The organism is Caballeronia sp. LZ016, from assembly GCF_031450805.1.
In the GTDB taxonomy this organism is placed as follows: domain Bacteria; phylum Pseudomonadota; class Gammaproteobacteria; order Burkholderiales; family Burkholderiaceae; genus Caballeronia.
On sequence record NZ_JARTVY010000005.1, the window covers coordinates 57672 to 115342 of the forward strand.

A 57671-nucleotide genomic window follows, 5' to 3' on the forward strand; every position below is an offset into this window, starting at 1 on the left:
AAGGAAAGGATCGTCGGGTCCATGTCGAGCGGCTTGAACTGCAGCGCAAGCGCCGGCGTCTTGCCGCCGCCCCGGAAGAACACGCCGCGAATCGTGGCCGCGCGCTCGAACTGCGCGAGCCCGGCCGGACTGATCTGCGCCGCGCTCGAATCGGATTTCTTGAAGGCCCACGGTTTCGCGGATACATCGACGTCCTGCGCGAGATGCTTCTGGAAGAAATCGTCGAACTTGCCGCCGGGCGCGAACAGCGCGCCGAAGTCCTCGGGCAGCACGTCGCGTCCCGACGCCTGCACGAACGGATAACGACCGCCGAGCGCCCGATCGCAGAACGACGAAATCGATTCCTTCAGGTCCGCCGAAAGGTTCACGCGCCGCGCCTGCAGCGTTTCCGCCGCGCCCTGGCTGCCGAGATCGAGCAGCGCCGTGCGGATCGGCTCCGGCATGCGCGCAGCCTGCGAACGCAGCTTCGCGGGGGCGTCGGAGGGGGGCGGGGCGGTCTTCTGCTGCAAGGCTTCGTTGGTGGCGCTCAGGTACGCGTAGACATCGTTGATGAGGGCGAGCGTCTGCATGATCGGCGCGGGCTGCCCGGCGCCGGGACTCGTCGCGAGCGCGTGCAGCGCGGCGAAGCGATCGTCGACGATGCTTTCTAGCCGCGTGCCCGGCGCGACGGGCGCGATCTTCGTCGGGTCCGGTCCGCGGATGATCTTCTCCAGCCGCTTGCGCGCCGCGCTGATCCTGTCGTTCGCCTTGTCGACGACGGTCGTCTCGTCCTGTGGCTTCGCGGCGAGCGTCGTTTCACGCGATGCCGCCTGCACGAGCATCGCGAGCGGCGAATCGGGCGCGGAGAGAATGCGCGCGATCTGCGCCGATTGGGACAGGCTGTCCGCGCGCACGATGCGGATATCGTTCAGGAATTCCGTCCAGGTGCGCGCATAGTCCTGCAGATACAGCAGCCGCACGTCCTGCGTCAGCCGCTGCATCGCTGCCGGATCGCCGCGCCGCAGGCCGCTCTGATCGCGGATGCCGAGCACCCACGGTTCCTCGGCGGCGAGTTGCGCGGCGGTGTCGTCGACGGCCTTGAGAAACGCCTTGTGATAGCCGTCGAACGAATACAGGCCCGGCACGCCGCGCGTGAGCGGTGCGCCGCTCGCCCGCACGAAGACGAGTTGGGCATTCGGCCCGCCCGCGCGCGTGACGGTGAACTCGGGATAATCCGCGCCGACGCCTTGCTGCTTCACGCGCCCGTAGACCCGCTGCGCGAGCGTGCTGGCGGCGAGCATCGCGCGCACGCTCGCGACGAGCCGTTCGTCGAACGGTAGATTCGGATGCACGACGCCGCGCGACAGCAGGGCGTCGAGATGACGGGCGAGCGCCGCGCGTTCCTCGTTGCCGACATCGCGCGGCAGCGAGCGGTCCCAGTCGGTGACGATCCACACCTTCAGCGCATCCGGGTCCTGATGTTCGGGCTGATTCAGCATCAGATACGCCTTCAGCGCCTCGTACGCATAGCCCGGGTTCGACGCGTTCGCGCTGCGCGCCTGCTCCTCGATGCGCGCGGCCAGCTTCGGCAGGAACAGGTCGGTCAGGAGCCGTTCGTACGCGCCGGTCGCGGCCGCGTCGAGCTTCGCGCCTTGCCACAGGCCCCATTGCATCGCGAGCGGCGGATGCGCGGCATCGACTTGCGGCGTGGAGCCGAGCTTCTGCACGGCCGATAACAGCGGCAACTGCGCGACGAGACTCGCATTCGCCGCCGATGTCCCCGCTACCGCGTCCTTCGCGGTGCGCGCGGTCCGCTCGACGTCCTCGACATAGGCGCGATTGCGCAAATAGCTCGTACCCCAGAGCGCCAGCACGCACGCGCTCGCCGCCGCGATGCCCGCGTACGCCGACAGCCGCCGCACATGCCGCCGCCGCGCCCATTGCACGTTCGACCCGGCAAGTCCCTGCTCGGCGAAAACGACCTGCTTCAGCAGCCGCTCGATGAAGTAGCTGCGCCCGCTCGACGGACGCGGCGGCGTGCCACGCTCCACGCGGTCCATGCGGAAGGCGCGCGCGAGCGCACCCATCACGCGGTCGATCGGCGTGCCTTCCTGCGTGCCGCTCGTGAAGTAGACGCCGCGCAAGAAAGGCAGCTCGTCGTGCTTCGAGTGCATGAAGGTTGCGCTGAGCGCCTCGGCGAGAAGCGGCTTGAGCGCCGCGAACTGCTGAGGAAAGCCGATGATTGCCGCGCGCTCGGCCAGCCCGCTTTCCTGATGCAGACGATCGTGCAGCCGCCCGACGAGCCGCGCTTCGAGCGCATCGAGTTCCGCGTCGACGCGCGCGGCGAATTCGTCATCGGTCAGGGCGCGGCCCGGTTCGTACGGAAACGTGAAGCCGAAGACCTGCGCGCGCTCTTCCTTCGACATATCCGCGAAAAATTCGGTGAAGCCCGCGAGCAGGTCCGCCTTGGTCACGAGCACATAGACGGGAAAGCGCGTGCCGAACGCCTGGATCAGCTCGCGCATGCGGGCGCGCAGCGTCGCGGCCCGCTCAGCCACTCTCTCGCCGGCGCCGGCGTGCGAGGCCGCGAGCAGGTCGGGCACGGCGAGCGTGAGCAGCACGCCGTTGATCGGCTGGCGCGGGCGGGTTTTTTTCAGCAGCGCGAGAAAGCCTTGCCACGCGGCGTGATCGGCGTCGCGGTCGCTATCGTGCGTGGTGTAGCGGCCCGCTGTGTCGATCAGCACGGCTTCGTCGGTGAACCACCAGTCGCAGTTGCGGGTGCCGCCGACGCCGCGAATCTTGTCGGTGCCGAATCGCTCGGCGAGCGGGAAGCGCAGCCCCGAGTGGACGAGCGCCGTGGTCTTGCCCGCGCCCGGCGCGCCGATGAACATGTACCACGGCAACTGGTAGAGATATTGCCGCCCCGAGAACGTGATCCAGTCGCGCCAGCCGGGCTTGCCGCCGGACGCGGTGAGGCGCGCTTCCCGCAGCACGGCGAGCGCTTCGTCAAAGCGTTGCGCGAGCGTCGCGACTTCGGCTTCTCCGGCGCCCGGCGCGGCGGCGTGTGCGGGCGTCGTGTCATGGCTCGCGAGTCCCGCCGACAACGCCGCCTGCGTGCGCCGCGCCCGCCACGCGACGTAAAGCCGCCGCACCACGAGCAGCAATGCGACGCAGCAGATGGCGATGAACCGTGCCGTCGTGGATTCGAGCGGATAGTTGCCCGCGAACGACAGCAGCGGTCCCGCGATCCAGACCGCTCCGGCAATCAGCAGGAATCCGATGATCGTCAGCAGCACCGGATGAAAGAGGATCGACAGAATCTTCTTCATGTTCACGAACCCGGCCTGGCGAACAGCGTCACCTCCACCCGCCGGTTCCGCGCGCGGCCGGCGGGCGAGTCGTTGGGCGCGACGGGATCGGCGTCGCCTTGTCCTTCGGCCTTGAGGCGTGCAGCCGGGACGGTGGCCGCGAGCAGGTCGCGCACGTTCGCGGCCCGCTCCTGCGACAACTCCCAGTTCGACGGATAGCGCGCCGAGCGGATCGGCCGGTCGTCGGTGTGGCCGGTGACGAGCACGTTGCCTGGCACCGCGCCGAGCGCCGCCGCGATGCGCGCGATCAGCGGCTTCGTCTGCGCCGATACCTGCGCGCTGCCTGGGCTGAACACGTTGTCGCCACGCAGCGTGATGACCGAGCGATCCACGCGGTCGTCGACGTTGACGAGGCCATCGCGGATGTCCTGCGCGAGGAACTCGGCGAGGCGCGGCTTCGCCGCCTGCGTAACGACGAGAGGCCGCTGCGCCCCGGCGCGGATCGACGCGAGCGTGGCGAACGCCGGATCCGAGAGGCGGCCGAGCTGGAAGCTCATCGCCAGATACGCACCGGCGAGCAGCAGGAGCGCGAGCGCGCCCGCGACCCAGACCGGCAGCACGTCGGTCGTGCGTCGGCGCGCGGCGGGCACGCCTTCCCAGTGCGGCGACAGCGCCCGCTCGGGCTCGCCGCGTTCCTTGCGGATCAGTTGATGCAGCCGCACGCGAATGGCGTCGAGCGTTTGCCTGCCTTGCGCCGCCACGCGATAGCGTCCCTCGAAGCCGAGCGCCAGCACGATGTTCGACAGCTCCAGCAGATGCAGATGAACTGCGGGCTTCTGCGCGAGCCCCGCGAGCAAGTGGAAGACTTTCTCGCCGCCCCACGCTTCGTTATGAAACGTCACCAGCAGGCTTTGCCGCGCCCACACGCCCGCGCCCCACGGCGTGCCCGACGCGGCTTCGTCGAGCATCGTGCAGATCATGTAGCGCGCCGCCGTGACCTGTTCGGCGGGCACGCCGCACGCCCGCGCCTCCGACTCGAAGCGGCGCACCCCGGCGGCGAGGGAATCGCGGAGCGCGGCGGGATCGGCGCAGGCGCTCATCGCCCGGATGCGCGGCGCGAGCTGCAAAAGCGGCGCGCACGCGGCGACCAGCGGATTGACCGCGCCGCCGCGAACGAAGGCGGCATCGAAGGCGCGCGGGTCGGCATCCGCCGGGAACGCGCCTTCCGTGCCGCCGCTCGTGCGCGATTCGCTCGCGCCCGGAACGCGCCGTCGCGCGCCCGGATTCGGCTTGATGATCGTCTGGTCGGATTCGAATCCGGCGAAGGGATCGTCGTGGTTCGTCATGGCGTCGGGGAATCGATGCAGTCAGTGTCGGATGGCCCAGAACTCCAGCTCCAGCGCCGGAAACTCGCCTGCGATGTACATCGCCAGATTGCCGGTCTGCTCCAGCTCCTTCCATAGCTCGCCGCCGCGATCCAGTTCGAAGTACGAAAAGCCCGCGTGAAACGGAATCTGGCGCGGCGCGACCGGCATCGCCCGCAGCCCGATGCCCGGCAGCGCGAGATTGACGAGATCGCGCAGCTTCTCGGCGGGCGCGACCTTCACCTGCGTGGGAAAGCGCGTGCGCAGCGCTTCGCCTGGCATCTGCGCGTTGGCGGCGAGCACGAAACCCGCCGTTCGCACGAGTTCGAGATCGTTGATCATCGCGACGCGCACGCCGGGCTTGCGGCTCTGCAATTCGATCGCGACCGCGTCGGGCTCCCGCACTTGCGCAAGCAGTTGCCGCACGTCGCGCATGAGCGGCTCGAACGACGTGGCGATATCGTCGTGCCGATACGGCGGATACGCAGGCACGCGACGCCGTTCGTCGAAGGCGGCGAGATCGCCGGCGAACGCGAGCGTCGTCTGATAAAGGCGCTCGGGATGCAGAAGCGGCGACTGCAGCAGATGCCCGTATTGCGGTTCGAAGCGGTTGAGCGTCTGCAGCAGCAGAAAATCCGCGATTTCCGCGACACCCCCGCGTCCCGGATTCGCCAGCCGGCTCGCGAGCCGGTCCGCATGCTGATGCGCGAGACCGGCAAGCTCTTGCGCATGGCCGAGCAGGCGCGGGTCGGCGAGCGCGTGGAGCATCGGCGGGATGTAGGCGGGGTCGAGCAGCACGCGATTGTCCGCACGACGCTCGAGCACGCGCGCCAGGCCGATCGTCGCGAAAGCGTCGGTGGCGTCGCGCGCGAGCATGAGCCGCAGGTTCGGCGCGCCGACGCGAATCTGCGCGATGCGATCCGTGCTCGTCGTGATGTCCGCGACGGACGTGTCGCTCGTGCGATAACGCAGCGCATCGGCGCGGGCATCGGCGTTGCCGTCGGAATCGAATTCCTTGGCTCCGGCGCGCACCAGCGGCAGCGCGAGCAGGACGAGTTCATCGCGCGTGCCGGGCGGAATGTCGAGCGGCGGCGGCGCGGGCGCATCGTCGGGAAACGAGAACGCCGCGCCGTCGGGCAGCACGCCGAACGCCGACGACAGCGCGATCTTGCCGAGCCCGAGCGCGATGTCGTCGATCCTCACGTCAGCCCAGCCCCACGACCACGCTTCCGTCGCCCGTGCATGACAACGCACGAGATGCTCGATGAAGCGGTCATGTTGCTGAAAATGCTGCGGTTCGAGGAACAGGCCCTCGGACCAGATCATGCGTTGGTGCCAGGTCATGGTGGCTCGAAGTCTCACGCGTTGCCTTGCGCCCGGCGCTTCGACTGCCCGAACGCTCCGGTCAAAGAACGATTCAGCCAAACGATTTTGGAAGCCGCCGAGGCCCTGCCTGCGCTGCCGTTACTTTTTCTTCGATGGCGGCGGCGGCGCGGGCTGCGCGGCGATGGTGACGTCGGCGGCATCGACGCGCACGTTCATCAGCGTGGTCTGATTCGGCGGCACGGGCTCGGTCACGCGCCAGCGCGAGCGTTCGATATCGCGATACGCCGCCACGACCGCCACGAACTTCGTGCCCGGCTGCACGGCCTGCTCGACGCTGCGGGTATCGCCCGGGCGCAGCAGGAATTCGTTCTTTGCGTTGAGGTCGCCGCCGAGCGTTGCCTGGTCCTTGCCGTAGAGCGTGAAGAAGTCGGCGCTGTCGAACGCGGCGGTCGTTCTCAGTTCGTACACGCGCACGACGACGGGCGACGGCCGTCCCGTGCGGTCGGGATTCGCGCCATCGAGCGCATTCACGGTGATGCGAACGATGGTCGGCGCGGGCGGCGGAGGCGGCGCGGACTTGCACGCGGCGAGCGCCAGCGCGCAAAGCGGCACGGCGAAAAAACGCGCGCGGTTCATGAGTGGCCCGGTAAGTGACGTGCGACACAGCAGCAGACGAACCATGCCGCCGCGTTTTTTAAATCGGCTGCGGTGTTTCGTCTAATCGTGGCATCGCGCCGGCAGCGTGTCGGCGACGGATGCGAAGCGACGGTCATCGAGGAGCGCGTTCGTGAAACCGAATCAGCGTATGGCGCCGGCCCTTTCCCGCGACGCGGCGAGGCGGCTCGTCGCGGCGATCGCGCTGCTCGGCGCGGCTTGCATCGCACCGCGAGCCGATGCCGGGACCTCGCGCGACGAAGCCCTCACGCCCGCCGCGCGTCAGGCCGAAGCACGCGTGCGCGACGCCGAGACCATCGCGACGCTGTCCCAGGAAGGGCGGCTCCTGCTCGCACGCGATCAGGTGAAGCTCGACGGCTACGCGTACTGCAGCATGTCGGTGGCGGCGGCGGAGCGGGGGGATTTTCGGGAGAGCATCGAGGCGGCCTCGCGCGCGCTCGTCGTCGCGGCGCAAACGGACAACGCGAATCTCGCCGCGCTCTCGCGGCGCGATCTGGCCATCGCCTACAGCTATGCCGGCGATCTTCCCGATGCCGAACGCTACGCGAAGGAAGCCATCGCCGCCGGCGCGGGCAATCCGCAGCAAGTGCTCGCCCCGGCGCACAAAGTGCTCGGCGACATCGCGGCGCGGCGAGGCGATCCGGCCGCCGCGCTCGGGGAATATCGCGCGGCGCTCGCGGCGGCGTCGGCGCGTTATCGGCCGATGGTGCTGCTGTCGATCACGAACGCGCAGATCGCTGCCGGCGATGCGGCGGGCGCGCGCGCGACCTTCGCGCAGACAGCGGGCGTCGACGAGAGCCTGCTCGCGCCGCTCCGAAAGCGCATCGAAGGCAATCTGCTGCTCGCCGAGAACGAACCGCACGCGGCGCTCGACGCGTTCGCCGCCAGCGCCGCGAAAGGCGGCTCCGACGCCAGCTACGACAAGCTCTGGGCGCAGGAAGGCATGGGCCGCGCGTATCTGGCGCTCGGCGAACGCCGCAAGGCGCGCGACGCGTGGCTCGCCGCGCTCGACGAATCGGAGTCCATCCGCGCGCGTTTTCGCAGCGACGAGTTCAAGACCGGCCTGTTCTCCGATACGCAGACGGTCTTCGAGGAGACCATCGCGCTCGTCGTCGAAGATGGAGACTACGCGCTCGCATGGTCGCTCTCGGAAAAGAGCCGCAGTCGCGCGCTGCTCGATGTCGTGCGCAACCGGCTCGCCGGCAATGTCGACGAAACGCAGCTCAACGGCCGCGCGCTCTCGCTCGACGACGTGCGCGGCGCGCTGAAGCCCGGCGAGGCGATCATCGAATTTCACGGCCTTGGCGACAGGATGATCGCGTGGGTCGTGCGCGCCGATGGCATTCGCGGTTTCACGCTGCCGATCGCGCGCAAGGACATGGCGCTCGCCGTCGATGATTTTCGAAGCGCGATCGTGCGCGGGCGTCCACAGGCGCTGACCTATGGCGCGAAGCTCGACGCGCTTCTGATCGCGCCGCTCGGTCTGCGTGCCGGGGAGCGGCTCGTCATCGTGCCGAACGGGGCGTTGCACTACATGCCGTTCCAGGCGCTGCGCAACGCCGACGGATTCCTGATTCAGCGGCATGCGCTCGCGCTCGCGCCGTCGGCGAGCATCGCGGTGCAGCTCGTGCGGCGGCCCCAGCGCATCGCGAGCGATCTCGTCGCGTTCGGCAATCCGCGCATTGCGCCGGAATTCGATCTGCCGGGCGCGGAAGCCGAAGTCCGCGCGATCGGTCCGCTGTTCGCCAGGCGCGAAGCGTTCCTGCAGGGCGATGTCACGCGCAAGACCTTCAGCGACAACGCGCCGGCGGGCCGCATCGTGCATGTGGCGACGCACGCGCAGGCCGACACCGTCGATCCGCTGCACTCGCGCGTGCTGCTCGCGCCGGCTACGCAACCCGCCGACGGCCCCGACCCGATGCTCGCGCAGGACATCTACAACCTCAGGTTCGACTCGGTGGCGCTCGTCACGTTGTCCGCGTGCGAGACGGCGCTCGGGCGCATCGAGCGCGGCGACGAAATCATGGGCTTCACGCGCGCGTTCTTCTATGCGGGCGCATCGGCGCTGCTCGTGTCGATGTGGCCCGTCGCCGATGAGTCGACCGCGCTCACGATGCGCACGTTCTACGGCTCGCTCACGAAAGGCGAGGAGGCCATCGACGCGATGCGCGACGCGCAGCTCGCGGTGCTTGCGGATCGCAAGTTCGCGCATCCGTTCTACTGGGCGCCGTTCGACCTGATGGGCAACTGGCGGCTCACGGTCGCGCGCTGACAGCCGTGCGCCATGCGATCCCACTCGATAACGACGCCATGAAATCCTTCGCATCCCGTATCAAGCCGCGTCCGTGCGGCATCGTGCTCGGTGCGCTCGTTTCGGCAAGCGCATGGGCGCAGCAAGCACCGCTTCCCGGCACCCAGCAGACGCCGAGCGCCGGCACGCTGTTCAACCAGCAGCCGCGCCCCTCCATCGCCGCGCCGCCGCCCGGTGGCGCGAACGCGCTGCCTGCGCCGCCCGCCGCAGCCACGCCGCCTGTGCCCGAAGGCACGAAGTTCACGCTGAAGGGCGTGCGTTTCGCGGGCAACGAAGTGCTCGGCTCGGACGTGCTGCTGCCGCTCGTCGCGGACCGGATCGGCCAGGAAGTATCGATCGGCGATCTCGACGCGATGGCCGCGCGCATCGCGCAGGCGTATCGCGATCGCGGCTATCCGCTCGCGCAGGTCGTGATTCCGCCGCAGGACGTGACGAGCGGCGAGCTGACCTTCACCGTGCTCGAAGGCAAGATCGGCCGCGTGCGGCTGACGGTTGCGCCCGGTGCGCCGATCAGGGAACCGATGGTGCGCGCGCGGCTCTCGGCGATCGAGCCGGGCAAGCCGCTCAGGCAGGCGGAACTCGAACGCACGATGCTGCTGCTGTCGGACCTGCCCGGCATTCGCGTGAACTCGGCGCTGGAGACAGGCAGCGCGCCCGGCACCGTCGATCTGAACGTGACCGTCGAGCCCGTGCGCCGATGGAACTTCGCGGTCGCCGTCGACGATTACGGCGCTGCGCCCGCTGGCCGCTGGCGGCTCGGCGCGGTCGGGCGGCTCGCATCGCCGTTCGGCATCGGCGACAACCTCGACATCAATCTGCTCGCGGCCGAGCGCGCCGATACGGTCTACGGGCGCATCGGCTACGACGCGCCGATCAACGCCTACGGCACGCGCGCGGGCATCGCGTATTCGCATCTGTACTACTACCTCGGCAAGAACTTCTCGGCGCTGGACGCGCACGGCGATGCGGATGTCGTGACCGCGTCGATCTCGCACCCGCTGATCCGCTCGCGCAGCCAGAACCTGTTACTGCGCGGCGCGCTGGAGTATCGCTCGCTGACGGACAAGATCGGCAGCGTCAGCTTCGAGAATCCGCAGAAGCTGTACGTGGCGAGCGTGGGGCTGTCGTACGAGAGCCGCGACAGCTTTCTCGGCGGCGGCTTCAACAGCGCCGACGTGCAGCTCTCGTTCGCCCACCTGAACATCGACTCGGCGCTTGCCCGGCAGATCGATCAGGGCCCGTTCGGACGCCACGCGCAGGGCAACAGCGTGCGTCTGACGATGCAGGCGAACCGCCTCAATGCGATCACCCCGAAGACCAGCTTTTTCGTCGGCATGTCGGGGCAATGGGCGAACCAGAACCTCGACAGTTCGTCGCGCATCACGCTTGGCGGACCGCGCGCGGTGCGGGCGTACTCGCCGTCGGAGGCGGTCGTCGACGAAGGGCTGATCGGCACGGCCCAGCTTCGCTATGCGGTGATTCCGTCGCTCACGCTGTCCGCATTCTTCGATATCGGCGTCGGACGATACAACGCGCGCGCGATTCCGGGACAAGGCGCGAACACGGTGACGCGCAGCGGCGCGGGCATCGGCGCGTTCTGGAACGGGCCGTACGGCATCACGGTGGACGGCAGCATCGCGTGGCGCACGACCGGCCCCGACACCACCGGCGACGACAAGCTGCCGCGCGTCTACGTTCAGATATCCAAATCGTTCTAGCCAGGAGCGCGCAATGAACGACATCACTTGCCTTCGGGACCGCAGGCATCGCCGGGAATGGCAACGCGCGATCAGGCGGCTCGCGAAGCGCGCCGCGCGCGGCGCCGGGCTGGAAGTGCGCGCGTCGGCGCTTCTGCCGCTTCTCGTGCTGGTCGCCGCGCCCGGCGCATTCGCGCTGCCGGTCGGGGAGAACGTCGTCGCGGGCAATGTCGCGATCAACCGGCCGAATCCGAACGCGATGACGATCACGCAAGGCTCGCAAAAAGGCATCGTGAACTGGAACGGCTTCTCGATCCAGGGCAACGAGCGCGTCGATATCTCGCAGCCGTCGGCGCAGGCGGTGCTGCTCAATCGCGTCGTCGGCAATGACGCAAGCCGCATCGCGGGACAGCTCAATGCGAACGGGCAGGTGTTCCTCGTCAACCCGGCAGGCGTGATGTTCGCGCGTGGCGCGTCGATCAACGTGGGGTCGCTCGTCGCATCGACGCTCGGCATTTCGAACGACGCGTTCCTCGCCGGCAAATACCACTTCGCGCAGCAAGGCGCGGCTGCAGGCAAGGTGACGAACGAAGCCGCCATCAATGCAGCGCCGGGCGGGGCGGTTGCGTTGCTGGGCGCGCAGGTCGACAACAGCGGCCACGTCAGCGCGACGCTCGGCAAGATCGCGCTGGGCGCGGGCAGCGACATCACGCTCGACTTCGCGGGCGACGGCCTCACGATGCTGAAGGTGAACGACAAGGTGGCGAACGCGCTCGTGAACAACGCGGGCGTGCTGCAGGCCGACGGCGGGCAGATCGTGATGTCCGCGCGCGCCGCCGACGAAGCCGCCGCGAGCGTGCTCAACCAGACGGGGACGGTGCGCGCGCGAAGCATCGAGGCGCGCAACGGGCGCATCGTGCTCGATGGCGGGACCTCGGGCGTGACGGATATCGCCGGCACGCTCGACGCCAGCGCGCCGGATGGCGGCGCGGGCGGGCGCATCGACGTGACCGGACATCACCTCGCGGTGAACGACGGCGCGCGCATCGATGCAAGCGGCGCGGCGGGCGGCGGGCGGGTGCGCGTGGGCGGCGGCGCGGCGGGCAAGGAGACGGATATCCGCAACGCGGATGCGCTGTGGATGAGCCCGAGCGCGCAAGTGCGAGCCGATGCGCTCGCCGCGGGCGACGGCGGCAACATCGTCATGTACGGGACGGAGGCGGCGCGCGTCCACGGCATGGTGTCGGCGCAAGGCGGCGCGCAGCGCGGCAATGGCGGCCTCGTGGAAACGTCCGGACGGTATCTCCACACGGACGGCGCGCGGATTCGTCTCGGCGCGCCGATGGGGCACGGCGGCCAATGGCTGCTCGATCCCGCGAACATCGAGATCGTGACCACCGCGCCGTCGACCCTGAGCGCGCCGCAGTCAAGCGCCGATCCCGGCTCGAACACCGTCACGTTCTCGCCCGGCAGCGGCAACAGCTACGTGCTCGCGGACGCCGTCAGCAATCAGTTGAGCGAGGGTGTCTCGGTAACGATCTCGACCAGCGCGGCCGACCCGACGCCCGGCAACGGCGACATCACGATGAACCGTGGCGTCGTCATCACGAAGGCGGGGCCGGCGCCCGTGCCCGACGCGACGCTCACGCTCAGCGCGGCCGGCTCCATCATCCTGTCGGGGCAGATCGGCGGCGATGCCCCGGAAGCCTCGCCTGCCGGACGCCTGAACGTCGTGCTCGACGCGAATCAGAGCCAGGCGGCGGACGGCGTGAACCGCATCGTTTTGTCCGCCGCTTCGATCGGCGCCAACGGCGGCTTCGTGACGATCGGCGTGCCGGCTCCGCTCGCGGGCACCCCCGCCGCCGCGACGGCGTTCGACGGCGCGGCGATAGGCTTGTCAGGCGCGACGATCGATACCACCGTGCTCACCGCGTCGCCGGGAACGGGGACGGGCTCGATCACGATCAACGGACGGGGCGCGCTGACCGTTCCGGTTCCGCCCGACGGCTCGGGCCAGACGCCGGCGCAGTTTCCGACCGGCACGCCGCTCGCCGCCGTCAACATGATCGACTCGACGCTCGCGACGTCCATCGGCGCGATCTCGATCAACGGCGAGAGCGGCGCCGCGACGCCGCTCGCAACGGGCGGCGTGTCGATCATCGGCAATACGCGGATCAGTTCGGCGAGCGGCGCTATCGGCATTCGCGGCGTCGCGCAGACCGTGCCGGCTTCGTCGGCGAGCCTGTCGACGGGCGTGTCGGCGTTCGGCGTCGCGCTCGTTCCGACGACGGGCAGCACCGTACAGGGGCCGAGCGTGCTGTCGGACTCGGGCAGCATCGTCATCGATGGCGCCGCGCCGGACGTGCAGGCATCGACATCGGTCAACGGCGCGGGACTGCGTCTGGAACGCACGACCATCAGCACCGCGAGCGGCGATGTATCGGCGATCGGCCGCGCGCCGGCGTATCCGGCGAGCGTGACAGCCGGGTCGAGCCGCGTCGACGGCGTCGAAGTGGTTGGCGCAACGCTGGCATCGGGCGGGCGGATGCTCGTGCAAGGCACGGTGCAGCCGGGCGCCACGCCGTCGACGGGCGTGCCGGGCGCGGGCGTCACGATCACGGGCAACGGGGATGCGTCGAGTTCGATCACATCGAGCGCGGCGGACGTGCGGATTTTCGGCGGCGGCAACGGACTGCCGGGCGTGTCGCTGCAAGGCGCTGCCGGCGGTGGCAACACGCGGCAAGTCGACGTCCGCGCGGCCAACGGCGACATCGACATACGCGGCTACACGACCGGTCAGCCCAACGACGGCGCGTTCTTCCCCGGCGTGCAGATGAGCAATGCGTCCGTCACCGCCGAGGGCGACGCGCATCAGGTGTCCGTCACCGGAACGGCGCCCGGGTCCGCGCCCGGCATCGCGCTGAACGATGCGGTGATCTCGGCGGGACGCGATCCGGACGCCTATGAAGTCTCCGACACGGGCGGCACGCTCCTGCTGCGCGCGACGAGCGGCGCCGGTGTGCCCATCACGGTCACGACGGTTTCGACCGCGGTGTCGTCGTCGCTATTCGCGCCGGGCGGCAACCTCGTGTTCGTGCCGGGGAGCCTTGCGCCGGACACGTTCGACATCGTCGCCGCCAACGCCGTCCCGATCGATGTCGGCGGGTCGGCCAACGGCTTCACGCTCACGCAGCCGGTGCTCGCGCAGATTTCGCCGAATGTGTCGAACGTGATCGTCGGTTCGTCGACGCATACGGGGCCGATCACGTTGAGCGTCAACGCGCCGACAACCGGCTCGCAGGCGCTCACGCTCGCCAACGGCGGCGAGGGCAGCCAGGGCATCGCGCTGCCGGCCGGCTTTTCCGGCGATACGCTGACCTTGCACTCGGCCGGTACGGTGACGGAAAGCGGCGCGGGCATTCAGGCCTCGACGCTCGATCTGATCGGGCCGGGTGTGTTCGAGCTGGCGACCGCGCCGAATCGGATCGGCTCGGTGAGTTTCTCCGGCACGCGCGACGTGCGGCTCACGAGCGCGGGCGACATCGGCATCGTCGATCCGGCGGGCTATACGTTCGATGGCGCAACGGCGCGCGTGGTGCCGCCGACCGCCGTGGGCGCAACGCTCGGCGGCAGTCTCGACTTGCGCACGACCGATGGCGGCGAAGGCGGCGCGGGCGCGATCGACGCGAGCGTGCCCATCGTCGCGAATGCGGCCGGTCCCGCGACGCTCGCCTTCCATTCGAGCGACGTGCTCAATCTGCGGAACGACATCACGTCGGCAGGCGGGCCGCTCGATATCGTCGCCGATGCGCGCAACGCGATCATCGCGCTCGGCAATGCGGGCGAAGGCGCGGCGTATCGCATCCGCTTGTCGACCAACGGCGGCAACGTCACGATGGGCACGTTCGACGGCGGCCCGACCGGCTTCGATGGCGCGACGCTGCAAATCCGGTCCACGGACATCGACACGCGCGGCGGCGCGGGTGGCGGCAACGTTACGCTGCATGGCGTCGCGCCGCAGCAAGTTTCTTCAGGCGACGGCGGCGGATCGTTCCCGGCCTTCGGCACGCCTTACGGCGTCGATCTGAACGACGCGACGGTTTCGTCGGGCACGGGAAGCATCGCGGTGCAAGGGCAGAGCCTGAATCCGGCAGCGAACGCGGGCGGCGGCGTGATCCTGCGCAACGCGGGCAACGCGGCGGGCGTGACGCCCGGCCCGACGCGGCTCGTTTCATCCGCGACGGACAGCGCGGGCGGCAGCGCCATCCGCGTCTACGGCACGGCGAGCGGCGCGGGTAATCACGGCGTCGCGATGCTCGACAGCGCATCGCTCGAAGCAACGAACGGCGCGGTCGATGTGCGCGGGGCCACGACCGGCGCAACCGCCGATGGCTACGGCGCGTTGCTGTGGTCCGGCTCGATCGCGGCGGCGAACGTGCGCGTCGCCGGGTCGGGGAGTTCGGCCACGCCGGGCATCGGCATCGGCGGGGTGAGTCTGCCGCCGAACGCGGAACCGGGCGCGCCGGGGTTTTTCATCGGCGCGAACGCGGCAGGCGCGGTGATCCTGCGTCCGGCCAACAACGGCTCCGGCAGCAGTCTCGCCGTGCGCAGCGGACCGGCTACCATCGCCGCGCCGGGCGGCACGCTCGCCATCGCGCCGGGGTCGGTCGATCCGTCGAGCTTCGCCGTGCTCGCGCAGGCCAGCATCCCGATCACGCTGTTCGGAACGAGCGCGACACCCGGCCTGTCGATCGATGCCGCGAGCTATCAGGCGTTCTCGCCCGCAATCTCGACGCTCGTGCTCGGTTCGTCGACGCAAAGCGGGCGCATCACGGTCGCGGGCGCGTGCGCGGGCGGCACGGGCTGTGTGCCGCGTCCCGGCGTCGCGACGAATCTCACGCTGCAGAACACCGGCGCGGGAAGCCGGGGCATCGATCTTCCGTCGGGCATTGCGTTGCCCGGCAAGACGCTCGCGCTCGTCTCCTCGGGCCCCGTCACCGATCCGGGCGGCATAGAGGCGCAGACGCTGTTGCTCGGAGGCAGCATCGGCGACTTCGATCTCATCGATGCGGGCAACGACGTCGGCCTGCTCGCGCTCGCCGGCGCGCGCGATGTGCGGTTCTCGAATTCGCACGGTTTCGTCATCGGCACAGCGGGCGCGAACGGCTTCGACGGCGCGACGGGCAATGTCGCCGCCATCGCCGCGCAGCAGCCGAACGTGACGCGCAACCTGACCGCCATCGCGGATACGGGCGCGATCGCGCTCGGCACGCCCGGCGCGCCGGCGAACCTGATCGCAGGCGGCGACATCGACCTGGTGATGCAACAGGGCGTATTCCAGAACGATGCGGGCGGCACGCTCGCCGCCGGCAACGCGTGGCGGGTGTGGACCGCGCGGCGCACGGACGAGAACCGCAACGGCATCGATCCGGGCGGCGCGCTGCCGAACTTCTATGGCTGCGTCTACGGCGGCATCTGCAGCTGGAACGGCCAGCTTTCGCAGAACGTGGTCCCGGCGACCGGCAATCACTTCGTGTATGCACAGCGGCCGAAGGTCACCGTCACGATCGGCAATCAGACCCGCGCTGAAGGCACGCCGAACGGCCCGTTCGCGTTCGATGTGACCGGCCTGCTCGATGGCGATTCGCGCGGCTCGAGCATCGCAGGCGGCCCGCTGCGTTCGCCCGCGACGCCGGGTTCGCCGGCGGGCAAGTATCCGATCGACGGCGCATTCGCGTCGCCTGTGGGATACGAGGTCGTGGTGCAGCCGGGCACGCTCACCGTCACGCCGATGCAGCTTCAGGGCGCGGTCTTCAATCGCAGCGGCCTGCAGCCGCTTTTCACGGCGCAGGAGCAGAGCTTCGTCTACGAGAGCAACCTGGGCGGCATCAACATCTGCGTGGGGACGAACGAGCCGATCCTTGCGCTGCAGCAGGCCGAAGGCGAAGCGGACACACTCGCGGCGGAATGGAAGCGCGTGCGCTCGCGGCCGAATCTCAACAACTGCCTCGTCGTGGACGGCCAGCACGGCTGCGGCGAATTCTGAGCGGGGCCGCGATGATCGATATCGAACCGCTGCTCGCGCCGACCGAATCCATGCCGCCCGCGGGCATCGACCTGGAGTACGACGCGGCGTTTCTCGCCTTCGAAGCGCTCGCCCGCGAAAGCCCCACGCGCCAGTTCGACGCGCCCGCCGAGCCGCCGCCCTGGGCCGACGTGCTCGAACAGGGGCAAGCGCTGCTGGCCCGTTCGAAGGACCTGCGCGTGGCCGTGGCGTGGACGCGGGCGGCGTCGCACGTGCAGGGCCTTGCGGGCTTTCTCGCGGGCATGCGCCTGCTGACGGGCCTGCTCGAACGCTACTGGGACGGTCTTTTTCCGCGACTGGATACTGACGACGACAACGACGCCGCGCTGCGCATCAACGCGCTCGCGCCGCTCGCGGATGCCTATACGCCGTTCGCCGAAGCCGAGACGCTGCTGCACGATTTGCGCGAATGCGAAGTCTGCCGCGTGCATGGCGAGCGGCTGACCGTGCGCGACATGCTGGTCGCGCAGGGCAGGCTCCCGCCGCAGGAAGGCGCGGCAGCGGCGAGCCTGCCGCGCGTCGAGGGCATCCTGGCGGATGCGCTCGCGCACGATCCCGCGCTGCTTGCTCAGGCGCTCGAACTGGCCGACGCCGTGCAGTCGCTCGCCGATTGCATCGCGCGGAAGCTCGGCGCGGAGCGTGCTCCGTCGATGACCGCGCTGACGATGGCCGCACGCCAGATCGCCGCGCAGTGCCGCGCGGTCGCGCCGCCGCTCGATGCGCGCGATGAACCGGCTCCGGTTATCGATGACCCCGCGCCGGCGATCCATCGCGGGGTCGCGAGTCCCGGCGAGATCGCGACGCGCGAGCAGGCGACCGCCGCGCTCGACGCCGTCTGCGCGTTCCTCGAGCGCACCGAGCCGGCGAGCCCCGCGCCGCTTTTGATTCGCCGCGCGCGCGGGCTGATCGGCAAGGACTTTCTCGCGGTGATGCAGGACCTCGCGCCCGACAGCCTCGCGCAGATTCATCTGATCGCGGGAACGAAGCCGCAGTGACGCGTTGAAACGGCGCGCGCGTGAATCGTCTTTCGCACGTCACAGAGCGGGACAACGAGGAGAACGAGATGAGCGGACGCGATTTCCTTCAGCCGGGGCCGATGCAGGTCATCGATGGCGTGCGTATCGGCGAGCTGATCGGATTCAGCGGCGATGGCGCGCGCCCGCTCGTCGTCTATCCGGGGCAGCCGGGCGGCGCGGCGTTGCCCGCGCGGACCATTCCCGATGTGCGCGGCGCGCATATCGGCTGCGAAGTGCTTCTGATGTTCGATGGCGGCGATCCGGTGCGGCCGGTCATCATCGGCTGTCTGCGCGAAGACCGCGCGTGGCCGCTCGATGAAGCGCCCGCGCAGGTCGAAGCCGATGCTGACGGCGAGCGGCTCGTCGTGACCGCGAAGGAGGAGATCGTGTTGCGCTGCGGGCAGGCGAGCATCACGCTGACCAAGGCCGGCAAAGTGCTGATCCGCGGCACATATGTGTCGAGCCGGTCGACGGGTGTGAACCGCATCAAGGGCGGATCGGTGCAGCTCAATTGATCGCTCAACTGATCATCCAGGACGATGGAACTGATCGACGCTACCCGCATGGTCGCGGGCTCCACGATGGGAACGGAGCCGAGCGGACGGGAATCGCTCGTCGTCGTCGTCGTCGTCGTCGTGCTCAGGGGCACGTTTCGCCTGCCCGCGCCGGGTGAGCCGGTGCGTCTCGCCGATGCGCAACTGCCGCTCGTCATGGCCGATACGTTCACGCGGGACGTGCACTGGTTCATGGACCGGCTCTACGTGGCGACGGTCTCGACGCCGTACACGTTGCAAGGACGATACCTCGTGCCCGTCGACTTCGGGGAAGCGGGAACGCCGACCTGCTTCAACTTGTGTTCGGCGGGCGCAACGCTAGGGTCGATCGGCCACGACGATGTCGCCTCGTTCGATGGCGCCGCATGTCGCCGCTACGACTGAAGTCCGCCGTGAACGCCCGCCCGCCCGTCCTCGCCATTCTTCACCAGCACCTCGAAGACGCCGCCTGCCTTCGCAACACGCGCTCGACCCTCGTCCGCGCCCCGCACGTGAAGCTCAGGCACCTCGGCCGTCTCGACGAGCGCATCGCCGCGCACCTCGACGGCATCGCCGTGGCGGGACGCGCGGGTGCGCAAATGAGCATGCAGGCGCTCGATCGTCCCGGCAGGGGCGAGCTCTTCACTGCGGCAGTCGGCTGCATCGAAGCGCACGCCGCCAAGACGTTGCTGCAACTCATCGCGCTGAGCGAGGCAGTGCCCGCCGCGCGATCCGGCCTTCACTCCGCGTTCGGCTGGGTCTCCGCGAGCCGCCTGCAGGAGACTGTCGGCGCGCTGCTGGAAAGCGACGATCCCGCCGCGCAGCGCGCCGGCATCGCGGCGTGCGCGCAACATCGCGTGGACCCGAAGCGTTTCCTCGATGCGGCCATCGCCTCGCAAGACGCCGCCGTGCGCGCACGCGCGTTGCAGTGCGCGGGCGAAACCGGCCGCATCGATCTGCTCGCGTCCTGCATCGCGCATCTGGGCGACGAAGACGCGTCATGCCGCATTCACGCCGCCACAGCCGCGCTGCTGCTCGGCGATCGACGCGCGTCGCTCGACGTGCTACAGGCACTCGCGCTCGCGCATGCCGACGCCGCCGCCGACGCCGCCACCGCCGCGCTCGCGGCGAGCACGCTGCCGCCCGGCGACGCCCACGCGCTGCTGCAACGCATCGCCGCGCAGCGAGACAGCAAGCGCCTTCTGATCCGCACCGTCGCTCATGCAGGCGATCCGCACTACATCCCCTGGCTCATCGAACTCATGCAGGACGACCAGTTCGCGCGCGTCGCTGGCGAGAGCTTCAGCCTCATCACCGGCGCAGACATCGCGTGGCTCGATCTGGATCGCAAGCCGCCCGCGCATTGGCCGTCGGGTCCGAGCGACGACCCGAACGACACCGATGTCGCGATGGACGAGGACGACGGCGCGCCGTGGCCCGACGCGGACAAGATCGCGCAGTGGTGGCGGGCGAACGCATCGCGATTTCAGAGCGGCCAGCGCTATTTATGCGGCGCGCCGCCATCGCGAGCGCATTGCATCGGCGTGCTGAAGGATGGCTATCAGCGACAGCGCATGGCCGCCGCGCGCCACCTGTGCCTGCTCGATCCGGGCGCGCCGCTGTTCAACTGCGCCGCGCCCGCATGGCGGCAGCAACGTCGTCTCGCGATGCTTTAAATCCGCGCACGCTGGATCGTCTTCCTAGCGTGATCTCATGCTCACGCGAAGGAGTCGTCATGGCAACCAGCAGTCAGAAGTTCATCGGCCGCAATCGCGCACCGCGCGTGCAGATCGAATACGACGTCGAGACCTACGGCAGCGAAAAGAAAATCCAGCTTCCGTTCGTGATGGGCGTGATGGCGGATCTGTCGGGCAAGCCGGCCGAGGCCCTTCCGCCCGTCGAACAGCGCAAGTTTCAGGAAATCGACATCGACAATTTCGACAGCCGCATGAAGGCGATGCATCCGCGCGTCGCGTTTCAGGTGCCGAACAGGCTGACGGGCGAGGGCAATCTCAGCGTCGATATCACCTTCGAGAACATGGAAGACTTCTCGCCCGCCGCCGTCGCCCGCAAGGTCGATGCGCTCGCCAGATTGCTCGAGGCCCGCACGCAGCTCGCCAATCTGGTGATTTTCATGGACGGCAAGAACGGCGCGGAAGAACTGATTGCGCGTGTGCTCGACGATCCCGCCTTGCTCAGCACGCTCGCCAAGGCCGCGCCGCCCGCAGCCACGGCAGCGGCCGCCGAATGAGCCCTGACAGGAGACGATCATGTCCGATATTCCGCAAGCCGCTGCGTCGTCAGGCGAAGCGCCGTCCGCCTTGCAGGGCGCGATGCTCGAAGGCGACGATCTCGCCGCGCTGCTGAACCGTGAGTTTCGTCCGAAGAGCGACGAGGCCAAAACTGCCGTACAGATGGCCGTGCAGACGCTTGCGCAGCAGGCGCTCGCGCAGACGCAGATCATTTCCGGCGACGCGATCCGCTCCATTCAGGCGATGATCGCCGAGATCGATGCGAAGCTGACCGATCAGGTCAACGAAGTGATTCATCACCCGGACTTTCAGAAGCTCGAAGGTTCGTGGCGCGGCCTTCATTATCTGATCAACAACACTGAAACCGACGAGATGCTCAAGATTCGCGTGATGAACATTTCGAAGAAGGATCTCGGCAAGACGCTCAAGCGTTTCAAGGGTGTCGCGTGGGACCAGAGCCCGTTGTTCAAGCAGATTTACGAGCACGAGTACGGCCAGCTCGGCGGCGAGCCGTTCGGCGTGCTGATCGGCGATTATTACTTCAACCAGACACCGCCGGATGTCGAGTTGCTTGGCGAGATATCGAAGATCGCGGCGTCGGCGCATGCGCCGTTCATCGCGGCTGCCGATCCGAGTCTCTTGCAGATGGATTCGTGGCAGGAGCTTGCCAATCCGCGCGATCTGACAAAGATATTCGGCACGCCGGAGTATGCGAGCTGGCGTTCGCTGCGTGCGTCCGAGGATTCGCGATACATCGGCCTTGCGATGCCGCGCTTTCTGGCGCGCGTGCCGTATGGCGCGCGGACGGAGCCTGTCGACGAATTCGATTTCGAGGAAGACACCGGGTCGGCGGATCACACGCGTTATACGTGGGCCAATTCGGCTTACGCGATGGCTGTGAACATCAACCGCTCGTTCAAGCTGTATAGCTGGTGCTCGCGTATTCGCGGGGTGGAGTCGGGCGGGGCGGTCGAAGGCTTGCCGGTGCATAGTTTCCCGACCGACGATGGCGGTGTCGACATGAAATGCCCGACTGAGATTGCGATTTCCGACCGGCGCGAAGCGGAATTGGCGAAGAACGGATTCATGCCGCTGATTCATCGCAAGAACTCGGACTTTGCGGCGTTCATCGGGGCGCAGTCGCTGCAAAAGCCGTTCGAGTATGAAGATCCGGATGCGACGGCGAATGCTGCGCTTGCGGCGCGCTTGCCGTATTTGTTTGCTTGCAATCGCTTTGCGCACTATTTGAAGTGCATTGTGCGGGACAAGATCGGGACGTTCAAGGAACGCTCGGACATGGAGAGCTGGCTGAACAAATGGATCACGCAGTATGTGGATGGCGATCCGGCCAATTCATCGGAGCATACCAAGGCGCAGAAGCCGCTCGCTGCGGCGGAAGTCAAGGTGCAGGAAGTGCCGGGAGCGCCCGGGTATTACACTTCGCAGTTCTTTTTGCGGCCGCATTATCAGTTGGAAGGGTTGACGGTTTCATTGCGGCTGGTTTCGCGGTTGCCGTCGGCTAAGCAGGCTGCTTGAAGGTCGTTTTGCGGGGAACTTCTTTTCGTGGCGACATTTGTGAATAAGTTCATCCACTCAGAAACTAATCACTAAAAGCAAAGCAACGACAACGACAACGACAAAATAAAATGCAAAGTCAAGAGCACAGACAGAGAACTAGGGCGAGGGTAGACCACTAGCCAGAAGCCAAAAGCTAGTTTGCATGATTCGCGAGCAAGGATTCTTTGTGGGCTTCTTTGATTGATGCACGTTAGCTTGAGGCTCTGTGGGGCTTGCTTGTCGCGTGGGGCGTATACACGCGGTTGGTGTTAGCGAGCCAAGGGGCTCGGAGGACGTGAGTAGTCAGTGGGCGCGGAAGGTGATTCAAGGCTCTTTACAAGCTGAGTGCCACCGGTTTTCTACGGAGTGACTACACTAATCAGTGCATTGTGCGGTTCGAAGAAAAGCTGCTTTCTTTGGTTACTTTCTTTGCAGCGGCAAAGAAAGTGACCCCCGCCCCGGGGAGGGGCGAGCTAATAGACCGACGCGATATCAAGTTCACCGCAAGAGATCGAAAGAAAGTGAACCCGCCCGCACAAACGGGCGCACCACTAGACCAACACAAACACAAACACAAATCTCAACGAACTACCGTCGTTTCCGGCGAATCCAGAACCCACACCGCGAGAGCGGTGAAATTATCGCGAGCGGCATCGCGAATATGCCCGACCATCGCCTCAAGCCAGGCCGCCGGCGTCCGAGCCCGTCCGATAGCCTCGATCATCACCGCTTCATCGAGATATTCCCAAAACCCATCGGTACAGAGCAAAAACGCATCCCCGTCGGCGACAAAGAAAGCCTCTTCCGACGCAGCAATCGACAAATCCTCCGCCGTCCCGAGCGCAGAGAACAGCACATTGCGTCGCGGATGCCCGCGCACATCCTGCATATCGAGCAAGCGAGCATCGATCATGCTCTGCACGAGACTATGATCCTGCGTCTGCACGACAGTCGCGCCACGCCGGAAACAATAAAGACGCGTATCGCCGCAATGCGCCCACGCCGCCACGCCCGCCGCCTGATCGATGCCCAGCAGCGCCGCCGTCGAGCGCATCTGCGACAGCTCGCGGTCGTGTTCCTGCGCGTCGATGATCGCGTCGTTGGCGCGCAAGAGCACGCGCAGCAGATTGAGGCCAGTGAGCGCGACGCCCGTCGCCGCAACCCGCGTCAACTCCGCGATGACCGTATCGACCGCGATGCGCGATGCCGTATCGCCGCCGCCATGACCGCCCGCGCCATCCGCAACCACGCTCGCGTACAGCGTGCCGTGCCGCCATTCGCCATACGCATCCTCATTGCGGGACCGGCCGCCTACCTCGCTCACGCTCGCGGTTTGCAGTTGCATGTCGATTCTCTCGTCAGCGGCGAGCGCGCCGGTTCAGTGCGTCGATCTGCGCCTCATATGCCGCGACGAACGCGCGGCCGAAAAGCGTATGAAAATCCTCGGTGGCTTCGCGCGAAAGCTGCCCATACATCTCCGTGAAGCAATCCCAGCAGCGCGCGCGGCGGCTCAGTCCCGGCAGCAAGCCATCGAGCATCGAGCGGCCGGAAAGGCGCGCCTCGATGCGCTCAGGCTCGAAGCGCTCGAAGACGCCATCGAGCGCGGCGCGCATGCCCGCCATCATCCCGACCTGATGCGCCCGCAAGTCGGCGTAGGCATCGTCGAGGGCGGCGGCGGGCGGCATGAAGCCGCGCATCGGCGGATTCAGCAAATGCGCCAGCGCCGCCTCCACGTTCGGCGAAAACTTGAGCGGGTTGTTGTCCGCCGCGGCGATGATCGTCGCCTCCGTGCGCATCTCGCGCTTCAGCGCGGCCCGGGCCGCCAGCAGTTCGAGCGTGCCGCGCGTCGCTTCGCGCAACAGCTGGCCGACGAGCTGCAGCAGCGCCGGCGACAAAGCGTCGATACGCACGCCCGGCGCGTCGAGGCCGCGCAGAAAGGCATCGACGAGCGCGCGGTCGTCGGACGGCGGCGCGGCTTGCCTCTGCACAGCGGAGGCAGGGCGCGGCGGCGTGAACGCGCTATGCAGTTCGGACCCGGCATCGGATTGCGTCGCGGGCGGCTCGACCGGACGCACGCCACCCGTCAGGCTCGCGAACGGATCGGCGTCGTGAGCGGTGTTCGGCTGCGAGAGAGGATCGATAAGCGGATCGACAACCGGATCGATCAGCGGACCGGCACGCGCGCCAGCACCGAGATCGAACATCTCGTCGATCGAGCGCTTCGACGCGGGGTCGTCGAACGAGAAGTCGAAGTCGCCGCCGGCTTGCGGCAAGGGCGCGGGCTGCGCGCGCAGCAGTTCGTCGGCGGTCTCGGGTTCCGGCGCAACACGCTCCCGCGGCGCGGCGTCGAAGAGTCCGGCGAACGGATCGTCCGATGACGGTTCGCTGCTCACGGTATCGTCGTCGCCGGACACATCCACGCGCAACCGATAGCCGCCGATCTGCACTTCGTCGCCATGCGCGAGCGGCACGTCCTGCCCCGGATCGAGCGGCGCGCCATTGACGAGCGCCGGGTTGCTGCCGCGATCGATCAGCCGATACCGTCCGTCGCGCCGCACGATCTGCACGTGCAGACGCGATACGGTGCGCTCGGCGTCGTCCAGCACGAGGCGGTTCGCCGCCGCGCGGCCGACGGTCCCGCCATCGGCATCGAAGGTCGCCGCGAGCGGCACGCGCGGCGGCTGTCCGTTATGAAGCGTCACCGTGAGCGTGAGCATGATTCAGTCGAACGCATAGACGAAGTCGTCCGCGCGCGCCGAAAGACGAATGTGCGCGAGCGCGCGGCCTTCCGCGAGGCGCGTCAGATACTCCATCGAGATGCGCGGCAGCACGGTGTTCGTCAGCAGCGCGTCGATCACGCGCCCGCCGGATTCCGCTTCCGTGCAGCGCGACACGATGAGCTTCACCGCGTCGTCGTCGTAATCGAACGGAATGCCGTGATTGTCCGCGACGCGGCGGCGGATGCGCGTGAGCTGCAGGCGCACGATGTCGGCCATCATCGCGTCGGAAAGCGGGTAATAGGGCACCGCGACCAGCCGCCCGAGCAGCGCGGCGGGAAACACGTCGAGAAGCGGTGCGCGCAACGCGCGGGCGAGCGATTCCGGCGCGGGCGGATTCGCCGGATCGCGGCACATCGACATGATGAGCTCCGAGCCGACGTTCGACGTGAGCAGGATGATCGTATTGCGGAAGTCGATCGCGCGGCCCTCGCCGTCCTCCATCCAGCCCTTGTCGAAGACCTGAAAGAAGATCTCGTGCACGTCGGGATGCGCCTTCTCGACTTCGTCGAGCAGCACGACGCTATACGGCCGGCGGCGCACCGCCTCGGTCAGGATGCCGCCCTCGCCATAACCGACGTAGCCGGGCGGCGCGCCCTTCAGCGTCGACACGGTATGCGCCTCCTGAAACTCGCTCATGTTGATGGTGATGACGTTCTGCTCGCCGCCATACAGCGTTTCCGCGAGCGCGAGCGCCGTTTCCGTCTTGCCGACGCCCGACGTTCCCGCGAGCAGGAACACGCCAACCGGCTTGTCCGGATTGTCGAGCCGCGCGCGCGATGTCTGGATGCGCCTTGCGATCATTTCGAGCGCATGACGCTGGCCGATCACGCGGCGGTCGAGCGCATCGGCGAGATTCAGCACGGCGGCAAGCTCGTTCTTCAACATCTTGCCGACCGGGATGCCCGTCCAGTCCGCGACCACGCCGGCGATCACACCCGCATCGACGCTCGGCAGGATGAGCGGGGCATCGCCCTGAAGCTCGGCGAGACGCGCCTTGAGCGTGGCGAGCTTCGCAAGAAGCGCATCGCGTGAGTCCGAGGGCGAATCGACCGCTTCGCCTTTGCCCCGGAGCGTCGCGCGCAGCGACAGCAATTCGCCGACGACGCGCTTCTCTTCCTCCCAGCGCAACTCCAGGCCGCCGAGCGCATCGCGTTCGCGGGCGAGCAGCGCGGCGGCATCGGCGGCGCGCGTGCCGGTATCGACGCCCGCATTCGCTTCCCGCGCGACGATCTGCGCCTCGACTTCGAGCGCCTCGATGCGGCGGCGGCAATCGTCGACCTGCGGCGGCGTGGCGTGCTGGCTGACGGCGACGCGCGCGCACGCCGTATCGACGAGCGATACGGCCTTGTCCGGCAACTGCCGCGCCGGAATATAGCGATGGGACAGCCGCACGGCCGCCTCGATGGCCTCGTCGAGCAACTGCACGCGATGATGCCCTTCGAGCACCGCCGCGACGCCCCGCAGCATCCGCACGGCCTTGTCCTCGTCCGGCTCCTGAACCTGCACGACCTGGAACCGCCGCGTGAGCGCCGGGTCTTTCTCGATGTGCTTCTTGTACTCGGCCCACGTCGTCGCGCCGATGGTGCGCAGGTCGCCGCGTGCAAGCGCGGGCTTCAGCAGATTGGCCGCGTCGCCGGTTCCCGCCGCGCCGCCCGCGCCGACGAGCGTGTGCACTTCGTCGATGAAGAGAATCACCGGCTTCGGGCTCGCCTGCACTTCCTCGACGACCTGCCGCAAACGCTGCTCGAACTCGCCTTTCATGCTCGCGCCCGCCTGCAGCAGGCCGAGATCGAGCGACAGCAGCGCGACTTCGCGCAACGGCGGCGGCACGTCGCCACGCACGAGCCGCTGCGCGAAGCCTTCGACGACAGCCGTCTTGCCGACGCCCGCTTCGCCCGTGAGGAGCGGATTGTTCTGCCGCCGCCGCATGAGGATGTCGACCAGCTGGCGGATTTCGTCGTCGCGGCCGGTGACGGGATCGAGCGCGCCGCGCCGCGCCTTGTCGGTGAGATCGGTCGCGTACCTGCGCAGCGCGTCCTGCGGCGCCGTGCCGCTTCCCGCCGCGTCGGCTGGCGGCGCGAACGTCGGAGCATGCGGCTCGTCCTCGCCGTCTTCGATCGATCCCGCCACGATGCGCGCGAACTCGTCGGACAGATCGTCCGGCTTGATGCGCTCGAATTGCCGCGACATGCCGAAGAGCACGCTGCGCAGTCGCGGCGTCTTCAGCATGCCGACGAGCAGATGCCCCGTGCGAACCTTCGTCGCGCCGAACAGCAGCGCACCGTAGACGAAGCCGCGCTCGATGGCGTCGCTGATGTGTTCCGAGATATCGGAGATGGAGGTCGCGCCGCGCGGCAGGCGATCGAGCGTCGCGGTCATCTCGCGCGAGAGCACGGCGGCATCGATGCCGTAGTGCGCGACGATCCGCTGCCAGTCGGAGTTCGGCGTCTCGACGATCTGCGTGATCCAGTGCGCGAGCTCCACATACGGGTTGCCGCGCATTTTGCAATAGACCCTCGCGCCTTCGACGGTCTTGTAGCCGAGCTTGTTCAGCTTGCCGAACAGCGCGACGCGACTGATTTCCGCCATCGTCCGACTCCTTTTTCATGGAAGCGCGCGCGCCGTCCGAGCGCGTCCTCATCCGATAAGACGGCGCGGCGGCGGGCTTTTTCAAGGGGCTTTCGCTTCGGCGTCCAGCTTGAGATCGGCGCAATCGGCGCAATCGGCGTGTCGGGATTTCAGGCCGAGCCACGTCGAAATACCGAGCCGTCCATAGCGGCCGATTTGCGCGGTCGGGACGTCGTCGGCGGCGAGCACGAGTTGTGCATCCCACGCGAGTTCGCCATTCAGATGCTGGCGCACGACCGCGACGAGCGTCGGCAATGCGTCGCCGCCCGGCAAGAGCGATTCGAACTGCGCGAGCGATAGCGGCCCGATCACGAGCCGGAACGCATGCTGACGATCCCACACCGCGCGGCCCAGCACCGCGCCGCGCCCGAGACATGCGCCCTTGCGCCGCAACGCGGCACGCTCGTCGGGCTGCAAGGTCATCCAGTGCCCGCGATACGGCGCGACGCGCACCGGCACGCGCAGGAGCGCGCCGGCGATCGCTTCGAGCGCGTCGGCGGGGCGCGTCTGCATGTTCCAGAGGCCCGCGAAATGCAGCTTGGCGTGATCGGAGACCGCATCGCGACGACGGTTCGCCTCATCGGCGAGACCGATCAGCGCGCCCGTATAGAACGCGAAGCGGTCGTGGCCCGGCCGGTCCAGCGCATTGACCGGCCGGCCCTGCGCCCACGCGCGATAAAACAGCAGCAGAAAGCGATGCAGCAGCGCATCGAGCAGCCGCGCGAACGCCCGGTCGCCGTGATGCAGCCCGCGCTCCCGGATGAAGTCGGTCAGATGCAGCGGCAGCGGCCCGTTAGGGCCGAGATAGCCGAAGAAGCGCTGCGCGAGGCGCGGGGCGCGGGCTCCGTTCGCGTGCTCAAGCGCGGCGAGCGGCGCGGGCGCGAACGCCAGCGACACGTCCTGCGCGAGCCGCACCGGCTCGTCCTGAGGGCGCGCGCCGGCTCCGAGGCGCGGCAGGTGCGGCGTCATGGCCTCGATGTGCCGCATCACCCGATAGAAATCATGCCGATGCGGCGCGGCGGCGACGGCATCGAGCAACTCGGTCAGCTCGCGTGAAAGCGCAGGCGGCGGCTCTTCGCGGGCCGCCTCGCTCAGAAGATGGCTCTCGTGCCGCATCGCGGTGGCAACCGCAGGACTTCGCCGCGCGCGCTCGTCGAAAGCACCGTCTGCACGAACGAATTGATCGACACGTAGCGCGCGAAGAAGCGGTCGAGCACACAGCCGAACAGCCACGCGCTGCCGCCCTGAAACGCGAGATCGTCGACGCGCACGCTTATCGTCAGGCCGCGCCCGAACGCAATCGGCCCCGGCATCGGCAAACGGCGCACGACGGGTTCCGCATCGACTGCGACGACGCCCGCGACTTGCGCACGGCCCGCCTGATCGACATCGGCCACATGCAGCGCGAGGAGCGCGCGAAGCGCGGCGGCGGCGTCGCAAGAGCCGTGGCCGATCGACAGATAGTGCAGCGAGAGCTGATCGATCAGACGCCAGCTTCGCGCCGCGTCGAGATTCGCCGGCGCGGGCCGCGACGGGCCGCTCACGCAGCGCACATCGGTGACGGGCGCGGCGACATCCAGCGCAAAGCCGTCGCGCGGCATCAGGAGCGGCAGGTCGCGATTGGTGCAGAGCGTCGCGAACGCAAGCTGCCGCAGCGAGCCGCGATACGGCGCGGCGTTCGGATCGACGATCGATACATACGTCTCGCTGCCGATGTACTCCGTGCGCGCGCCGCTCTTCTTGCGCCCGGCCGGCACGATGCGCGGCTCGCGCTCGGTCGTGAAGTAGGCTGCGTCGCCGGGGCGGTCCGCGAAGAAGTCGCCGTAGAACGCGTGGAACGTCTGCTCGGTGTCGTCGTTCGCGCCATAACCGGACACGCCTGTCACCGAATGCACTTCGTAATCCAGCGGATGCGTGCGATCCGGGACCACATGAAAGCGCGCGGCGGCGTCCGTCACGAGCGCGCGGTCGGCCTGCTTCGGGAAGAGATTGATCGCAGGCACGCAGTCGAGCAGCACACTGTCTTTCGTGACGATGCGTTCCAGCGCCGCATCGCCCGTAGCGAGCAGGAAGGTCAGTTCGATCTCGCGCGCCGCGAACGACGGCAACACGCCCGCCAGCCCGGCGATGCGCGCGAAGCGGAAGCGCTCGGGCAATGCGAAATACTCGTGCAGCAGGCGATAACCCTGGAACGCGTTGGGCGTCACCGGCAAGAGGGCTTCGGCGTCGCTGAAGCCCGCCGGCGCGAGCGCGTCGGCGGGCAGCGCGGCGAGCTTGCGGCTCGGGCGCTCGGGCGTCGATACGGCAATCGCGAGCGTGCCCGCCATCACCGCTTCGTACAGGCGATACGCCGTTTCGTCGCCGCCCGCGAAATAGAGGCTGAGCGCGTCGAGACCGAGCGCATCGAAGGAGAAGCCTTCGGCCGCCGATAGCCGGATGCGCAGCGCCCCCTGAACACGCCTCGCGATCGCGCGTGTTTCCGGCAGCGCCGCGAGCGGCAAGTCCTGCACCTGCGCGAAGTAGCGCGCTTCGGTCAGCTCGACGGGCCACAGCGTGAGATCGGCGGCGGTGCGGAATTCGCAGGGCGTGGCTTCGGCCGACTTCATCGGCGCGATCAGCGCGGCGCCGCGCGGCACGACGAAGCCATCGGCGAGATTCGGGCTCGCGAGATCGGGCGCGAGACGCGCGACGAGCATCGAGGGCGTCGGACAAGCGGCCTGCGGCAGCACCACATGCGTAAGCTGCTGCGTGAAGCGCGGAAACTCCTCTTCGATCTTCAACTGCACGCGCGCGGCGAGAAACGCGGTGCCTTCGAGCAGACGCTCCACATACGGATCGGCAACGTCGATGCCGTTCATGCCAAGCCGCGCCGCAATCTTAGGAAACTGCTGCGCGAACTCCGCGCCCATCTCGCGCAGATGCGCAAGCTCGGTGTTGTAGTGACGCAGAAGGCGCGGGTCCATGTCAGCGCGGCAGTTCCATGACGGTGATGCCGCCTTCCTCGAGATCGATCTGCGTGCGCAGCGCGAATTCGAGCGGCACCGGTTGCGCCCACAACAGGCCGCGTATGACGAGCGCGATCTGGTTGTGCATGTCGAGCACGGAGCGGTCGAGCACCGGTTCGATTTCGAGCGTCGATGGATCGATGCGCGGCTCGAAGCGTTCGATGGCCTGACGGATCGCCTGCTCGAGCATCACCGTGTCGATGGTCGAGGCGAAGCGCCCCGACAGGCACGGCAAGCCGTAGTTGAGCACGGAGGCGAACGCATGCGCGAAGTGTTCCTCGCTGATCGCGCCGCCGAGACTCGTCGTGTTGAAGAGCCAAGACACGTCGCGCAGCACCGCCGCGCGCAGGCTTCGATGCGACATGAACCGTCCGCTGGCGGGATCGGCTAAGGAGGCGGGATCGTCGTCGATCAGGCGATCGAGCAGCGACGGCTGCAGGCGGTCGGCATCCATGTCAGCTTATCCGTCGCGTCGATACGTCCAGCGCGAAGGTCACTTCCGCGCCGCGGCTGCCGGTCTCTGTCTGCGGCGCACAGGTCATCGTCAGTTGCTGCGCGGAGAACTCGAACACCTCGCAGGGCCGCGCGAAGCGTGCGCTCGTGAAGATGTGATAGTTGCGGATATACGCCTGCTCCAGCTTCATCGACAGGTATTCGATCTGCACGCCGTTGTCCGCGCCGGCCGCCTTGTAGCAGCGGATATGCGCGAGCGCGAGCAATTCGGCCTGCGCGCAGAGCTTCGCGAGCACGGGCGATGCCGAGTCCACCGTCCTGATGACGCCGAGCGCCGTCACGCGCATGTCGTTCGCGTTGAGCGCGGCGGCGTGCGGCGCGGCTTCGTAGCCTTGCGCCCAGCGCCAGCCGTGGATCTGCATCGGCGTGTCCCAGTCGCCGCGTTTCTTCGCTTCGCCCTTGACCGGCGTGTTGCTGCGCTTCGGCACGACTTGCAGGAACATGTCGTCGGATTGCGCGAGCGCGAGCAGATCGAACTGGCGCAGTGCGTCGAGCGTCAGGCTGCTGTCGGGGCGCGGCGTGTCGTGGGTGGGCATCGTGCTCGTCCGGTTATCGAAGATAAGACGGCACGCCACGAACGATTTTGAAGTTCAAAAGCAGCGGCCCCGTTTCGTTTACCGGTTGGATTGCATGCGTACGACGCCTGCAACGCACTGGACCGGACCACGACGGAGGACCGCATGAGCACCATCGACTGCTATGTGAAGATTGACGGGATCGAAGGCGAGAGCAAGCACAAGGGGGCCGAAGGGCAGATCGAGGTGCAGGGCTTCGAATGGCAGGTCGCCAATGCAAGCAATCCGACGACGGGCGGAGGCAGCGGCATCGGCAAGGCGACGCCGGGCGTCTTCATGTTCTCGCATCTCTACGACAAGGCGGCCCCCACGATCCAGAAGAGTTGCGCGACCGGCAAGCACATCGCGAGCGTGAAGTTCACGATGAGCAAGTCGGGCGACGGGCAGAAGGAATTTCTCACGGTCACGATGAAACAGGTGACGGTGTCGAAGGTCGACATGCGATGCGATCAGCGCGGTTATCCGGAGAACACGGTGGAGTTGTCGTTCGCGGATATCGAGTTCGAGTACAAGCCGCAGGACGACAAGGGCGCGATGGGCGGCGCGGTGAAGTTCGGCTGGGACGTCCGCAGCACCGAAGTCCGTTGACGGCAGCCTGAACCGGTCAGCGGATCACCATGAACGATGCCGTCGCGCAAAAGCCGCTCGTCAGCGCCGACACGCCGCTCGGCGACGACGTGCGCTTCTTGAGCCTGCGCGCGAGCGCCGAGCTGGGGCGCATGCCGCGTTGCGAACTCACGCTCGTCGCCAGGCGCGCGGACCTCGACTTCAGCCGCATCCTGGGCAAGCGCGTGAGCGTGTCCCTCACCGTGCCGAAGGCCAGGCCGCGCGTGTTCGGCGGCTATGTCGTGGGCTTTCGGCAAACCGGGATGCGCGGACGGCTGCATGTCTATGAAGCGGCGGTGCGGCCGTGGCTGTGGCTGCTCTCGCGACGCAGCAACTGCCGCATCTTTCAGAACAAGACGGTCGAGGAAATCGTGAAGGCCGTTTTTGCCGATCCCGTGTACAAGGGCCTCGAATTCGGCGAAATCAAATGGAAGGCGAATGCGCGCAGGCATCCGCCGCGCGAATACTGCGTGCAGTACCGCGAATCCGACTTCAATTTCGTGAGCCGGCTGCTCGAGGACGAGGGCATCTACTACTGGTTTCAGGACAAGGACGGCAAGGAATCACTGATATTCACGGACACGCTGGCCGCGCATGAAAGCGTCGCGGGCTGCGAATCGTTGCCCTATGGCGCGGTGATGGCCGCCGCGCCCGATGCCGAATTCGTCAGCGAATGGCGGCTGCAGCACGCAATCGAAACGCGCAACTGGCTGCTCACCGATTACGATTTCAAGCATCCGTCGCGGCCTTTGCAGAAGCAGGCCGTCAAGCAGATGGAGGGCTTCGACGCATTCTCGAGCCTGGAGCATTTCGACTATCCCGGCGGCTATGTCGAAGCGGATCACGGCGACAGCCGCGCGAAGTCGCGCGCCGACGAATGGCGCGTGGAAGGCAGCGTGCCGGACGATCCCGGCATCAACTGGCACCAGGCCGAGGGCCGCACGAACGGCAGGAGCGTGCGCGCCGGGGCGCTGCTCAAACTGCAGCGGCATCCGCGTGCGGATCAGAACGTGCAATATCTCGTCACGCGCACACGCTATGAAATAGATATTGCGGATTACGAATCATTCGACGGCGCGCAGTCGAATCGCTGCGAATGCTGGTTCTCCGCGATCGACGCGAAGCAGCCTTTCGCACCGGCCCGGACCGCACGCAAGCCGTTCGTGCAGGGTCCGCAGACGGCGGTCGTGGTGGGGCCGGGCGGCGATGAAATCTATACCGATCAGTACGGCCGCGTGAAGGTGCAGTTCTTCTGGGACCGGCAAGGCAAGCGCGACGAAAACAGCTCGTGCTGGATTCGCGTGTCGCAGCCGTGGGCCGGCAAAGGCTGGGGCGCGATTGCGATTCCGCGCATGGGGCAGGAAGTGATCGTCGATTTTCTGGAAGGCGATCCGGACCGGCCGATCATCACGGGCCGCGTGTACAACGCCGAACAGATGCCGCCGTACGATCTGCCCGCGAACATGACGCAGTCAGGCATCAAGAGCCGCTCTAGCAAGGGCGGCAGCGGCGCCAACTGCAACGAGTTGCGCTTCGAGGACAAGAAGGGCGCGGAGCAACTGCTGATTCATGCGGAAAAGAATCAGGATATCGAAGTAGAAAACGATGAGACGCATTGGGTCGGCCGTGACCGCAAGAAAAACATCGACCATGACGAAACGACAGTCGTGAAGCACGATCGGACGGAGACGGTGGGCAACAACGAAAAGATCGAGGTGGTCGTCGATCGCGACGAGAAGGTGGGGAACAATGAGACGATTGCGATTGTTAAGAACCGCACGGAGACGGTCGGGGGCAACGAGACGATCACCATCGACAAGAACCGCACGATCCTCGTCAAGATGATGGAAACGGCCAGCGTGCTGTTGCAGCGGACGCATTTTGTCGGCATCAACGAGACCATCACGGTGGGCGCGGCGCAGGAGATCGTCATCGGCGCGTATCAGACGGTGAAGATCGTCGCGTATCAGAAGGTGAGCGTCGGCGCGGATCAGACCGTCAATGTGGATGGCGGTCAGAAAACGAAGGTGGGCGGCGACCAGACGCTCAACGTGACGGGCGCGCAGACGGTCACAGTCGGCAAGGACATGGGCGAGACCATCGACGGGGCGCAGTCGAGCACGGTCAAGAAGGCGCGGACGACGTCCGTGACCGAAGACGATACCTTGACGGTGGGAAAGAACCTTCACATCAGCGCAGGCGACTCGATCACGCTCGTTACCGGCGACGCCAGCATCACGATGAAAAAGGACGGCACGATCCAGATCAAAGGCAAGAACATATCGATCGACGCGAGCGGCAAGATCAGTGTTAAGGCGGACAGCGATATCGTGATGAAGGGATCGAAGATTCTGCAGAACTAGATGAAGTAGGACCACGGTAAGTGCGGAATCGGGCGTCGATTGCGCGTGTAGTTCAACGTTACGAGGCCACCCATGCTCATCGCGATGCCTGCAATCAACCGCTCCACGACGCGACTAACCGTCCATGTTTTCGACCGCCTTTAAACACTGCCCGCAACGAATGCCTTAAAGAAAGCGACGGCGAGCAAGGCATTTTGAAAGCACAACGACGTTGCGCGGCAAGCGGCGCCGCGCAACGTTCGTCCGTTCGATAACTGCGTGCTCAGGCGTTGAATCCGCCGTCGATTGTCAGGCTTGCGCCGGTCACGAAGCCCGCTTCCGGACCAACGACATAAGCGACCATTCCCGCAATTTCATCCGGGTGCGCGTGGCGTTGCAGCGCCATGAGTCCATGAAGCGACGCAGCGAACTCCCCCGACTGCGGGTTCATATCGGTATCGGTCGGGCCGGGCTGGACGTTGTTGACCGTGATGCCACGCGGTCCGAGATCGCGCGCCATGCCTTGCACGAGGCCCTGAAGCGCGGACTTGCTCATCGCATACGCCGCGCCGCCCGGAAACGGCATGCGTTCCGCATTGCAACTGCCGATATTCACGATCCTCCCGCCGCTTCCCATGTGCGGCAAGACCGCCTTAACGGCGACGAATACGCCGCGCACGTTGATCTGCAGCGTGGTGTCGAAGTCTTCCAGCGAGAACGTTTCGACCGGTCCGAGAAACAGCACGCCGGCATTGTTCACGAGAATGTCGATCTTGCCGAACGCGGCGGCGGCTTCGTCGACTGCGCGGCCCAGCGTGACAGCGTCGCCGACATCGGCCTGCAAAGCGAGCGCACGGCCGCCTTCGCCGACGATGTCTTCCGCCAGCGCATTCGCCGAAGCGGCCGAGCCTTTGTAAGTGAACGCGACGGCGGCGCCATCACGTGCGAGTCTTCGTACGATTGCCGCGCCGATTCCGCGCGCGCCACCGGTCACGAAAGCCACCTTGCCAGAGAGAGTCGAGGTCATCTGAGTGTGTCCAGGAGAAGTGATGGACGAAGTATCGGCGCGCCGGTTGTGATTGGGTAGCAGCGATTTAGACTATGACTTTCAACCGCCGGTATCGAATGATCATGGAAGCGCTCAACTTCGTCGAATCATTCCTTCTGAGCGCGGAGCTCGGAAGTTTCTCTTCGGCGGCCAGGCGGCTCGGCATGACGCCGGCAGCGGTCAGCAAGAACATCGCGAGGCTGGAAGCGACGCTCGGCATCCGCCTGTTTCAGCGCAGCACGCGCAGCCTCACGCTGACGCCTGCCGGTGAGCAGTTCCAGCGTGAAATGTCCGAGCCGTTCGACGCGATACGCAATGCGTTCGCGGGCGCCGCCATGATCGATGGCAAGCCGGCCGGAACACTGAAGGTCAGCGTCGCGCTGGCGTTCGGCCGCGAATATCTGGTGCCGATGCTCGGCGCGTTCCTCGATCGGTACCCCGGCATCGTGCCCGACTGGCACTTCGACAACCGGCCCGTCGATATCATCGCGGAGGGCTTCGATGTGGCGATCGGCGGCGGCATCGAACTGACATCGACCATCGTGGCGCGGGAACTGGCGCGAACGCATATCGTCGTGGTGGCGTCGCCCTCGTTCATGGCGGGACGGACGATGCCGAAACATCCGTCGGAGCTTGCCGGCTTCGACGGCATCGCGCGGCGCTCGCCGACAACCGGCCGGCTGCGCGCTTGGACGCTCGTCAATCCGCTCGGCGAACGGTGCGTCGCCGAGTTCCGCACGCGCATGATCTTCGACGATCCCGAAGCGATCGCTCACGCCGCGATGCTCGGACAAGGTCTTGCGCTGCTCCCGATGCCTCACGCAACGCCGGGATTATCGAACGGCACGCTCGTGCGGCTGCTTCCCGCGTGGTATGCGGAGCAGAGCCCGATCTGTCTGTACTATCCGAAGCGCACGCTGCTTCCGGCGCGAACCAGGGCGTTCATCGAATTCGTGGTGTCGACGTTCGAGCAAGACAGGCTTGCGTCCCGGTTCGATGCGCGAATGTAAGCCATCCTTATCGATGCTTGCGCTGACCTTTACGCTGCTGCGCGAACATCGGCATCCTGCTGAGAATCCAGTCGAGCAGTTCCTGCGGACCCGCCGCGAGCGGGCGTCCCGTTTTCACGAGTAGCCTCGCCTGCGCGCTTTCGAAAAGCGGATGCGAAATGGGGATGATGGCGAGCTCGCCGCTGCCCAACTCACGATACGCGGCAAATTCGCCGATCAGCGTCATGAAATGCTCCGCCGCGACAAAGCGCTTCAACGCGCTGAGCGAGTTCGTCGTAAGCGTCGGACGAATGGCGAGGTTGTCGGTCGTCTCCAGCATCTTCACCACATGACCGATGCCGAAGCTCGGCGGCATCAACGCGAGCGGATAGTCGAGCAGGTCGCCGATCCGCGCAACGCCGCCGCGTTTCGCCAACGGATGATCGCGCCGCGCGAGCAACACCACCGGCTGCGGCGAACTCGCGCGAATCTCGATGCGCTCGTGCGGCGGCGGGTTATACGCGAGTCCGATATGCGCGCGGCTCTCTGCGACTTCGTCGAGCAGGTCGTCGACGGCGAGCATCTTCACATCGATCTGAAGGCGCGGATAGCGGGCGCAAAACGGCGCGAGCACATCGTCGACGAGCGTATCGACATAACCTTCGCTCACCGCGAGGCGAACATGGCCCTGCTGCAGGCCCTTCAACGCGTGCAACTGATCTTCGAGCTTTTCCTGTTGCGAGCGATAGCCGCGCCAGAACTCGAGCAGATGAAACGCTGCTTCCGTCGGCCTCACGCCGCGCGCTTCGCGTTCGAATAGCGTCGCGCCCAGCTCGTCTTCGAGCAGCCTGATCTGCCGCGTGATCACCGATGGCGACGTGTTCAGGTGATCCGCCGCGCCGCGAATCGTGCCGTGCGACAGCACCTCGTGGAAGTAGCGCAGGCGTTGCTGGTTGATTTCCCGCATGGCCGCCGTTCCTGTGCGTTGTCCAAAAGGCAACGATACGTGAACTTAGTTGCTCTTGCTCGCACGGTGTCGCGCGCTCAATATGCGCTCACCCGATGAGGGAAGACACCAAGGAGACGCCCCATGTCCACGATTCACATGCAATCAGGCAGCCGCGCGGTTTCGGCGCTATACAGCAGAATCAACTGGCGGCTCCTGCCGCTGCTCATCGCGTGCTACATGTTCGCTTATCTGGATCGCGTGAACGTGGGCTTCGCGAAACTGCAGATGCAAAGCGACCTTGGTTTCTCCGATGCCGCTTATGGCGTCGGCGCGGGCATCTTCTTCATCGGCTACGTGCTGTTCGAGATTCCGAGCAACCTCATGTTGCCCAGGATCGGCGCGAGGCTCACGTTCAGCCGCATTCTCGTGCTGTGGGGTATTACGTCGGCATGCATGCTGTTCGTGCGCAACGTGCCCGCTTTCTATGCCATGCGCTTTCTGCTGGGCGTGTTCGAAGCGGGCTTTGCGCCGGGCATGATCTATTACCTGTCGCGCTGGTACGGGCCGAAGCGGATGGCGCGCGCCATCGCGCTGGTGTTCGTCGCGGGGCCGATTGGCGGGGTGATCGGCGGGCCGTTGTCGGCATGGCTGATGTCGTCGCTCGGCGGGGTCAACGGTCTGGCCGGCTGGCAATGGATGTTTCTCGTCGAAGGCCTGCCGTGCGTGGCGCTCGGCGCGCTCGTATGGTTCACGCTCGCCAATCAGCCTGCGGATGCGCGCTGGCTGACGCAAGACGAGAAGCGTCTCGTGGAAGCGGAAGTCGGCGGCAACGGCGTGCATGAGCATAGGATCGATTCGTTTAGCGAAGTATTGCGCAATCCCCGTGTGTATCTGCTGGCGCTGGCGTATTTCTGCATCATCTTTCCCATCTACGCAATGAGTTTCTGGCTGCCGACGCTGCTCAAGGAACAGGGCGTCGACGACACGATGCGGCTCGGCTGGTATGTCGCGATTCCGTATGTCGCCGCGGCGATCGCCATGTATGCAGCCGGACGCCGCTCCGACACAGTGGGCGAGCGCCGCTATCACAGCGCGTTGCCGGCGCTCGCGGCGGCGGCGCTGCTGGCGGTCGCGCCATACGCTTCCGGCAATCTCGCTGCCACGCTCGCGCTGCTGACCGCGGCGACCGCCTGCATGTGGATGGCTTACACGGTCTTCTGGGCGATACCGTCGGAGACCATCGTGGGTCCGGCTGCGGCGGGCGGCATTGCGCTCATCAACACGATCGGCCTGTCCGGTGGATTCTGGGGCCCGGCGGCGCTCGGCTGGGTCAAGTCCGCGACCGGCAGCACCGGCGGCGGGCTGCTCCTGATGGCCTGCATGGCGGCGCTTTCGTGTGTGCTGATCCTCACCAACAGGCACGCGGTCGCCGCTGCGAAGCCGCGCGCCGCCTGATCTTGCATCGACGACCACACGAGAAGGAGCATCGACATGAAGATTCTGATCGCAGGATTCCAGCATGAAACGAACACCTTCGCGCCGACGAAGGCCACTTACCAGAGCTTCATTCAGGGCGAAGGCTTTCCGCCGATGGCGCATGGCGCGGACGTGCTGAGCCTGCGTGACGTGAACGTGCCGGTCGGCGGCTTCATCCAGTGGGCCGAGGCGCACGGCCACGACTTGCTGCCGGTGATCTGGGCGGGCGCGAGCGCATCGGCGCATGTGACGACGGATGCGTACGAACGCATTGCGGGCGTCATCGTCGATCACGTGAGAAAAGGCGGTTTCGATGCGATCTATCTCGATCTGCACGGCGCGATGGTGACCGAGCATCTGAACGACGGCGAGGGCGAGTTGCTCGCGCGCGTGCGAAGCATCGTCGGCGATGCGATGCCGCTCGTCGTATCGCTCGATCTGCATGCGAACGTGACGTCGCGCATGGTCGAACTCGCCGATGTGCTCGTCGCCTATCGCACGTATCCGCATGTCGATATGGCCGAGACCGGGCTGCGCGCGGGGCAATTGCTTGCGCGGCGCATCGCGCATGGCAGGCCGTTCGATCGCGCGATGCGCCGCGTGCCGTTCCTGATTCCGGTGAACGGCATGTGCACGCTCGCCGAGCCGGCGCGCGGCATGTACGCTGCCCTGGAAACGCTTGAGCACGATGTTATTTCGTTATCCTTTGCGCCGGGATTTCCGGCGTCCGACTTCGACGAATGCGGGCCCGTGTTGTGGGGCTATGCGCCCGATCGGCAATCGGCGGATCGTGCGGTCGATACGCTCTACACCCGGCTCGTCGATGAAGAAGCGCGCTGGGACGTGCCCTTCCTGTCGCCCGACGAAGCGGCCCGCGAAGCCATCGGCGCGAGCCGCGATGCGGGCGGCCCGGTCATCATCGCGGATACGCAGGACAACCCCGGCGTGGGCGGCGATTCCAACACGATGGGCATGGTCCGCGCGCTGCTGCGCAACGGCGCGCGCGATGCCGCCGTAGGCGTCATCTGGGACGAGCATGCGGCGAAGGCCGCGCATCGGGCGGGCGTGGGTGCGCGCATCCGGCTTGCGCTCGGCGGCGGATCGAACGTGCCGGGCGACTCGCCGCTCGAAGGCGAATTCGAAGTCGAGCATCTCTCCGATGGCCGTTTCCGTTTCGACGGCCCCATGCTCAATGGCATGACCGGCGAACTCGGGCCGACCGCGTGCCTTCGTATCGAAGGGGTGCGTATCGCGGTGAGCAGCATCAAGATGCAGGTTTTCGATCGCAACCTCTTTCGCGTCGCGGGCATCGAACCCGAGCGCATGAAGATTCTCGTGAATAAGAGTTCGGTGCATTTTCGAGCCGATTTCGAGCCGATCGCCACGCGCATTCTCGTGGCCAAGGCGCCCGGCCCGATGGCCGCCGATCCCGCCGATCTGCCGTGGCGCAAGCTCGATCCGCGTATGCGCGTGCGCCCGATGGGACCCACGTTGTCCGCGCTGCGCGCATCGGCTGCCTGAAACAAGTTAGCGTCACTAACAAAAAAGGAGTCTTGGAATGACGGAAAACATCAATGCATGGCGCCGCCGCTTCCTCGGCACGACCATCTCGAGCGTCGGCGCGATGCACCTCGGCTTGAGCGATTTCGCGCGTGCGCAGACCTCGAAACCGGCGCGTGCGTCATCGTCGGCGGGCTTCGCCGACATACGCCAGATCGATGCCGGCGTGCTCAACGTGGGATACGCGCAAGCGGGTCCGGCGAACGGTCCCGTCGTGATCCTGCTGCACGGCTGGCCGTACGACATCTACAGCTTCGCCGACGTGACGCCGCTGCTGACAGCGCAGGGTTATCGCGTGATCGTGCCGTATCTGCGCGGCTACGGCCCGACGCGCTTCCTGTCCGCCGACACTCCGCGCAACGGTCAGCAGGCGGTCGTCGCGGTGGACATCATCGCGCTGATGGATGCGCTCGAAATCCAGCAGGCCACGTTCGGCGCGTTCGACTGGGGCGCGCGCACCGCGAACATCATCGCGGCGCTGTGGCCAGAGCGCGTGAAGTCGATGGTATCGGTCAGCGGCTATCTGATCGGCAGTCAGAAGGCGAATCAGGCGCCGCTGCCGCCCAAAGCCGAGCTCGCGTGGTGGTATCAGTTCTATTTCGCGACCGAGCGCGGGCAAGCGGGCTACGAGGCGAATCGTCAGGGCTTCAACAAGCTCATCTGGCAACTCGCGTCGCCCAAATGGGATTTCGATGACGCGACCTACGACCGCTCCGCCCGCGCCTTCGAGAATCCGGACCATGTCGCGGTGGTGATCCATAACTATCGCTGGCGCCTCGGTCTCGTGCAGGGTGAGCCGCAATACGACGCGCTCGAGCAGCGTCTCGCCAGCGCCCCGGCGATCAGCGTGCCGACCATCACGATGGAAGGCGATGCCAACGGCGCGCCGCATCCCGACCCGTCCGCTTATGCGAAGAAGTTCACGGGCAAGTACAGGCATCGCAATGTGTCGGGAGGCATCGGGCACAACCTGCCGCAGGAAGCGCCGAAGGCGTTCGCGGATGCGGTGATCGAGGCCGATCACATGTGAAATCGCGCGTCCGAGCGGGACTGTGCCATTCGGAAAAAATGACTTGGTATTTGTTTCCGATGTGCGAGTGCCGCGCCGGTCCCGCGATCGGCCCGAACGCAAACTTGAGTGAAGCCCTTAATATCACTCAAGTATTAATTACTAGTTACAACGTTTGTATCCGCAAACGTTTCCCGTTAGGGGCGATATGTGAGCAAATGTTTCGCGCGAGTATGTCGTGCGAAAGTTTTCGACTTATTTTCAGACGTAAAAAAGTGTAACGACGACAGGTAAAAAGGAAATCAATATAGTTCAGATCATTGAACTTAACGGTCCTCCTTACCTGTCATGAAAAACGCAGAAAAACACGGTCGGCAAGCATTACCTGATTCATTGACGGATGCGCCCGTCACGCGCCGCAAGTTTTTGTCCTTATTGATGGCCGGCGCTGGCGGTGCGGCCTTGTCTGCCTGTGGTGGCGGTTTCGATTCCGCATCCGATGGCTCGGGCAGCGTCGTCAACGGCGTGGCGAAGGCGAGCACGGTGTCGCTTTCCGGTGCCACGATTCCGCCGGCCGCATCCATCACCGATAGCACGGGCACGGTGTGGACGCTGGTGGGCGGCCGGGTGATGAAAAACGGCGTGGGCGTGTCGACCGGTTCGAGCGTCGCGCAGGCGCTGATCCTGTACTTCAACGGCATCATCTACGCGCAGAATTCCAGCGGCGTCTGGTATCAGAACGGCTCGCCGTGGAAAAACATCGGCACGACCGATCCGCGCAACGTGGTCAAGCCGTCGAACACGTCGCTGTTCTACGGCATCAACGGTCACATGGCCTGGGGCTCGGGCATCTACTACACGATGACCGCCGAGCAGCAACTCGCCATCCTCAAGGACCTCGGCGTGACGATGTATCGTTGCGACACGGCCGACGCCGGCATGTCGACGACGCTTGCCATGGCGCTGCGCGGCTGCTTCGCGGGCAGCGGTGTCGGCATCATGCCCGTGCTCAATCCGCGTTCGGCGGACTGGAACCCGACCGGCACGGAAGCCGCTGCCTATTCGCTCGGCTATGACCTCGCCGTGCGCTGCACGCAGCCGCTGAAGGGCCTCGTCACGCATATCGAATGCGGTAACGAACTGGATACCATCGGCTTGCAGATCGGTGGCGACGGCAGTCAGACATCGGACTGGAGCCCGTCGCAGTGGCCGGCGTTCCGTGGCGTGATTCGCGGCATGATCGCGGGCGTCAAGGCGGTCGATCCGACCATCAAGTGCGGCGTGAACGTCGGCATTCCGATGGCGTATCGCGCGCTGCAAATGCTGTGGAACGGCATTTCGCCAAACGGCACGGCAACGGGCGTGTCGGGCGCGGCATCGCTGCAGTGGGACTACACGACGTATCACTGGTATCACAGCTCGGGCAAGATCGAGTGCGCGGGTCGCAACAACGCATGCATCAACGTGCTGCAAGTGCTGAAGGACTCGTTCAACGTGCCGATCTGGCTGACGGAATGGGGCTGGTCCGGCTCGGCGGATTCGCCGGCGGCGCAATCGGCCTATGTGCAGGAAACGATGGCGTCGTATTACGCGATCAAGGACAAGTACAACCTGGAATGCGTGATGATGTACGCGGTCATCGATCCGAATTACGGGCTGATTCAGGCCGATGGCGTGACGAAGAATCCGGCGTACGCGACGTTCAGGAACTTCATCGCGGCGAATCCGGTACCGGCGGTTTGAAGAAGGCGATGCGCCTTCGGGCCGCAAGGTCATCCGGCATAATGCATCGACCAATACGAACCATGTCGAGGTGTCGATGCTGCTGTCTGAACAGAACGTACTCGTGACCGGTGGCGCGCGCGGCCTGGGTGCGGCAATCGTCGAAGCGCTCGCACGCGAAGGCGCGGGCGTCGTCGTGAATTATCGCCGCAGCCAGAACGAGGCCGTGGCGCTGGCGGAGCGGCTCGGTCCGCGCGTCGTGGCCGTGCAGGCGGACGTCACGGATGCGTCTTCCGTTGCGCGCCTCTTCGACGAGGCGCGCGCACAAACCGGCCGGCCGGTGCATGCCGTCGTGAACAACGCACTCGCCGATTTCAGCTTCGATGGCGATGCGCGTCCGAAAATCGGCGACATCGCATGGACGCGCTTTCAGCAGCAGATCGACGGGGCGCTCAAGGGTGCGCTCAATACCATTCAGGCCGCATTGCCCGATATGCGCGCCGCCGGCTTCGGCCGCATTGTGAACGTGGGCACGAATCTCTTCCAGAACCCGGTCGTCCCGTATCACGATTACACGGCGGCGAAAGCGGCGTTGCTGGCGTTGACGAGAACCGCATCGAACGATCTGGGTCCGGACGGCATCACCGTGAACATGGTGTCGGGCGGCCTGTTGCGCACGACCGATGCGAGCAGCGCGACGCCGGAGGCCGTCTTCGACATGGTCGCCGGGTTCACGCCGCTGCGCCGCGTCACCACCCCGGCCGAATTCGCCGACGCCGTGCTGTTCTTCCTCTCGCCGTGGGCGCGTGCGGTGACGGGTCAGAACCTCGTCGTCGACGGGGGACTGGTCAAGGGCTGACGCAACGTCAGACCTCGCTTCGCTTCAACAGATAGTCGAGCCCGCCCACGCGATACCAGCGATAACCGAACGGTTCCAGCACGACACTGTGCTGGCCGTTGGCGTTGCCTTCACTGTGATCGTCGGAGAGCAGGTTGACGAGCCTGCCGCTTTCCGCCGCCGCCGGGCCGACGCGGAACTTGACCGTGCACGCGGCCGCGCCGAAGTTGTGCAGGCACACTACCGAGTTGTTGCGCCAGTCGTAGCGCAGCGCGAGCACGTCGTCACGCGACGTGCGGAGAATCGCGAAGTCGCCCCAGCTGATTTCGGGTACTTCCTTGCGCATGCGGATCATGCGCTCCATCCAGTTCAGGAGCGAATCCGGGTCCCTTCGCTGGCTCGCGACATTCACGCGCTCATAACCATACGGTCCGCCTGAAATCACCGGGCTGACCGGGCGCCCATGCTTCGTGAAGCCGGCGTGCGGCTCGGTCGACCACTGCATCGGCGTTCGCAGGCTTTCACGTTCCGGCAGGCGCAGATTGTCGCCCATGCCGATTTCATCGCCGTAACGCACAACCGGCGTTCCCGGCAGCGTGAACATCAGGCTGTATGCAAGCTCCAGACGGTGACGGTCGCCATCGAGCATCGGCGCAAGACGGCGGCGGATGCCGCGTTCGTAAAGCTGCATCGACGGGTCGGGGCCGAACGCGGCGAATACCGTCTCGCGCTCTTTCGGCGACAAGCGGCCGAGATCGAGTTCGTCGTGGTTGCGCAGAAAGACGCCCCATTGCGCAGTCGATGCACGCGACCTGGTCGCTTCGAGCGCTTTGCGCAGCGGCGCGGTATCGGCGCTCGCGAGCGCGTAGAACGTATTCTGATTGACCTGAAAGTTGAACATCATCTGCAGCCGCTCGCCGGCATCGCCGAAGTACTGCATGTCGGTGTGAGGCAGCACGTTGGCTTCCGCGAGAATGGTCGCGTCGCCTTCGCGCCACTGCAGGAACTCGCGGAACATGCGCAGCATGTCGTACTGCTGCGCGGGCTTCTTCACTTGCGCACCCTTGGTGGCGATGACGAACGGCACCGCGTCCATGCGGAACCCCGAGACGCCGAGCTGAAGCCAGAAGCCCATGATCTTCAGCAGTTCGGCCTGCACGTGCGGATTCGCGGTGTTCAGGTCGGGCTGGAAGTCGTAGAAGCGGTGGAAGTACCACATGGCCGCTTGCTTGTCGTAGGTCCAGGTGGACTTCTGCACGCCGGGAAAGACCACGCCGTCGTCCGCGCCGACCGGCCGCTTCTTCGACCATACATACCAGTCGCGATACCTGGAGTGCTCGTCGCGCCGCGCTTCCCTGAACCACGGATGCTGATCCGACGTGTGATTCACGACGAGGTCGATCAGCACGCGCAGGCCGCGCTGACGGCACGCGTGAGTGAATTCCGCGAAGTCGCCGAGCGTGCCGTAGCGCGGGTCGACGTTGTAGTAGTCGGAGATGTCGTAGCCGTTGTCGCGGCCGGGCGATGGCTGGAAGGGCATCAGCCAGATGGTGGTGATGCCGAGGCCCTGAAGATAGTCGAGCCGGCGCAGCAAGCCCTGAAAATCGCCGACGCCGTCGCCGTTCGCATCCATGAACGCGCCGACGGACAGGCAGTAGATGACCGCGTTCTTGTACCAGAGATCGTTGAGCATGCGCTTTGATCGAGGCCCGGTTCGTGTGCGTCCGAGTGTAACCGTGATTCATCCGGGCGGGCAATGCGGGAACGCGCGGCTTTTACGTGACATCCAATGCCGTGTCTGCCACTTCATCCGAGGAGAGGTCATATGAAAAGCATTCATTTCGCGCTCGCGGCGGCGCTCGCGTGGACGAGCATCGCGTGCCATGCGCAAGGAGCGGCGCCGACCGATCCGCAGATCGCGGCGATCGTCGTGACCGGCAATCAGGTCGATATCGACGCGGGCAAGCTCGCGGGCGACAGAACGAAATCGAAGGACGTGAAGGCATTCGCGCATCAGATGGTCACGGATCACACCGCTGTCAACAAGGCCGCGACCGACCTGGTGAAAAAGCTCGGCGTGACGCCGGAAGACAACGCGACGAGCCAGAGCCTCAAACAGGGCGGCGACATGAACATCGCCAGACTGAAGGGCGTGTCGGGGGCGAGTTTCGACAAGGCGTATATCGATCACGAGGTCGCCTATCATGAAAGCGTGCTCGATGCGCTCGACAAGACGCTCATCCCGAACGCGAAGAACGCAGAACTGAAGGCGCTGCTCGTGAAGGTGCGGCCGGCGTTCGTGGCCCATCTCCAACACGCGCGGCACGTGCAGGCGGAACTCGCGAAGAACGGTGCGTGACATGCGCCTGCTGATCTTGCTGATCTTGCTGATGAGCGCGCTCGTGCTGCCGGCCGATGCTATCGCGGCGACGCATGTCGTCGTGATCGAAGGCATGCGTTTCGATCCGCCTGCATTGACGGTGGCGCGCGGCGATCGCGTGGTGTGGATCAACAAGGACCTGTTACCGCATACCGCGACCGCCGACGCGAAGGCGTTCGATTCGCACGACATCGCGGCGAACGCTTCGTGGAGCTATGTGGCGCGCGATGCGGGACATTATGCGTATTCCTGCGCGCTGCATCCCGCGATGCACGCGGTCCTCGACGTACGGCAATGACGACGATGATTCCGGCGACAGACAGCACCAACGACGAACTCGCCATGGCGCGGCGCATCGTGGCGGGCGACCGCGCCGCGTTCGAAACGATGATGCGGCGGCATAACCGCCGGCTATATCGGCTCGCGCGCGCGACCTTGCGCAACGATGCCGAAGCCGAAGACGCGCTGCAGGATGCGTATCTGCACGCGTATCGATCGATGAACCAGTTTCGCGGCGATGCGCAGTTGTTCACGTGGCTCTCGCGCCTCGTCCTGAACGAATGCTTCGCGCGATTGCGGCGTTCGTCGCGTCGTCAGAATGTGATTCCTATCGTGGATGCGCCCGACTTCATCGACCATGCCGATACCGCACGCACGCGCGACGATGCCCCCGACGAGGCGCTGGCGCGTGCGCAAGTGCGCGCGTTGCTCGAACGCAAGCTCGATGAATTGCCGGAACTGTTCCGCGTCGTGTTCGTGCTGCGATCGATCGAGGAGATGAGTGTCGAGGAGACCGCGCAGTGTCTGAACATTCCCGAAGCGACGGTGCGCAGCCGGCATTTTCGGGCGCGCAGCCTGTTGCGCGAATCGCTTGCGCAGGCCTTCGATCTCGCCGAGCGCGATGTGTTCGAATTCGGCGGATCGCGTTGCGATCGCATCGTTGCGAACGTCTTTTTCAAGCTATTTGGTGGCGCCTCATAGCAATCATGCCGTGTTAAGCTTTCGCTTCTCGCTGGGGAGTAGCCGGCTTTCCGTCACACGGAAAGCGCTCATGTCAACACACTCGGTCCATCCATTCGGATCGTGGCATGAGCAGCCATCAAAGGTTGGCAAGACCATCGACGGAACGCGCCTTCAGGTCGGGCGGCGCGTTGCGTCGTCGATCTTCGCCCGACCAGAGCCCCGTTCGATGAACCTCGCCTCCACGATCTTCCTCGCCTTCGCCATGTCCACCGACGCCTTCGCGGCCGCCGTCGGCAAGGGCGCGAGCCTGCGCAAGCCACGCGTCACCGAAGCGCTCAGAACGGGCGTCATCTTCGGCATCATCGAGGCGATCACGCCGCTCGTCGGCTGGGCCATCGGCAGGACGGCGGCGCAGTACGTCACGGCGTGGGATCACTGGATCGCGTTCGGGCTGCTGCTGTTGCTGGGCGCGCGCATGATCCGCGAAGGCTGCGGCAAAGCCGGCCACGCGGACGAGAAGCCCAGCGCGCATTCGTTCTGGGTGCTGGCCGCGACCGGCTTTGCAACGAGCATCGATGCGATGGCCGTCGGCGCGGGCCTCGCTTTCATCGACGTGGATATCTTCTCGACGGCCGCGACAATCGGTTTTGCGACGATGCTGATGGTGACCATCGGCGTGATGATCGGCCGGGTCGTGGGCGCGACCATCGGCAAGCGCGCGGAGATCGTCGGCGGGCTGGTGCTGATCGGCGTCGGCAGCATGATTCTCGCGCAGCATCTCGGCTACGTCCGTTGAGCGCCGAGGCTGCGCTCAGGCCGCTTGCCCGGCGCGGCGCGTCACATGTTCGACCATCCGCTGGGCCGCCGGCTGCAACAGGTCGAAGCCCTTGAAGCAGACCACGAAGCGCCGTTCCGCCCAGGCATCGACGAGCGGAATGACCGCGACGCCGAATACGGAGCGATACGTCGCCGCGACCTCCACCGGCACGACGCTGATGCCGAGGCCCGCTGCGACGACACGAAACGCCGCATCGAAACTGGACACGATCACGCGATACGACAGCGTCTTGCCGACGCTTGCGGCGGATGGCCTGAGCATCGTATGGACGGCGGTCGACGGCAACAGCCCGACGTGCTCGTACTGAAGCGTGTCCTCGAAGCTCACGCGTGTCTCGTTGGCGAGCGGATGATCGGGATGCACGGCGAGCGCGAGCCGGTCGCGTCGATAAGGCTCGTGCTGCAAGATGGCTGATCGTTGACGGCGCGCTGGTGGTGATCGCAAGCGGCATCGCGTTCGGTCAGGCCCGCTCGGTGCCGATGCTGATCGCGCTGGGCGTGCTCATCAGTCTCGCGGGACAGACCATCTCGGTGTGCTATCACGCCTATCAGGCCGAGCTTTTCCCGACCGCCATCCGTTGCCGCGCCAATGGGCTGGTGTACTCGGCGAGCCGCATCGGCGCCATGATGTCGGGCTTCATCATCGCGGCGCTGTTGCGGGATTTTGGCGTGGTCGGCGTGTTCGCGGGCATCACCGCCTGCATGCTCGTGGTCGTGCTCTCCATCGGGATATTCGGACCCCGAACGAACGGCAAGCGTCTCGAGGAGCTGTGTCACTGAAGCGATCGATGCACGCGGCGGCGCGTCACTTGCCGTACATGTCGAAGTCGAAGTACTTCGCCTCGATCTTGCGATACGTTCCATCGCGCAGGATGTCCGCCATCGCGCCATTCAGCGCGTCGCGAAGATCGGGGTCTGATTTGCGGACCCCGGCGGCATCGCCGTCGCCCATGATCTTCGGGTCATAGACGACATCGCCCGCGAACGCGAAGCCCTTGCCCGCCGGCGTCGCGAGAAAGCCGAGCTTGCCTTGCACGGCGTCCATCAGCACGGCATCGACGCGGCCCGCGGTCAGGTCCGCATACGCCTGGTCGTAGCTCGGATACGCGACCACATCCACGCCCGACGCCGCCCATTTCTCACGCGCGTACGTCTCCTGCACCGTGCGTTGCTCGACGGCGACGCGCTTGCCCGCGAGCTTCGATGCCTCAGGCAGCAGATGCGCGCTTTCCTTCGCGATCAGACGGGTCTGATTGCGATACAGCCGCTCGGTGAAGTCGATTTGCTGGCGGCGCTTTTCATTCGCGGCCATCGACGACAGGATCACATCGAACTTGCGCGCCTGCAGTCCGGGAATGAGGCCGTCGAAGCTGCTCTGCACCCACACGCATTTCGCCTTCAGCTTCGCGCACAGCGCATTGCCCAGGTCGATATCGAAGCCCTGCACCGCGCCGTCCTTCGTGACGGATTCGAACGGCGGATAGGTCGGATCGACGCCGACGCGGATCGTGCTCCATTCCTTCGCCGTCGCCATCGTGCTGGCCGCCATCAGGGCGAGGGCGGCGGCGGTCATCATCGTCTTTGCGCGTGGGGTATTCATTCGGCTTCCTAAGTATGTTTCGGTGTGGTTGGCGGTGTTTGCAATCAGCTTGGAAAATCGCCGCGCGTGAAGGCGTCGTCGACGGCGATGGAATCGGCGATCTCGTCGACCGTGACGGGCTTGATCGGCGCGCGGATGCGGTAATAGCCGACATCGCCGACCGGACGTTGCTGCACTTGCGCGATCAACTCGCCGACCGTCGTGCCGCACCATCGGCCCTGACACGGCCCCATGCCGCAGCGCGAGAACGCCTTCATCTGATTCGGGCCCTGGCAGCCGAGCGCCGCGATACGGCGAATCTCGCCCGCGCTGATCTCTTCGCACCGGCACACGGTCACGTCATCGGCGGGGCGGCGCAGCGCAGCGGGCGGCGTGTACAGCGCATCGAGCAGCGGGCGCACGGCGAGATGGCGCTTCATCGCGCGCAAGGCAGGGCGGCTCCTTGCATCGCGCGACGGGGCATCGAGTGCACCGAGTTCGCGCGCGATGTCGAGCGCCGCGAGCGTGCCAGCGTGCATCGCGGCCTTCGCACCGCCGATGCCCGCGCCATCGCCCGCAATCCAGACATGTTCGACACTGCTTCTGCCCCGCGCATCCGTGCGCGGACGCCAGCACGCGGACGGCGCATCCTACTCGTGCTCGCAGCCGAGCGAGCGGGGCAGTTGTGTCGATGGAATCACGCCCTGATGCAGCAGCACGAGCGGCGTGTGGATGACCTGCTGCGCGCCGCTCGCATCGATGAAACGCACGCGTTCGGCGCGGCCTTCGCCTTCGATCGAGAACGCGCTCGCCCCGCGATGAACCGGGATGCCAGCGCCTTTCACCGCGCGCATCATGCGCAGGCCCTTGAGCAGATAATCCGCGCCGGCAAGCGCGGGCAGCGCATGCGGTAACGCGGTGCGCCACGCGTCGAGCGGCGTGGTGTCGATGATCGCGCGCACGCGGCGCCCCGCTTCGAGCAATTGCGACGCGAAAAGCCACAGAAGCGGGCCGCTACCCGCAAGCACCGCATCCTGCGACGGCGCGAGTCCCGACGACTTGACGAGCGTCTGCGCCGCGCCGATGCCCAGCACGCCCGGCAACGTCCATCCCTTTACGGGCCACGGACGCTCCTGCGCGCCGGTGGCGATCAGCACTGCGCGCGCCGCGACTTCGAGCGTGCCGCCGTGTTCATCGTGGGGCTTACGCGTCAGCATCGCGATGACGCGGCCGTTCTCGAACGCGATCTGCCAGACCGTGCATCGCACGAGATGCTTCGCGCCGCTGCCGGTGAAGCGTTCGATGAGCGCGCGGCCTGCGAGATAGTCGTCGCCGAGCACGGTCGCATCGGCGAGCGGCGACTGCGCGGCGTCGCGATAAATCTGTCCGCCGGGCGCGTGGCTCTCGTCGGCCACGACGACATCCAGCCCCGCCGCGCGCGCTTCGATCGCGGCCGACATGCCCGCCGGTCCCGCGCCGACGATCAGCAGATCGCACGTCGCCTGCGTCATGCGAGCCTCGCTTTGCCGCTCATCGCGCGCACGCGCATGCCGTCGCGCACGCGCGTCATGCACGCCTGCACGTTCGGCACGCCATCGACTTCGACGAGGCAGTCGAAGCACACGCCCATCATGCAAAACGGGCCGCGTGCCGTGCCGGCGACGGGCGTCGTGCGGCACGACGCCGCGCCGCTTTCCAGCAACGCGGCGGCGATGGAGTAATGCGTGGGCACATGCCGCTCGGCGCCGTCGATGTCGATGCGCACCGTGCGCGCAGGCAGGGTTGCGAGAGGTTCAAATAGCGTGGGCATCGGTCGATTTGGAAAAACGTGTGGCGACGAAAGGATCAAGAATCGAGGGCTTGCCGCCGCCCGCGATCCACGGCGCGATGACGTCCGCGTGCGCGGCGGCGAGCGTCACGCCGCTGTGGCAGATGGCGAGGAATGCGCCGGGATGCGCGGACGATTCCTCATAGACCGGCAGGCCGTCCGGCGTCATGATGCGCAGCGCGCCCCACGACCGCACGATGCGTGCAGCGCCGAGCAGCGGGAACGCGGTGCGCGCGCGCCGCGCGATATCGGCCATTACGGCGCGCGTCTGGCCGTCGTCGAAGCCGACCTGTTCCGCGGAATCGCCGAGCAGGACGGAGCCTTCGCGCGTCTGACGCACGACGAGCGTCGGATAATCGAGGAACGGCGCGAGGCGCTCCGTCACCATGATCTGTCCACGCAGCGGCGTGATGGGCGCGTGCATGCCGATCATCGGGGCGAGGCGCGCGTTGTCGAGACCGGCGGCAAGCACGACGCGTTCTGCTTCGAGCGTGCCGTTCGTCGTATCGACTTCGAAGCGGCCCGCGCGCGGGCGAATCTCCCGCACTTCGTTATGAGGCAAATACGTGCCGCCATGAAGCCGGAAGGCCTGCTGTATCGCGCGCAGCGTGTAGAGCGGGCTCGCGTGGCCATCGTGCGGCGAGTACAGCGCGCCCGCCAGCGCATCGGATGCCGTCGGCACCCGTGCCTTCAGCGCCTTCACGTCGAGCACTTCATAGGTCAGCGACGCATCCTGTGCGCGGATCGATTCGAGCAGGCGATGCCCGGCGTCGAGCTGTTCGGCGGTCTCGCACAATTCGATGCCGCCGGGCCGTTCGAAGCCCGCATCGACGCCGGTTGCGCGCTGCAATTGCGCCGCGAACGCGCTCCAGCGTTCCGACGATTCGCGCGACCACTGCGCATAAGGCAAGCAGCGGCCGCCTTTGCCCTGCACCCATACGAGCCCGAAGTTGCCGCGCGCCGCGCGGTGCGCCGAGTCCGCGCCGTCGCACACGGCGACGCGTTTGCCCGTCCGCGCGACGCCATACGCGATCGCCATGCCGACGAGCCCGCCGCCCGCGACGACCACGTCGAAATGGCGCGCCTTGTTATGGGCCTGCTTTTCGTGCATCGAATGCATTTCCTGCCTGTAAGAAGTATTCGACGACACTTTGAACAAGACGAAAATCGGCGTCAAATGCCGGTTCGTGCGTCGCCTATAATCCAGTGTTATGGACACGACAGGACTCAAGATTCGCCAGATCGAAGCGTTTCGCGCGGTGATGCTCCGTCATACCGTGACGAGCGCCGCGCAATCGCTGCACATTTCGCAGCCGGCCGTGAGCCGCCTGCTCGCCGATCTGGAAAGCCGCGTCGGCTTCGTGCTGTTCGAGCGTCAGCAGGGACGCCTGGCGCCCACTGCCGAAGCGCGCGTGCTGTTCGAGGAAGTCGAGCGCGCGTTCGTCGGCATGGACCGCATCGCGCTCGCGGCGCAGCAGATTCGCGCGATGCGGCGCGGCTCGCTGCGCGTCGCGGGATCGCCTGCGGTGGCGCTCGATCTTCTGCCGGCGGTCATCGCGCGATTCGTCGAGCATCACGCGGGCATCGACGTCAATCTGCTCGCGCATAGCGCCACCACGGTGGTGGAGAAGGTCGCATCGGGTCAGTGCGATGTCGGGCTGATCGCCGAGCCTATCCCGCATCCGGCCGTGAAGAGCGAGCGGCTCTCGCCGGCGGCGATGCGATGCATCGTGCCGCGCAGGCATCGTCTTGCGCGCCGCGCGTCGTTATGCGCCACCGATCTGCGCGGCGAGCGCTTTATCTCGTTCCCGCAGAGCTTCGATGCGCGCAGCGCGATCGATCGCGTATTCGTCGAAGCAGGCGTCTCGCGTGATCTCGTGATCGAAGCGCAACTGTCGCAGGCAATCGTGGCGCTCGTCGCGAACGGCGCGGGTGTCGCGCTGATCGATCCGGTCACCGCCGCTTACGCACGCGAGCGCGTGGCGGTGAAGTGCTTCGCGCCAGCGGTGCAGGACCACTTCTACATCGTGACGAACGCCGCTCAGCCGATGCCCGTGGTCGCGGAAGCCTTCTGCGCGGACGTCAGGGAAGCGTTCGACAAGGTGGTGCAAGCAGATCGATGAGCATCGACCCGCTCGTCTGCGTTACTGGCTTTCTTTCAGCTTCTTCGGCTTCGGCGGCGACTTCACCTTGTTGTACTCGAACTGCGGCGTGTCCTTGAGCGCATCCTTCGTCGCGCCCGGCAGATAGAAGTTGCCGTTGCGGAGCTCGAGCGATGCGATCGGCACGGCTACATCGTGCGTCGCCACGCCGAGGAATCCGCCGGTGGAGATGATCGCGGCGGACACGGTGGCGTCCGGTGAAATCACCAGATCCATGATCGAGCCGATCTTCTCGTTCTTGTCGTTATAGACCGACTTGCCGAGAATGCTTTTCTTGGTGCTCCATCCTTCCAGCAACGCTTGCGATTGCTGCACGGTCACGCTGAGCGGTTGCGTGCCGGCGACCTGTGCGTGGGCGCCGAGGCTGACGGCACCGATGACGGTCACGAGTGTAAGGCGCTGCAAGAGTTTCATATCCGGGTCTCGTGGTGGTTGGAGCGGACGCATGCCGCAAATCCCGGACCCGGGTCGCGACATGCGCATTCCTGCTTGTTCGATGCCCTTGCTTCAGCTCGTCTTCTTCGCCTTGTGATGGCGCTTGGGCGGCGCCGAATGCTTGCCGGTCGGACCGGACGGTGTGCCGGTCTCGCCATTGCCGTTGGGCGTGCCGATGCCCACGCCGCCGCGGCCGGCGCCGTTGCCGCCGGGTGTTCCACCTGCATTGCCCTGGGCGAGGGCAGCTGTGGACAAGCCCAGCGCGAGAGCGGTCGTTACGAGGTACTTCGTTGCAGTATTCATCGTGTCCTCTTCGAATGTAGGTGTGCAGCGGACTTTCCGGGCGTAGTGGCAAAGCCCTGCATGCAGGTGGCGACGTTAGCAAACTGCGATCCCGTCGCTTGGCGCATGGTCTCATAACGGCAAGCCGCGCGTTCAGGCTGATATCGCCCGTCGATGTCATCGCGCTGAACCGAACAAACGACGCCCGCACACTTCGCCATGCTCTCGTCCCCTTCGAAGACAGGATTGCTTACGATCCCTTTTTGCATGATTAATGCATTCGTAAGCAAAAGCCGCTGAAGCGTAAGGAGTGAGTTTCAGAACGTGAATCCGGCGTCAAGAGAAAGCGCTTTTCCGCCAATTTGCGCTTCATTAAGCGTCCCATCAGGTCGCACTGGGTAACCTGTCGCACGTTCCAAAAAGGATCAATCGTTCTATGTCACCGAAGCACGTCGAGACGCTCGTCAAAGGATCATGGCGGAACCTTGCATGTCGCAGGTTCCACTGGCGGCATGGTGTCGAGGCGAGAAGCATACGGCGGGCGATCGAAGCGAGGCATGGCCGCACCGATCCCGCCCAGATCGCGCTCGCCGATGCCTATGCACGCGACGTATTCGGCGACGCATGCTATGCGCCGTGGCTGCAAGCCTATACCGCGTTCACCGGAACGTTCAGGGAAGGCTGGATTCCGGACAACTATTACGGCTGGGTGGTGGTGCCGAAGCTGAAGGGCCTGTACGGACAGATGTCGCATCTGAAGCCCGTGTCGCGGCTGCTTTTTCGCGACGACGTGTTCCCGGATATCGCGTACTACGTGAACGGCATGTTCTTCTCGGCCGATCACATTGCGATTCCCGAGTCCGAGGTCGCCGACGTCGTCTTCAGCCAGTGCGATAGGGTCGCGTTCAAGCTGGATCAGTCATCGCAGGGCAGGGGCGTCTTCCTGATCGACCGCAAGGACTTCCGCGTCGCTCAGATCAGATCACTCGGCAACGGCGTGCTGCAACGATTCATCGTGCAACATCCGTGGTTCGATCAGTTCGCGTCGAAGGCGGTGGCCACGGTGCGCCTCACGACCGTTGTCGACGATGCCGGCCGCATCTCGTTGCGCGCCTGCTTCTTGCGGCTCGGCCGGGCAACGGACACGTATATCCGCCCCGATAGCGAAGTCTGTGTAGCGGTCGATCTCAGAAGCGGCCGCCTGTCGAGCAGGGGTTATCTGAACGACTGGACCGATGTCGACGCACACCCCGACTCGAAGGTCGCATTCAGCGGGTTGATGCTGCCCGCGTTCGCCGAATGCGTCGGCAAGGTCGTCGAGTTACATGCGAAAGTGCCGTTTGCGCGCTGCATCGGCTGGGACGTGACCGTCGATGCGAACGGGCAGGTCGTGGTGCTCGAATGGAACGCCGAACACAACGACGTGAAGTTCGGCGAAGCCACGCAAGGCCCGTGTTTCTCCGATCTGGGATGGGAGTCCCTCGGGGCCGTGCGCCGGGGCACGCGCGGGACACTGGCCGAAGCGCGCTAGAAGAGAGCCACGCCGCATTACTGCGGCACGCGCACCCAGCCCTCCATCAATACGCGCGCGCTGCGGCTCATGATCGCCTTGGTCACGGTCCATTTGCCGCCCGTTTCGCTCGCCTGCGCGCCGACCCGCAGTGTCCCCGAAGGATGCCCGAAGCGCACGACCTCGCGCGCGCCGCCGCCCGCGGCCTGATTCACCAGCGTGCCGTCGATGGCCGCCGCCGCGCCGATCGCCACGGCGGCGGTTCCCATCATCGCGTGATGCAGGTTGCCCATCGATACGGCTCGCACCAGCAGGTCGATGTCCTCCGCGGCGACCTGCTTGCCGCTGGACGCGACGTAGCTTGCGGGCTTCGCGACGAACGCGATCTTCGGCGTATGCTGCCGGCTGGCGATTTCATCGATATGGCCGATCAGACCCATGCGCACCGCGCCGTGCGCGCGAATGGTCTCGAGCATCGCGAGCGCTGCGGGATTCGTGTTGATGGCGTCCTGCAACTCGACGCCCGTATAGCCGATTTCTTCCGCGTTCACGAAGATTGTCGGGATGCCCGCGTTGATCATCGTTGCCGTGAGGACGCCGATGCCCGGCACGTCGAGCGCGTCGATCAGGTTGCCCGTGGGGAACATCGCGCCGTCCGCGCCGTCTTCTTCGGCTGCCGGGTCCATGAATTCGAGCTGCACTTCGGCAGCGGGAAAGGTCACGCCGTCGAGCTCGAAACCGCCGGTTTCCTGCACCGCGCCGTTCGTCATCGGGACATGCGCGATGATCGTCTTGCCGATGTTCGCCTGCCAGATGCGAACGACGGCCACGCCGTTATCGGGTACGCGCTCAGGATCGATCAGCCCGCTCGCGATCGCGAACGGCCCCACGGCGGCGGAGAGATTGCCGCAGTTGCCGCTCCAGTCGACGAACGGCTTGTCGATGGCGACCTGACCGAACAGGTAATCGACATCGTGATCGGGCCGGCTGCTCTTCGCGACGATCACCGCCTTGCTGGTGCTGGACGTCGCGCCGCCCATGCCGTCGATCTGCTTGCCGTAGGGGTCGGGGCTGCCGATCACGCGCATCAGCAGCGCGTCGCGCGCGGGGCCGGGCGCGCGCGCGGCTTCGGGCAAATCCTGCAGGCGGAAGAAGACGCCCTTGCTCGTGCCGCCGCGCATGTAGGTGGCGGGAATCCTGATCTGCGGTGCGTGGGTCATGGTCATCGATTGGTAGCTTGTCCGAATAAGGCCCGCTTACGCCGCTGCCTGCGACGATTCCAGAAAGTCCTGCGCGAAGCGTTGCAGCACGCCGCCTGCCTCGTAGATCGAGACTTCCTCGGCGGTATCGAGCCGGCACGTGACCGGCACTTCGACACGCTCGCCGCTTCGGCGATGGATCACGAGCGTCAGGTCCGCGCGCGGCTTGCGCTCGCCGATGACATCGAACGTCTCGGTCCCGTCGATGCGAAGCGTCAGCCGATTCACGCCCGCCTTGAACTCGAGCGGCAGCACGCCCATGCCGATGAGGTTCGTCCGGTGGATGCGCTCGA

The 57671-nt window shown here is 66.2% G+C and carries 44 protein-coding genes, 3 pseudogenes and 1 riboswitch (2 of these 48 cut by a window edge); of the genes and pseudogenes, 24 read left to right on the plus strand and 23 right to left on the minus strand.

The window, feature by feature from the left end; all coding sequences use genetic code 11:
• The 4 genes from tssM to tssJ form a co-directional block, all read right to left on the minus strand.
• On the minus strand, positions 1-3308 hold the 5' portion of the coding sequence (gene tssM, locus P9220_RS24130; RefSeq protein ID WP_309768326.1) for a type VI secretion system membrane subunit TssM. It extends 337 nt beyond the left edge of the window; the window shows 3308 of its 3645 coding nt (coding positions 1-3308); the start codon lies at positions 3306-3308; its stop codon lies off the left edge, out of view.
• 2 nt (positions 3309-3310) lie between these two features.
• Complete coding sequence (locus P9220_RS24135) at positions 3311-4633, minus strand: DotU family type VI secretion system protein (protein ID WP_309768328.1); 1323 nt, start codon at positions 4631-4633, stop codon at positions 3311-3313.
• A gap of 21 nt (positions 4634-4654) precedes the next feature.
• Positions 4655-5995: a type VI secretion system baseplate subunit TssK gene (tssK, locus tag P9220_RS24140; protein ID WP_309768330.1), complete on the minus strand. Its 1341-nt coding sequence runs from the start codon at positions 5993-5995 to the stop codon at positions 4655-4657.
• Between the two features lie 120 nt (positions 5996-6115).
• Positions 6116-6613 (minus strand): type VI secretion system lipoprotein TssJ, encoded by a 498-nt coding sequence (gene tssJ / locus P9220_RS24145; RefSeq protein WP_309768332.1) that lies wholly within the window; start codon positions 6611-6613, stop codon positions 6116-6118.
• Between the two features lie 151 nt (positions 6614-6764).
• On the opposite strand from tssJ, the gene P9220_RS24150 reads away from it, so the two are divergent.
• From P9220_RS24150 to tssC, 9 genes are all read left to right on the plus strand, one after another.
• Positions 6765-8924, plus strand: coding sequence for a CHAT domain-containing tetratricopeptide repeat protein (locus P9220_RS24150; RefSeq protein WP_309768333.1), 2160 nt, complete (start codon positions 6765-6767; stop codon positions 8922-8924).
• A 38-nt stretch (positions 8925-8962) separates the two neighbouring features.
• On the plus strand, positions 8963-10681 hold the full coding sequence (locus P9220_RS24155; RefSeq protein WP_309768334.1) for a ShlB/FhaC/HecB family hemolysin secretion/activation protein: 1719 nt from the start codon (positions 8963-8965) through the stop codon (positions 10679-10681).
• A gap of 13 nt (positions 10682-10694) precedes the next feature.
• The gene (locus P9220_RS24160) at positions 10695-16706 is read left to right on the plus strand and encodes a filamentous hemagglutinin N-terminal domain-containing protein (RefSeq protein WP_309768335.1); all 6012 of its coding nucleotides are present in this window, start codon (positions 10695-10697) and stop codon (positions 16704-16706) included.
• Positions 16707-16717: 11 nt separating this feature from the next.
• Positions 16718-17740, plus strand: coding sequence for a type VI secretion system protein TssA (gene tssA, locus P9220_RS24165; protein WP_309768337.1), 1023 nt, complete (start codon positions 16718-16720; stop codon positions 17738-17740).
• Between the two features lie 68 nt (positions 17741-17808).
• Positions 17809-18276 (plus strand): DUF6484 domain-containing protein, encoded by a 468-nt coding sequence (locus P9220_RS24170; protein WP_309768339.1) that lies wholly within the window; start codon positions 17809-17811, stop codon positions 18274-18276.
• A 24-nt stretch (positions 18277-18300) separates the two neighbouring features.
• Complete coding sequence (locus tag P9220_RS24175) at positions 18301-18699, plus strand: hypothetical protein (RefSeq protein WP_309768341.1); 399 nt, start codon at positions 18301-18303, stop codon at positions 18697-18699.
• Positions 18681-19970, plus strand: a complete 1290-nt coding sequence (locus P9220_RS24180; protein WP_309768343.1) for a TIGR02270 family protein — start codon at positions 18681-18683, stop codon at positions 19968-19970. Before P9220_RS24175 ends, P9220_RS24180 begins: the two co-directional genes overlap by 19 nt.
• 59 nt (positions 19971-20029) lie before the next feature.
• Entirely contained in the window at positions 20030-20545 is a 516-nt protein-coding gene (gene tssB, locus P9220_RS24185) for a type VI secretion system contractile sheath small subunit (RefSeq protein ID WP_309768344.1), read from the plus strand.
• 82 nt (positions 20546-20627) lie between these two features.
• On the plus strand, positions 20628-22082 hold the full coding sequence (gene tssC, locus P9220_RS24190; protein WP_309768919.1) for a type VI secretion system contractile sheath large subunit: 1455 nt from the start codon (positions 20628-20630) through the stop codon (positions 22080-22082).
• Between the two features lie 601 nt (positions 22083-22683).
• Here tssC and P9220_RS24195 read toward each other — a convergent pair.
• The 7 genes from P9220_RS24195 to P9220_RS24225 all read right to left on the minus strand — a co-directional run bounded on the left by P9220_RS24195 (position 22684) and on the right by P9220_RS24225 (position 31565).
• On the minus strand, positions 22684-23448 hold the full coding sequence (locus P9220_RS24195) for a protein phosphatase 2C domain-containing protein (RefSeq protein WP_309768345.1): 765 nt from the start codon (positions 23446-23448) through the stop codon (positions 22684-22686).
• Between the two features lie 13 nt (positions 23449-23461).
• A complete protein-coding gene (tagH, locus tag P9220_RS24200; protein WP_309768348.1) occupies positions 23462-24820 on the minus strand; it encodes a type VI secretion system-associated FHA domain protein TagH in 1359 nt (452 codons plus the stop codon).
• A gap of 3 nt (positions 24821-24823) precedes the next feature.
• Positions 24824-27472 carry a type VI secretion system ATPase TssH gene (gene tssH / locus P9220_RS24205; RefSeq protein WP_309768350.1) on the minus strand — a complete coding sequence of 883 codons (2649 nt, stop codon included), beginning with the start codon at positions 27470-27472 and terminating at the stop codon, positions 24824-24826.
• A gap of 81 nt (positions 27473-27553) precedes the next feature.
• The gene (gene tssG, locus P9220_RS24210) at positions 27554-28627 is read right to left on the minus strand and encodes a type VI secretion system baseplate subunit TssG (protein WP_309768352.1); all 1074 of its coding nucleotides are present in this window, start codon (positions 28625-28627) and stop codon (positions 27554-27556) included.
• Positions 28603-30474, minus strand: coding sequence for a type VI secretion system baseplate subunit TssF (gene tssF / locus P9220_RS24215; protein ID WP_309768353.1), 1872 nt, complete (start codon positions 30472-30474; stop codon positions 28603-28605). The genes tssG and tssF overlap by 25 nt, the downstream gene beginning before the upstream one ends.
• A gap of 1 nt (position 30475) precedes the next feature.
• Positions 30476-30970, minus strand: coding sequence for a type VI secretion system baseplate subunit TssE (tssE, locus tag P9220_RS24220; protein ID WP_309768355.1), 495 nt, complete (start codon positions 30968-30970; stop codon positions 30476-30478).
• Position 30971: 1 nt separating this feature from the next.
• Positions 30972-31565 (minus strand): type VI secretion system tube protein Hcp, encoded by a 594-nt coding sequence (locus tag P9220_RS24225; RefSeq protein WP_309768356.1) that lies wholly within the window; start codon positions 31563-31565, stop codon positions 30972-30974.
• A 144-nt stretch (positions 31566-31709) separates the two neighbouring features.
• Here P9220_RS24225 and P9220_RS24230 point away from each other — a divergent pair, with 144 nt between their 5' ends.
• Positions 31710-32192 (plus strand): type VI secretion system tube protein Hcp, encoded by a 483-nt coding sequence (locus P9220_RS24230; RefSeq protein WP_309768357.1) that lies wholly within the window; start codon positions 31710-31712, stop codon positions 32190-32192.
• Positions 32193-32221: 29 nt separating this feature from the next.
• Complete coding sequence (locus P9220_RS24235) at positions 32222-34573, plus strand: type VI secretion system tip protein TssI/VgrG (RefSeq protein WP_309768359.1); 2352 nt, start codon at positions 32222-32224, stop codon at positions 34571-34573.
• Positions 34574-34835: 262 nt separating this feature from the next.
• Here P9220_RS24235 and P9220_RS24240 read toward each other — a convergent pair whose 3' ends face one another.
• Complete coding sequence (locus tag P9220_RS24240) at positions 34836-35579, minus strand: SDR family oxidoreductase (protein WP_309768360.1); 744 nt, start codon at positions 35577-35579, stop codon at positions 34836-34838.
• A gap of 104 nt (positions 35580-35683) precedes the next feature.
• On the opposite strand from P9220_RS24240, the gene P9220_RS24245 reads away from it, so the two are divergent.
• Entirely contained in the window at positions 35684-36610 is a 927-nt protein-coding gene (locus P9220_RS24245) for a LysR substrate-binding domain-containing protein (RefSeq protein WP_309768361.1), read from the plus strand.
• A 7-nt stretch (positions 36611-36617) separates the two neighbouring features.
• On the opposite strand, the gene P9220_RS24250 is transcribed toward P9220_RS24245, so the two are convergent.
• The gene (locus P9220_RS24250; RefSeq protein WP_309768363.1) at positions 36618-37556 is read right to left on the minus strand and encodes a LysR family transcriptional regulator; all 939 of its coding nucleotides are present in this window, start codon (positions 37554-37556) and stop codon (positions 36618-36620) included.
• A gap of 123 nt (positions 37557-37679) precedes the next feature.
• Between P9220_RS24250 and P9220_RS24255 the strand changes: the two genes are divergently transcribed.
• From P9220_RS24255 to P9220_RS24275, 5 genes are all read left to right on the plus strand, one after another.
• Positions 37680-38993, plus strand: a complete 1314-nt coding sequence (locus P9220_RS24255) for an MFS transporter (RefSeq protein WP_309768364.1) — start codon at positions 37680-37682, stop codon at positions 38991-38993.
• 36 nt (positions 38994-39029) lie between these two features.
• Positions 39030-40535 (plus strand): M81 family metallopeptidase, encoded by a 1506-nt coding sequence (locus tag P9220_RS24260; RefSeq protein ID WP_309768365.1) that lies wholly within the window; start codon positions 39030-39032, stop codon positions 40533-40535.
• Between the two features lie 37 nt (positions 40536-40572).
• Positions 40573-41604 carry an alpha/beta hydrolase gene (locus P9220_RS24265; protein WP_309768367.1) on the plus strand — a complete coding sequence of 344 codons (1032 nt, stop codon included), beginning with the start codon at positions 40573-40575 and terminating at the stop codon, positions 41602-41604.
• 441 nt (positions 41605-42045) lie between these two features.
• On the plus strand, positions 42046-43326 hold the full coding sequence (locus P9220_RS24270; RefSeq protein ID WP_309768369.1) for a glycosyl hydrolase: 1281 nt from the start codon (positions 42046-42048) through the stop codon (positions 43324-43326).
• A gap of 76 nt (positions 43327-43402) precedes the next feature.
• Positions 43403-44164: a 3-oxoacyl-ACP reductase gene (locus tag P9220_RS24275; RefSeq protein ID WP_309768370.1), complete on the plus strand. Its 762-nt coding sequence runs from the start codon at positions 43403-43405 to the stop codon at positions 44162-44164.
• A 7-nt stretch (positions 44165-44171) separates the two neighbouring features.
• Here the strand turns inward: P9220_RS24275 and P9220_RS24280 are convergent, their stop codons facing one another.
• Entirely contained in the window at positions 44172-45836 is a 1665-nt protein-coding gene (locus P9220_RS24280; RefSeq protein ID WP_309768372.1) for an alpha-amylase family protein, read from the minus strand.
• A 132-nt stretch (positions 45837-45968) separates the two neighbouring features.
• On the opposite strand from P9220_RS24280, the gene P9220_RS24285 reads away from it, so the two are divergent.
• The 4 genes from P9220_RS24285 (at position 45969) to mntP (ending at position 48282) form a co-directional block, all read left to right on the plus strand.
• The gene (locus P9220_RS24285; protein WP_309768374.1) at positions 45969-46502 is read left to right on the plus strand and encodes a DUF4142 domain-containing protein; all 534 of its coding nucleotides are present in this window, start codon (positions 45969-45971) and stop codon (positions 46500-46502) included.
• Between the two features lies 1 nt (position 46503).
• Positions 46504-46821, plus strand: a complete 318-nt coding sequence (locus P9220_RS24290; protein WP_309768375.1) for a cupredoxin family copper-binding protein — start codon at positions 46504-46506, stop codon at positions 46819-46821.
• Entirely contained in the window at positions 46818-47504 is a 687-nt protein-coding gene (locus tag P9220_RS24295; protein WP_309768377.1) for an RNA polymerase sigma factor, read from the plus strand. The genes P9220_RS24290 and P9220_RS24295 overlap by 4 nt, the downstream gene beginning before the upstream one ends.
• Positions 47505-47525: 21 nt before the next feature.
• A riboswitch (yybP-ykoY riboswitch) is annotated at positions 47526-47702 on the plus strand.
• Between the two features lie 10 nt (positions 47703-47712).
• Entirely contained in the window at positions 47713-48282 is a 570-nt protein-coding gene (gene mntP, locus P9220_RS24300; RefSeq protein ID WP_309768378.1) for a manganese efflux pump MntP, read from the plus strand.
• A gap of 15 nt (positions 48283-48297) precedes the next feature.
• On the opposite strand, the pseudogene P9220_RS24305 reads toward mntP, so the two are convergent.
• Positions 48298-48729: pseudogene (locus P9220_RS24305) on the minus strand (LysR substrate-binding domain-containing protein); the annotation flags it as partial.
• Between P9220_RS24305 and P9220_RS24310 the strand changes: the two are divergent.
• A pseudogene (locus P9220_RS24310) lies at positions 48729-49103 on the plus strand (MFS transporter); the annotation flags it as partial. The pseudogenes P9220_RS24305 and P9220_RS24310 overlap by 1 nt on opposite strands.
• 25 nt (positions 49104-49128) lie before the next feature.
• On the opposite strand, the gene P9220_RS24315 reads toward P9220_RS24310, so the two are convergent.
• The 4 genes and pseudogenes from P9220_RS24315 to P9220_RS24330 all read right to left on the minus strand — a co-directional run bounded on the left by P9220_RS24315 (position 49129) and on the right by P9220_RS24330 (position 52841).
• Positions 49129-49923, minus strand: coding sequence for an ABC transporter substrate-binding protein (locus P9220_RS24315; RefSeq protein WP_309768381.1), 795 nt, complete (start codon positions 49921-49923; stop codon positions 49129-49131).
• A gap of 44 nt (positions 49924-49967) precedes the next feature.
• Positions 49968-51413, minus strand: a pseudogene (locus tag P9220_RS24320) (FAD-dependent oxidoreductase).
• On the minus strand, positions 51410-51712 hold the full coding sequence (locus P9220_RS24325) for a (2Fe-2S)-binding protein (protein ID WP_309768382.1): 303 nt from the start codon (positions 51710-51712) through the stop codon (positions 51410-51412). Before P9220_RS24325 ends, P9220_RS24320 begins: the two are co-directional and overlap by 4 nt.
• The gene (locus P9220_RS24330; protein ID WP_309768384.1) at positions 51696-52841 is read right to left on the minus strand and encodes an FAD-dependent oxidoreductase; all 1146 of its coding nucleotides are present in this window, start codon (positions 52839-52841) and stop codon (positions 51696-51698) included. Before P9220_RS24330 ends, P9220_RS24325 begins: the two co-directional genes overlap by 17 nt.
• A 100-nt stretch (positions 52842-52941) precedes the next feature.
• Here P9220_RS24330 and P9220_RS24335 point away from each other — a divergent pair, with 100 nt between their 5' ends.
• Entirely contained in the window at positions 52942-53853 is a 912-nt protein-coding gene (locus P9220_RS24335) for a LysR substrate-binding domain-containing protein (protein WP_309768385.1), read from the plus strand.
• A gap of 21 nt (positions 53854-53874) precedes the next feature.
• Here P9220_RS24335 and P9220_RS24340 read toward each other — a convergent pair whose 3' ends face one another.
• Together P9220_RS24340 and P9220_RS24345 are read right to left on the minus strand one after the other, a co-directional pair.
• On the minus strand, positions 53875-54306 hold the full coding sequence (locus P9220_RS24340; RefSeq protein ID WP_309768386.1) for a PRC-barrel domain-containing protein: 432 nt from the start codon (positions 54304-54306) through the stop codon (positions 53875-53877).
• Positions 54307-54399: 93 nt separating this feature from the next.
• Positions 54400-54630, minus strand: a complete 231-nt coding sequence (locus P9220_RS24345; protein WP_309768387.1) for a hypothetical protein — start codon at positions 54628-54630, stop codon at positions 54400-54402.
• 415 nt (positions 54631-55045) lie between these two features.
• Here P9220_RS24345 and P9220_RS24350 point away from each other — a divergent pair, with 415 nt between their 5' ends.
• Complete coding sequence (locus tag P9220_RS24350) at positions 55046-56140, plus strand: sugar-transfer associated ATP-grasp domain-containing protein (protein ID WP_309768388.1); 1095 nt, start codon at positions 55046-55048, stop codon at positions 56138-56140.
• A 17-nt stretch (positions 56141-56157) separates the two neighbouring features.
• On the opposite strand, the gene prpF is transcribed toward P9220_RS24350, so the two are convergent.
• Positions 56158-57339, minus strand: a complete 1182-nt coding sequence (prpF, locus tag P9220_RS24355; protein WP_309768390.1) for a 2-methylaconitate cis-trans isomerase PrpF — start codon at positions 57337-57339, stop codon at positions 56158-56160.
• 36 nt (positions 57340-57375) lie between these two features.
• A protein-coding gene (gene acnD / locus P9220_RS24360; protein WP_309768391.1) for a Fe/S-dependent 2-methylisocitrate dehydratase AcnD crosses the window boundary here: on the minus strand, positions 57376-57671 show its 3' end. Its footprint extends 2302 nt past the window's final position; only the last 296 of its 2598 coding nucleotides appear in the window; its start codon lies beyond the right edge, outside the window; it ends in the stop codon at positions 57376-57378.

Bases quoted from the DNA above. Each gene is read 5' to 3' on its own strand.
- P9220_RS24245 (WP_309768361.1), top strand. From the start codon at position 35,684: ATGGAAGCGCTCAACTTCGTCGAATCATTCCTTCTGAGCGCGGAGCTC.
- P9220_RS24295 (WP_309768377.1), top strand. From the start codon at position 46,818: ATGACGACGATGATTCCGGCGACAGACAGCACCAACGACGAACTCGCC.
- P9220_RS24340 (WP_309768386.1), bottom strand. From the start codon at position 54,306: ATGAAACTCTTGCAGCGCCTTACACTCGTGACCGTCATCGGTGCCGTC.
- P9220_RS24230 (WP_309768357.1), top strand. From the start codon at position 31,710: ATGAGCACCATCGACTGCTATGTGAAGATTGACGGGATCGAAGGCGAG.
- P9220_RS24260 (WP_309768365.1), top strand. From the start codon at position 39,030: ATGAAGATTCTGATCGCAGGATTCCAGCATGAAACGAACACCTTCGCG.
- P9220_RS24250 (WP_309768363.1), bottom strand. From the start codon at position 37,556: ATGCGGGAAATCAACCAGCAACGCCTGCGCTACTTCCACGAGGTGCTG.
- tagH (WP_309768348.1), bottom strand. From the start codon at position 24,820: ATGCTCACGCTCACGGTGACGCTTCATAACGGACAGCCGCCGCGCGTG.
- P9220_RS24325 (WP_309768382.1), bottom strand. From the start codon at position 51,712: ATGCCCACGCTATTTGAACCTCTCGCAACCCTGCCTGCGCGCACGGTG.
- P9220_RS24285 (WP_309768374.1), top strand. From the start codon at position 45,969: ATGAAAAGCATTCATTTCGCGCTCGCGGCGGCGCTCGCGTGGACGAGC.
- tssA (WP_309768337.1), top strand. From the start codon at position 16,718: ATGATCGATATCGAACCGCTGCTCGCGCCGACCGAATCCATGCCGCCC.
- P9220_RS24240 (WP_309768360.1), bottom strand. From the start codon at position 35,579: ATGACCTCGACTCTCTCTGGCAAGGTGGCTTTCGTGACCGGTGGCGCG.
- P9220_RS24155 (WP_309768334.1), top strand. From the start codon at position 8,963: ATGAAATCCTTCGCATCCCGTATCAAGCCGCGTCCGTGCGGCATCGTG.
- tssC (WP_309768919.1), top strand. From the start codon at position 20,628: ATGCTCGAAGGCGACGATCTCGCCGCGCTGCTGAACCGTGAGTTTCGT.
- P9220_RS24175 (WP_309768341.1), top strand. From the start codon at position 18,301: ATGGAACTGATCGACGCTACCCGCATGGTCGCGGGCTCCACGATGGGA.
- P9220_RS24265 (WP_309768367.1), top strand. From the start codon at position 40,573: ATGACGGAAAACATCAATGCATGGCGCCGCCGCTTCCTCGGCACGACC.
- P9220_RS24225 (WP_309768356.1), bottom strand. From the start codon at position 31,565: ATGCCCACCCACGACACGCCGCGCCCCGACAGCAGCCTGACGCTCGAC.
- tssB (WP_309768344.1), top strand. From the start codon at position 20,030: ATGGCAACCAGCAGTCAGAAGTTCATCGGCCGCAATCGCGCACCGCGC.
- mntP (WP_309768378.1), top strand. From the start codon at position 47,713: ATGAACCTCGCCTCCACGATCTTCCTCGCCTTCGCCATGTCCACCGAC.
- P9220_RS24180 (WP_309768343.1), top strand. From the start codon at position 18,681: ATGTCGCCGCTACGACTGAAGTCCGCCGTGAACGCCCGCCCGCCCGTC.
- P9220_RS24280 (WP_309768372.1), bottom strand. From the start codon at position 45,836: ATGCTCAACGATCTCTGGTACAAGAACGCGGTCATCTACTGCCTGTCC.
- P9220_RS24160 (WP_309768335.1), top strand. From the start codon at position 10,695: ATGAACGACATCACTTGCCTTCGGGACCGCAGGCATCGCCGGGAATGG.
- P9220_RS24255 (WP_309768364.1), top strand. From the start codon at position 37,680: ATGTCCACGATTCACATGCAATCAGGCAGCCGCGCGGTTTCGGCGCTA.
- P9220_RS24315 (WP_309768381.1), bottom strand. From the start codon at position 49,923: ATGAATACCCCACGCGCAAAGACGATGATGACCGCCGCCGCCCTCGCC.
- P9220_RS24195 (WP_309768345.1), bottom strand. From the start codon at position 23,448: ATGCAACTGCAAACCGCGAGCGTGAGCGAGGTAGGCGGCCGGTCCCGC.
- tssE (WP_309768355.1), bottom strand. From the start codon at position 30,970: ATGGATGCCGACCGCCTGCAGCCGTCGCTGCTCGATCGCCTGATCGAC.
- tssK (WP_309768330.1), bottom strand. From the start codon at position 5,995: ATGACCTGGCACCAACGCATGATCTGGTCCGAGGGCCTGTTCCTCGAA.
- P9220_RS24345 (WP_309768387.1), bottom strand. From the start codon at position 54,630: ATGAATACTGCAACGAAGTACCTCGTAACGACCGCTCTCGCGCTGGGC.
- P9220_RS24275 (WP_309768370.1), top strand. From the start codon at position 43,403: ATGCTGCTGTCTGAACAGAACGTACTCGTGACCGGTGGCGCGCGCGGC.
- prpF (WP_309768390.1), bottom strand. From the start codon at position 57,339: ATGACCCACGCACCGCAGATCAGGATTCCCGCCACCTACATGCGCGGC.
- P9220_RS24350 (WP_309768388.1), top strand. From the start codon at position 55,046: ATGTCACCGAAGCACGTCGAGACGCTCGTCAAAGGATCATGGCGGAAC.
- tssG (WP_309768352.1), bottom strand. From the start codon at position 28,627: ATGCGGCACGAGAGCCATCTTCTGAGCGAGGCGGCCCGCGAAGAGCCG.
- P9220_RS24290 (WP_309768375.1), top strand. From the start codon at position 46,504: ATGCGCCTGCTGATCTTGCTGATCTTGCTGATGAGCGCGCTCGTGCTG.
- P9220_RS24170 (WP_309768339.1), top strand. From the start codon at position 17,809: ATGAGCGGACGCGATTTCCTTCAGCCGGGGCCGATGCAGGTCATCGAT.
- P9220_RS24335 (WP_309768385.1), top strand. From the start codon at position 52,942: ATGGACACGACAGGACTCAAGATTCGCCAGATCGAAGCGTTTCGCGCG.
- tssH (WP_309768350.1), bottom strand. From the start codon at position 27,472: ATGGCGGAAATCAGTCGCGTCGCGCTGTTCGGCAAGCTGAACAAGCTC.
- P9220_RS24135 (WP_309768328.1), bottom strand. From the start codon at position 4,633: ATGACGAACCACGACGATCCCTTCGCCGGATTCGAATCCGACCAGACG.
- P9220_RS24330 (WP_309768384.1), bottom strand. From the start codon at position 52,841: ATGCACGAAAAGCAGGCCCATAACAAGGCGCGCCATTTCGACGTGGTC.
- tssJ (WP_309768332.1), bottom strand. From the start codon at position 6,613: ATGAACCGCGCGCGTTTTTTCGCCGTGCCGCTTTGCGCGCTGGCGCTC.
- P9220_RS24235 (WP_309768359.1), top strand. From the start codon at position 32,222: ATGAACGATGCCGTCGCGCAAAAGCCGCTCGTCAGCGCCGACACGCCG.
- tssF (WP_309768353.1), bottom strand. From the start codon at position 30,474: ATGGACCCGCGCCTTCTGCGTCACTACAACACCGAGCTTGCGCATCTG.